The organism is Exiguobacterium sp. Leaf196 (assembly GCF_001423965.1).
In the GTDB taxonomy this organism is placed as follows: domain Bacteria; phylum Bacillota; class Bacilli; order Exiguobacteriales; family Exiguobacteriaceae; genus Exiguobacterium_A.
The window spans coordinates 1-57,671 of sequence record NZ_LMPV01000006.1 but is presented as its reverse complement, the minus strand read 5'-3'; the positions used below and the strand labels follow the sequence as shown (position 1 = coordinate 57,671).

Annotated in this window: 56 protein-coding genes and 2 tRNA genes (1 of these 58 running past the window's edge); 37 read left to right on the top strand and 21 right to left on the bottom strand. The window is 44.8% G+C overall.

Annotated elements, in window-relative coordinates:
- A protein-coding gene (locus ASG02_RS06500; protein ID WP_035407341.1) for a GNAT family N-acetyltransferase crosses the window boundary here: on the bottom strand, window positions 1–220 show its 5' end (the start). 263 nt of this gene lie to the left of the window's left edge; the window shows 220 of its 483 coding nt (coding positions 1–220); it begins with the start codon at window positions 218–220; the stop codon falls past the left edge of the window.
- Between the two features lie 202 nt (window positions 221–422).
- On the opposite strand from ASG02_RS06500, the gene ASG02_RS06495 reads away from it, so the two are divergent.
- Window positions 423–737: a hypothetical protein gene (locus tag ASG02_RS06495; protein ID WP_023468579.1), complete on the top strand. Its 315-nt coding sequence runs from the start codon at window positions 423–425 to the stop codon at window positions 735–737.
- A gap of 40 nt (window positions 738–777) precedes the next feature.
- Window positions 778–1,569, top strand: a complete 792-nt coding sequence (locus ASG02_RS06490; RefSeq protein WP_052018997.1) for a class I SAM-dependent methyltransferase — start codon at window positions 778–780, stop codon at window positions 1,567–1,569.
- Window positions 1,570–1,622: 53 nt separating this feature from the next.
- On the opposite strand, the gene putP is transcribed toward ASG02_RS06490, so the two are convergent.
- Window positions 1,623–3,095 carry a sodium/proline symporter PutP gene (gene putP, locus ASG02_RS06485; protein ID WP_056062107.1) on the bottom strand — a complete coding sequence of 491 codons (1,473 nt, stop codon included), beginning with the start codon at window positions 3,093–3,095 and terminating at the stop codon, window positions 1,623–1,625.
- 260 nt (window positions 3,096–3,355) lie between these two features.
- Window positions 3,356–4,531 (bottom strand): MalY/PatB family protein, encoded by a 1,176-nt coding sequence (locus ASG02_RS06480; RefSeq protein WP_056062104.1) that lies wholly within the window; start codon window positions 4,529–4,531, stop codon window positions 3,356–3,358.
- Between the two features lie 156 nt (window positions 4,532–4,687).
- On the opposite strand from ASG02_RS06480, the gene ASG02_RS06475 reads away from it, so the two are divergent.
- From ASG02_RS06475 to ASG02_RS06445, 7 genes are all read left to right on the top strand, one after another.
- Window positions 4,688–4,885 carry a hypothetical protein gene (locus tag ASG02_RS06475; RefSeq protein WP_035407347.1) on the top strand — a complete coding sequence of 66 codons (198 nt, stop codon included), beginning with the start codon at window positions 4,688–4,690 and terminating at the stop codon, window positions 4,883–4,885.
- A gap of 85 nt (window positions 4,886–4,970) precedes the next feature.
- Window positions 4,971–5,041 (top strand) — tRNA-Thr (locus ASG02_RS06470).
- An 88-nt stretch (window positions 5,042–5,129) separates the two neighbouring features.
- Window positions 5,130–6,017 carry a helix-turn-helix domain-containing protein gene (locus ASG02_RS06465; RefSeq protein ID WP_056062102.1) on the top strand — a complete coding sequence of 296 codons (888 nt, stop codon included), beginning with the start codon at window positions 5,130–5,132 and terminating at the stop codon, window positions 6,015–6,017.
- Between the two features lie 7 nt (window positions 6,018–6,024).
- Complete coding sequence (locus ASG02_RS06460) at window positions 6,025–6,915, top strand: helix-turn-helix domain-containing protein (protein ID WP_056062100.1); 891 nt, start codon at window positions 6,025–6,027, stop codon at window positions 6,913–6,915.
- 83 nt (window positions 6,916–6,998) lie between these two features.
- The gene (locus ASG02_RS06455; RefSeq protein WP_056062097.1) at window positions 6,999–7,880 is read left to right on the top strand and encodes a helix-turn-helix domain-containing protein; all 882 of its coding nucleotides are present in this window, start codon (window positions 6,999–7,001) and stop codon (window positions 7,878–7,880) included.
- 36 nt (window positions 7,881–7,916) lie between these two features.
- A complete protein-coding gene (locus ASG02_RS06450; RefSeq protein ID WP_056062094.1) occupies window positions 7,917–8,783 on the top strand; it encodes a helix-turn-helix domain-containing protein in 867 nt (288 codons plus the stop codon).
- 28 nt (window positions 8,784–8,811) lie between these two features.
- Complete coding sequence (locus tag ASG02_RS06445) at window positions 8,812–9,687, top strand: helix-turn-helix domain-containing protein (protein WP_056062091.1); 876 nt, start codon at window positions 8,812–8,814, stop codon at window positions 9,685–9,687.
- Here ASG02_RS06445 and ASG02_RS06440 read toward each other — a convergent pair.
- A complete protein-coding gene (locus ASG02_RS06440) occupies window positions 9,684–10,313 on the bottom strand; it encodes an FMN-dependent NADH-azoreductase (RefSeq protein ID WP_056062089.1) in 630 nt (209 codons plus the stop codon). The genes ASG02_RS06445 and ASG02_RS06440 overlap by 4 nt on opposite strands.
- Window positions 10,314–10,458: 145 nt before the next feature.
- Between ASG02_RS06440 and ASG02_RS06435 the strand changes: the two genes are divergently transcribed.
- The gene (locus tag ASG02_RS06435) at window positions 10,459–12,300 is read left to right on the top strand and encodes a putative bifunctional diguanylate cyclase/phosphodiesterase (protein WP_369814202.1); all 1,842 of its coding nucleotides are present in this window, start codon (window positions 10,459–10,461) and stop codon (window positions 12,298–12,300) included.
- Between the two features lie 83 nt (window positions 12,301–12,383).
- Here the strand turns inward: ASG02_RS06435 and ASG02_RS06430 are convergent, their stop codons facing one another.
- Window positions 12,384–13,064: an amino acid ABC transporter permease gene (locus ASG02_RS06430; RefSeq protein WP_035407367.1), complete on the bottom strand. Its 681-nt coding sequence runs from the start codon at window positions 13,062–13,064 to the stop codon at window positions 12,384–12,386.
- On the bottom strand, window positions 13,064–13,906 hold the full coding sequence (locus tag ASG02_RS06425; protein WP_156358994.1) for a transporter substrate-binding domain-containing protein: 843 nt from the start codon (window positions 13,904–13,906) through the stop codon (window positions 13,064–13,066). Before ASG02_RS06425 ends, ASG02_RS06430 begins: the two co-directional genes overlap by 1 nt.
- A 294-nt stretch (window positions 13,907–14,200) precedes the next feature.
- On the opposite strand from ASG02_RS06425, the gene gltB reads away from it, so the two are divergent.
- From gltB to ASG02_RS06315, 22 genes are all read left to right on the top strand, one after another.
- Entirely contained in the window at window positions 14,201–18,673 is a 4,473-nt protein-coding gene (gltB, locus tag ASG02_RS06420; RefSeq protein ID WP_056062083.1) for a glutamate synthase large subunit, read from the top strand.
- Complete coding sequence (locus tag ASG02_RS06415; RefSeq protein WP_056062080.1) at window positions 18,670–20,136, top strand: glutamate synthase subunit beta; 1,467 nt, start codon at window positions 18,670–18,672, stop codon at window positions 20,134–20,136. The genes gltB and ASG02_RS06415 overlap by 4 nt, the downstream gene beginning before the upstream one ends.
- 158 nt (window positions 20,137–20,294) lie before the next feature.
- Complete coding sequence (locus ASG02_RS06410) at window positions 20,295–20,588, top strand: hypothetical protein (protein WP_035407375.1); 294 nt, start codon at window positions 20,295–20,297, stop codon at window positions 20,586–20,588.
- Window positions 20,581–22,593 carry a BglG family transcription antiterminator gene (locus ASG02_RS06405; protein ID WP_035407379.1) on the top strand — a complete coding sequence of 671 codons (2,013 nt, stop codon included), beginning with the start codon at window positions 20,581–20,583 and terminating at the stop codon, window positions 22,591–22,593. Before ASG02_RS06410 ends, ASG02_RS06405 begins: the two co-directional genes overlap by 8 nt.
- A gap of 194 nt (window positions 22,594–22,787) precedes the next feature.
- On the top strand, window positions 22,788–24,218 hold the full coding sequence (locus ASG02_RS06400) for a PTS mannitol transporter subunit IICB (protein WP_035407382.1): 1,431 nt from the start codon (window positions 22,788–22,790) through the stop codon (window positions 24,216–24,218).
- Between the two features lie 28 nt (window positions 24,219–24,246).
- Complete coding sequence (locus ASG02_RS06395) at window positions 24,247–24,684, top strand: PTS sugar transporter subunit IIA (protein ID WP_200934376.1); 438 nt, start codon at window positions 24,247–24,249, stop codon at window positions 24,682–24,684.
- Window positions 24,685–24,686: 2 nt separating this feature from the next.
- Window positions 24,687–25,829 (top strand): mannitol-1-phosphate 5-dehydrogenase, encoded by a 1,143-nt coding sequence (locus ASG02_RS06390; RefSeq protein WP_056062077.1) that lies wholly within the window; start codon window positions 24,687–24,689, stop codon window positions 25,827–25,829.
- Window positions 25,830–26,075: 246 nt separating this feature from the next.
- Window positions 26,076–26,873 carry a hypothetical protein gene (locus ASG02_RS06385; RefSeq protein WP_035407387.1) on the top strand — a complete coding sequence of 266 codons (798 nt, stop codon included), beginning with the start codon at window positions 26,076–26,078 and terminating at the stop codon, window positions 26,871–26,873.
- Window positions 26,874–26,941: 68 nt separating this feature from the next.
- On the top strand, window positions 26,942–27,466 hold the full coding sequence (locus tag ASG02_RS06380; protein ID WP_035407390.1) for a TraR/DksA C4-type zinc finger protein: 525 nt from the start codon (window positions 26,942–26,944) through the stop codon (window positions 27,464–27,466).
- 195 nt (window positions 27,467–27,661) lie between these two features.
- Window positions 27,662–29,182: an aldehyde dehydrogenase gene (gene adh, locus ASG02_RS06375; protein ID WP_056062075.1), complete on the top strand. Its 1,521-nt coding sequence runs from the start codon at window positions 27,662–27,664 to the stop codon at window positions 29,180–29,182.
- A gap of 22 nt (window positions 29,183–29,204) precedes the next feature.
- Window positions 29,205–29,567, top strand: a complete 363-nt coding sequence (locus ASG02_RS06370; protein ID WP_023468555.1) for a DUF779 domain-containing protein — start codon at window positions 29,205–29,207, stop codon at window positions 29,565–29,567.
- A gap of 187 nt (window positions 29,568–29,754) precedes the next feature.
- Window positions 29,755–30,765 (top strand): S66 peptidase family protein, encoded by a 1,011-nt coding sequence (locus ASG02_RS06365; protein WP_035407398.1) that lies wholly within the window; start codon window positions 29,755–29,757, stop codon window positions 30,763–30,765.
- A 15-nt stretch (window positions 30,766–30,780) separates the two neighbouring features.
- On the top strand, window positions 30,781–31,122 hold the full coding sequence (locus ASG02_RS06360) for a hypothetical protein (protein WP_023468553.1): 342 nt from the start codon (window positions 30,781–30,783) through the stop codon (window positions 31,120–31,122).
- Window positions 31,123–31,143: 21 nt separating this feature from the next.
- On the top strand, window positions 31,144–32,076 hold the full coding sequence (locus tag ASG02_RS06355; protein ID WP_029341930.1) for an alpha/beta hydrolase: 933 nt from the start codon (window positions 31,144–31,146) through the stop codon (window positions 32,074–32,076).
- Between the two features lie 42 nt (window positions 32,077–32,118).
- Window positions 32,119–32,202, top strand: a tRNA-Leu gene (locus ASG02_RS06350).
- Window positions 32,203–32,404: 202 nt separating this feature from the next.
- On the top strand, window positions 32,405–33,172 hold the full coding sequence (locus ASG02_RS06345) for a transporter substrate-binding domain-containing protein (protein ID WP_035407400.1): 768 nt from the start codon (window positions 32,405–32,407) through the stop codon (window positions 33,170–33,172).
- A gap of 31 nt (window positions 33,173–33,203) precedes the next feature.
- Entirely contained in the window at window positions 33,204–33,848 is a 645-nt protein-coding gene (locus ASG02_RS06340; RefSeq protein ID WP_035407403.1) for an amino acid ABC transporter permease, read from the top strand.
- Entirely contained in the window at window positions 33,845–34,573 is a 729-nt protein-coding gene (locus ASG02_RS06335) for an amino acid ABC transporter ATP-binding protein (RefSeq protein WP_035407405.1), read from the top strand. The genes ASG02_RS06340 and ASG02_RS06335 overlap by 4 nt, the downstream gene beginning before the upstream one ends.
- A gap of 313 nt (window positions 34,574–34,886) precedes the next feature.
- Window positions 34,887–37,727 (top strand): 2-oxoglutarate dehydrogenase E1 component, encoded by a 2,841-nt coding sequence (locus ASG02_RS06330; RefSeq protein WP_056062071.1) that lies wholly within the window; start codon window positions 34,887–34,889, stop codon window positions 37,725–37,727.
- Between the two features lie 35 nt (window positions 37,728–37,762).
- Window positions 37,763–39,019, top strand: coding sequence for a 2-oxoglutarate dehydrogenase complex dihydrolipoyllysine-residue succinyltransferase (odhB, locus tag ASG02_RS06325; protein WP_035407413.1), 1,257 nt, complete (start codon window positions 37,763–37,765; stop codon window positions 39,017–39,019).
- Window positions 39,020–39,175: 156 nt separating this feature from the next.
- Window positions 39,176–40,081: a glycerophosphodiester phosphodiesterase gene (locus ASG02_RS06320; RefSeq protein WP_056062068.1), complete on the top strand. Its 906-nt coding sequence runs from the start codon at window positions 39,176–39,178 to the stop codon at window positions 40,079–40,081.
- 220 nt (window positions 40,082–40,301) lie between these two features.
- Window positions 40,302–40,745, top strand: coding sequence for an Rrf2 family transcriptional regulator (locus ASG02_RS06315; RefSeq protein WP_035407421.1), 444 nt, complete (start codon window positions 40,302–40,304; stop codon window positions 40,743–40,745).
- Window positions 40,746–40,799: 54 nt separating this feature from the next.
- Here the strand turns inward: ASG02_RS06315 and mnhG are convergent, their stop codons facing one another.
- From mnhG to ASG02_RS06280, 7 genes are read right to left on the bottom strand one after another with little or no spacing between them, the layout of a single operon-like run.
- Complete coding sequence (mnhG, locus tag ASG02_RS06310) at window positions 40,800–41,174, bottom strand: monovalent cation/H(+) antiporter subunit G (protein ID WP_035407423.1); 375 nt, start codon at window positions 41,172–41,174, stop codon at window positions 40,800–40,802.
- Window positions 41,158–41,394, bottom strand: a complete 237-nt coding sequence (locus tag ASG02_RS06305; protein ID WP_369792030.1) for a Na(+)/H(+) antiporter subunit F1 — start codon at window positions 41,392–41,394, stop codon at window positions 41,158–41,160. Before ASG02_RS06305 ends, mnhG begins: the two co-directional genes overlap by 17 nt.
- A gap of 47 nt (window positions 41,395–41,441) precedes the next feature.
- A complete protein-coding gene (locus ASG02_RS06300; RefSeq protein WP_056062065.1) occupies window positions 41,442–41,918 on the bottom strand; it encodes a Na+/H+ antiporter subunit E in 477 nt (158 codons plus the stop codon).
- A 3-nt stretch (window positions 41,919–41,921) separates the two neighbouring features.
- Window positions 41,922–43,409, bottom strand: coding sequence for a Na+/H+ antiporter subunit D (locus ASG02_RS06295; protein ID WP_056062062.1), 1,488 nt, complete (start codon window positions 43,407–43,409; stop codon window positions 41,922–41,924).
- Window positions 43,402–43,743 (bottom strand): Na(+)/H(+) antiporter subunit C, encoded by a 342-nt coding sequence (locus ASG02_RS06290; protein ID WP_023468540.1) that lies wholly within the window; start codon window positions 43,741–43,743, stop codon window positions 43,402–43,404. The genes ASG02_RS06295 and ASG02_RS06290 overlap by 8 nt, the downstream gene beginning before the upstream one ends.
- A gap of 1 nt (window position 43,744) precedes the next feature.
- Entirely contained in the window at window positions 43,745–44,185 is a 441-nt protein-coding gene (locus tag ASG02_RS06285; protein ID WP_056062059.1) for a Na(+)/H(+) antiporter subunit B, read from the bottom strand.
- Window positions 44,182–46,587 (bottom strand): Na+/H+ antiporter subunit A, encoded by a 2,406-nt coding sequence (locus ASG02_RS06280; RefSeq protein WP_056062787.1) that lies wholly within the window; start codon window positions 46,585–46,587, stop codon window positions 44,182–44,184. The genes ASG02_RS06285 and ASG02_RS06280 overlap by 4 nt, the downstream gene beginning before the upstream one ends.
- A gap of 355 nt (window positions 46,588–46,942) precedes the next feature.
- Here ASG02_RS06280 and ASG02_RS06275 point away from each other — a divergent pair, with 355 nt between their 5' ends.
- Window positions 46,943–47,194 (top strand): hypothetical protein, encoded by a 252-nt coding sequence (locus ASG02_RS06275; protein WP_056062056.1) that lies wholly within the window; start codon window positions 46,943–46,945, stop codon window positions 47,192–47,194.
- A gap of 39 nt (window positions 47,195–47,233) precedes the next feature.
- On the opposite strand, the gene ASG02_RS06270 is transcribed toward ASG02_RS06275, so the two are convergent.
- Together ASG02_RS06270 and ASG02_RS06265 are read right to left on the bottom strand one after the other, a co-directional pair.
- Window positions 47,234–47,527 carry a hypothetical protein gene (locus ASG02_RS06270; RefSeq protein WP_035407444.1) on the bottom strand — a complete coding sequence of 98 codons (294 nt, stop codon included), beginning with the start codon at window positions 47,525–47,527 and terminating at the stop codon, window positions 47,234–47,236.
- Window positions 47,528–47,772: 245 nt separating this feature from the next.
- Window positions 47,773–48,486, bottom strand: a complete 714-nt coding sequence (locus tag ASG02_RS06265) for a YebC/PmpR family DNA-binding transcriptional regulator (protein ID WP_056062054.1) — start codon at window positions 48,484–48,486, stop codon at window positions 47,773–47,775.
- Window positions 48,487–48,680: 194 nt separating this feature from the next.
- On the opposite strand from ASG02_RS06265, the gene ASG02_RS06260 reads away from it, so the two are divergent.
- Window positions 48,681–50,453, top strand: a complete 1,773-nt coding sequence (locus ASG02_RS06260) for a glycoside hydrolase family 13 protein (protein ID WP_056062051.1) — start codon at window positions 48,681–48,683, stop codon at window positions 50,451–50,453.
- Window positions 50,454–50,508: 55 nt separating this feature from the next.
- Here ASG02_RS06260 and ASG02_RS06255 read toward each other — a convergent pair whose 3' ends face one another.
- The 6 genes from ASG02_RS06255 to ASG02_RS06230 all read right to left on the bottom strand — a co-directional run bounded on the left by ASG02_RS06255 (window position 50,509) and on the right by ASG02_RS06230 (window position 55,226).
- A complete protein-coding gene (locus ASG02_RS06255; protein WP_056062047.1) occupies window positions 50,509–51,711 on the bottom strand; it encodes a DUF1015 domain-containing protein in 1,203 nt (400 codons plus the stop codon).
- A 14-nt stretch (window positions 51,712–51,725) separates the two neighbouring features.
- Window positions 51,726–52,883 (bottom strand): phosphoglycerate dehydrogenase, encoded by a 1,158-nt coding sequence (locus ASG02_RS06250; RefSeq protein ID WP_056062043.1) that lies wholly within the window; start codon window positions 52,881–52,883, stop codon window positions 51,726–51,728.
- Entirely contained in the window at window positions 52,884–53,948 is a 1,065-nt protein-coding gene (gene serC / locus ASG02_RS06245; RefSeq protein ID WP_056062040.1) for a 3-phosphoserine/phosphohydroxythreonine transaminase, read from the bottom strand. It lies immediately after the preceding gene.
- A 124-nt stretch (window positions 53,949–54,072) separates the two neighbouring features.
- Window positions 54,073–54,438, bottom strand: a complete 366-nt coding sequence (locus tag ASG02_RS06240) for a nuclear transport factor 2 family protein (protein WP_035407460.1) — start codon at window positions 54,436–54,438, stop codon at window positions 54,073–54,075.
- 82 nt (window positions 54,439–54,520) lie between these two features.
- Window positions 54,521–54,721 (bottom strand): cold-shock protein, encoded by a 201-nt coding sequence (locus ASG02_RS06235; protein ID WP_023468529.1) that lies wholly within the window; start codon window positions 54,719–54,721, stop codon window positions 54,521–54,523.
- A 247-nt stretch (window positions 54,722–54,968) separates the two neighbouring features.
- Window positions 54,969–55,226: a hypothetical protein gene (locus ASG02_RS06230; RefSeq protein ID WP_056062036.1), complete on the bottom strand. Its 258-nt coding sequence runs from the start codon at window positions 55,224–55,226 to the stop codon at window positions 54,969–54,971.
- A gap of 142 nt (window positions 55,227–55,368) precedes the next feature.
- Here ASG02_RS06230 and ASG02_RS06225 point away from each other — a divergent pair, with 142 nt between their 5' ends.
- The 3 genes from ASG02_RS06225 (at window position 55,369) to guaC (ending at window position 57,563) form a co-directional block, all read left to right on the top strand.
- A complete protein-coding gene (locus ASG02_RS06225) occupies window positions 55,369–55,926 on the top strand; it encodes a GNAT family N-acetyltransferase (RefSeq protein ID WP_035407467.1) in 558 nt (185 codons plus the stop codon).
- Window positions 55,913–56,419, top strand: a complete 507-nt coding sequence (locus ASG02_RS06220) for an NUDIX domain-containing protein (RefSeq protein WP_056062033.1) — start codon at window positions 55,913–55,915, stop codon at window positions 56,417–56,419. Before ASG02_RS06225 ends, ASG02_RS06220 begins: the two co-directional genes overlap by 14 nt.
- A gap of 160 nt (window positions 56,420–56,579) precedes the next feature.
- Window positions 56,580–57,563 carry a GMP reductase gene (guaC, locus tag ASG02_RS06215; protein WP_035407471.1) on the top strand — a complete coding sequence of 328 codons (984 nt, stop codon included), beginning with the start codon at window positions 56,580–56,582 and terminating at the stop codon, window positions 57,561–57,563.
- Window positions 57,564–57,671 lie beyond the last annotated feature (108 nt).

Genomic DNA, 57,671 nt, shown 5'->3' with positions numbered 1-57,671 from the left:
GTAGAACCCGCCCGACGATCGTATCTGCTTCAACGATATCAAAGTAGTAATCTTCAGGATAACTGTGCTCGACGGAATCAAAAGCTCGCTCTTCTCCAAGCTCATGGTCATACCCTTTGATTTCTTGCGGAGACAGCCCATATGCTTGCTCGCCATACTTCAAGAAATGGTCGTACTCAGCTTGATCGACATGACGTAATGCTCGACGTCTTAATTCCATCACAAAATCCTCCCTCATCCCAATTGATGCTTCGTTTACATTATAGCGATACCCTCCTTGCAATTGCAAAAATTAACTGGAACCGATCCGCAGGAAGAAATTTAAAAAAATCATTTTGTAATCATCTTGTGATTGTTTTAATTACCTCGAAATATGGTAAAGTAATGATGTAGACAACTGCATACTGGAAGGGGCTGGAAACGTGTTCACAGAACGTGACGGAATCAAATTGCGTTTAGAGCAAATCGAACGATTGTATTCGGACTTGAATCGTGAAGCGAAACAATTGACGGAACGCTTACGCCAATTAGATGAACAAGGGGATGAAGTACAACATGATCTTTCTCTTAACAAAGAAGATCGTGATCATTTGAAGTCAAGCATCGATGAGACACTTCAAGCTCTCATGAAACGGACTACGGTCGATGCAAAAGTCGAACAGGAAAAGCAAGAAGACCTGATTTCGAAAAAAGCATTGATCGAAGATATTGAAGGATTATTGAAGAAAAAGAAATGAGCTAGCTGCGGCTGGCTTATTTTTTATGGGGGAAATAAGTATGAAACCAACCATTGGACTGACGACGTGTCTTCGTCCGACTGACGTCGTGCATCATCGTGTGAAGCAGTTATTAGCGGATGAGACGATACACTTCGTCTATATCGCACGGCAAAAAAAAAGCATAGAACACCTACAACAGGAGACGAGATTGCCGGTATTAGTCGTCGATAAGAAACGACTAGATTTATACCCACTAGGCGAAACGACATCGTTCTTTTTCCATCCTTCAAGTGCGGTCTTTCGCATCAAACAAATTGATGCAGGTGGAAGAGATCCTCTCGTTGCGATGGGACGCCTATCAGAAGGGATGCATGTGTTAGATTGTACACTCGGTTTAGGTGCAGATGCGATTGTCATGAGTCATGCCATTGGAGAGCAGGGGCGGATCATCGGTCTAGAAAGCAAGACTGAGACAGCCTTTGTCGTCAAGGACGGATTAAAACGCTGGGAAGAATCTTACGAACCAATCAATCAGGCGATGCGACGAATCGAAGTAAAAGTCAGACACCATCTCGCATTTTTGAAAGAATGTCCGGATAATTGCTTTGATGTCATCTACTTTGACCCCATGTTTGAACAGACTGTTGAAGAATCGACACATCTCGACGCTTTACGAAAACTTGCGAATTATGAAGCCTTATCTGTTGAAGCGATGATTGAGGCGAAGCGTGTGGCACGTCAGCGCATCGTATTAAAAGCACATTATGAGAGCCCGCTGTTTGAGCGCTTTGGATTTGAACGATCCAAGCGTAAGACGTCGAAGTTGCATTATGGCGTGATTGAACTGTAAGTCAAAAAAGACCTCTGCCGATTTTGCGGCAGAGGTCTCACTGTTGATAGTGATTATTGAATAGCGTCTTTTAATTCGTCTTCCATCTCTTCGAACGTTTCCTGAACGGCACTGACCGGTTGTTTCGTCATCAAGCTGACGACGACCGTAAAGATCAAGCTGGTGAAGAATCCAGGTACCATTTCGTAAAGCGTCGTGCTAAGCCCGAGTTGCACCCAAATGATGACAGTCAAGGCACCTGAGATGATACCTGCTAATGCGCCTTGTTTCGTCATCCGTTTCCAATAGAGGGAAAGCAAGATGATCGGACCAAAGGCAGAACCGAATCCAGCCCAAGCGTAACCGACAAGTGCAAGAATTGTCGCTGACGGATTCCAAGCGAGGATACTCGCAACGATAGCTACGACAAGAACAGCAATTCGACCTGTAAAGACGAGTTGTTTATCTGTTGCATTCTTTTTCAAGAACGTCTTGTAAAAGTCTTCTGTCAACGCACTTGATGTGACAAGTAATTGTGAGGAAATCGTCGACATGATTGCCGCGAGAATCGCAGCCATCAAGAACCCTGTGATATACGGGTGGAATAGTACATCCGAGAAACGGATAAAGACTGTTTCCGGATCACCTAGTCCATTCCCTTGTCCTTCGAAATAGGCAATTCCAACTAGACCTGTCATCATGGCACCAATGATAGAGATGAACATCCATCCAATACCGATGCGACGAGCACTTTTTAAGTCCTTGACAGAGCGAATCGCCATAAAACGAACAATAATATGTGGTTGACCAAAGTAACCAAGTCCCCAAGCAAGGAATCCGATGATTCCAAGAACTGTTGTCCCTTTAAATGGATCAAACAACGAAGGGTCTAATTTTTCAGCATAGTTGAATGCACCATCGACTCCGCCGACGTCGGTCAATGCAACGACAGGAACGAGCACGAGTGCAATGAACATGATACAGCCCTGGACGAAGTCGGTCCAACTAACTGCGAGAAAACCGCCGAATAAGGTGTAGGCGATTACGACCGCAATCGTCAAGAGCATACCATAGTGGTAATCAAATCCGAATGAGCTGACAAATAATTTTCCACCTGAAACGATTCCAGCTGATGTGTAGAACGTGAAGAAGATGATGATGACGAGTGCTGACACAGTACGAAGCACGCGTGATTTGTCTTCAAAACGATTCTCTAAGAAATCAGGAATTGTAATCGAGTCATTTGCCATTTCCGTATAGAGTCGGAAACGTGGAGCGAGTACTAAATAGTTTACGTAACATCCAATCAATAATCCGAGTGCGAGCCAGAGTGCTGAAACACCTGTCGCGTACATGGCGCCGGGAAGTCCCATGAGCATCCATCCACTCATATCCGATGCACCAGCAGAAAGTGCTGTAACACCAGGACCGAGATCGCGTCCGCCTAACATGTAATCCTCTGTGTTCGTCGTTCGTTTGTAGGCAAAATAACCGATTGCCAACATGAGAACAAGATACAGAATGATTGAAATCCATTCTTGCGTCATAAAGTTAAATCCTCCAAATACAATAGTTTTTTTACGATCAAGCATACATTGACCTGTTCGCCAAATGATATGTTCCCCACCTTACAGAGGATAAAACGACTTTGCAAGCCACTTCATTTTCAGGAAAAGTGCCACCATGCCTAGTGCCTCAAGAGATTGAAACGGTTTTAGTCCCTATTAAAGTTCTTCTAATCAAAATATTCCGAATAATTCACTGCATTAAAAAATGACCTTAATGATTTAAGGTCATTCGAGTCAAATTAATTGCTCCAAAATCGTTCGTACGCAGCGCTTAAGCGGTCTAGAGCTTGATCGAGCTGTGCGCGAGGGCAACCGATATTTAAGCGTTCAAACGTTTCTCCATGGGAACCGAATGAAGAACCGTGTGTCAAAGCGAGTTTTGCTTCCTTAACGAGCCAATCGGCGCGCGTTTTGCTATCGAGATTAAGTGCTTTGAAATCAATCCACAACAAGAATGTAGATTCTGGAATGATGACATTTAATTTCGGCATTTCTTGACGAATACGACGGACGGCATGGTCACGATTGTCTTCCAAATAAACAAGGAGTTGCGCTAACCATTGCTCACTCGCATGATCTCCGTACGCCGCCGAAATAGCAGTTGAAGCCAATGCGTTTGGATGAACAAAATGACGTTGCTGGACACCCTCGATCCGTTGACGAATCGAAGTGTCTGGTACGACCAAATAAGACGCGTAAAGTCCAGGAATATTGAATGTTTTGGATGGTGCGCTGACCAAAATGATTTTTTCATAATCTAAGGCAAGAATTGGTGTGTGCACAGAACCCTTATAGACGAGATCCGCATGAATTTCATCGGATACAAGGTAGACATCGTGTTGTTTCGCGAGTGCTACGATGCGCTGTAATTCCTCTTTAGGAAAGACTTTTCCGCTTGGATTATGAGGACTACACAGAATCATCATTTGCGCAGTCTGCATTTGTTGTTCGAGAAGCGAGAAATCCGTCCGGTACGTCTCTTCTTCTAAAAGAAGTGGATTCTCAACGATCTGCCGTTGGTTAGACTGGATGATCTGATGAAATGGTGGATAGACAGGTGTCTGGATGATGATTGAATCACCAGGTTCAGTTAGCGCTAGGACTGTATGGGCAAGTCCTGGAACAACACCGTTCGAATAAAGAATGGAATCGGTAGTGATCGTTACGTCATATCGCTTCAGAAACCAATGCTGAATCGCTTGTTTTGCTTCCTCTTCAAACATCGAGTAACCGAAATGACCTGTAGTAGCACGTCTTGTCAACCGTTCTGTGAGATGATGCGGTGGACGGACATCCATGTCGGCGACCCACATCGGAATCAGCTCATCGGATCCATAAAGTGAATGAAGTCCGTCCCATTTGACGGATCCTGTATTTCGTTTCTCAATCGTTTCATCGAAATTAATCTGTTCCATCAGACTTCACTTCCTATTCTTTTTAAGTTAAACTACTCCATTTCACCATAGCGGATAAAGAGAGGAAGGAGCAAGTCGGAAAATAAAAGGTTTAACATTTATTCGATCAGGCAATTATTTAACTCGAACCTACCATAACAGAACGGAGTGATGATCATGTTACATTCTAAAGTAGTTGTCGGGCGAACGCCTGAAGAATTAGAAGAACGATTGAACGAATTTTTTGAGAACAATGGTGTTGGGTCAAACGCCATCATTACGTTGAAGTTTTCAACATTCGTCGCGTCTAAAGCGGATGAACATTATTCGGTTTTAGTCGTCTATGATAATTCATTAACAAAAACGACACTGTAAAAAAGTAACAAGGAGTTGCGTGGAAATCACGTCGACTTCTTGTCTTGTCTTTTTTTATAAGTTATACTAGAAACAGATTTTACAAGCTTCCGTAGGTTAATGGCAGACCTCAGCAATGGTAATGCTGCAGTGCGAGTTCGATTCTCGCCGGAAGCATACACGCGTCTTTCGTCTCAAGTGATATATACTTGAAACGAAAGACTTTTTTTATGATGGATTCATCTTTGATTGAGGAGTGAACTTCATGCATCCAGTCATTCATTCTGTTGGCGATAAGATCAAGCAAGAACGAAAAAAACAAGGAATGACACAAAAAGCACTTTGTGAAGGAATTTGTAGTCAGGCTGAGATCAGCAAAATCGAAAATGGTCGAAATTCTCCGACGATTGATTTACTACAGCAAATTTGTCGAAGACTGCGCATTCCGATTTCATTGTTTTTTGAAGATGAAATCGTGTCACATAAGTTAAACGAAATTGATCAACGAATGATTCGTCATTTACGCGAAAAAACATATTCAGATATGGCAAAGGACTTAATATTATATGAAAAATCAAAAAACGCTGTCGAAACTCAAATTTTAATTCGTTATCATCAAGAATTACTTGAATATGAAAGAGGAAATGTTGATTTTCGGACCTGTATTGCGTCCTTGTTGCAAGTTGTCAGTGAGGAACGGGTGGAAGAAAAATCATTTTTACTTTATACACGAATTCAGATGGTGATAGCGGTACTTTATACGAACCATGAAGAATATAATCGTGCTCATCAAATCTACAAGGCATTATTAAAGTTACCTTATCAAACGAGAGAATACAAAAAAATTCGAATGAAGATCATGTATAATTTCATTCGTAACTTAGTAGAGTTTGAACGATTCGAAGAAGGGTTGCAGAAAGTTGAGCAGGTAATAAAAGAAACGAAACAATTGCAAGATTTAACGTATCTTGGACAGTTTTATTTTCAAAAAGGCATTTTGTTAGAGGCATTAAAAGCATCGGAACGAGATACAACGGAAGCCTATACGACCGCCTATTCCTTTTTTGTTGCGACTCAGAATCACTCTTATTTAAAAATCCTTGAAACGTATTTTTCCGAACATCTCTTATTTCCGCTTAATGAAAGTGAGTGAGTAAACGATGGAGATCACTGCATTAACTTCATCGATTGGTACAAAAATCAAACAACTGCGAATTGAGAAGCAGATGACACAAAATGAACTATGTGAAGATATTTGTAGCCAAGCTGAAATCAGTAAAATCGAAAACGGCTTAAATTCACCGACTGTCGATTTGTTGCAACAAATTGCCAAAAGGTTAAAGGTGCCCATTTCTTTATTATTTCAAGAACATACGGATGAAGAACAATTTTTTCAAATTGATCAATTCTTATCCGATTTGCTTCGAGAAGAGAAGTACGAAGAAGCAATGGAGCGAATTAATCAACAAGAAAAAAATATGATCACTGAAGTCGATATTTTAAAAAATTACATTAAAACGATCATTGATCTAAAACAAAATCGGATTGACTTTCGAACAGCTGCGAGCCTACTCAGTAACTTGTTGAATGAAAAAGAAGTGTGGTCGCACTCCATCCAATTGTTCATTCGAATCAAAATGGCAATTGCGAATATGTATTCAGAACAGGATCTATTTCATTTAACAGAATCCGTATACCAGGAATTAGAAAAAGAAATTGAAGCGCTCCAGTCGACTGCTCATCTGAATGCGCTACTGAAAATTTATTTTAATCATTGTCAGATTCTTGAATACCAAGAAAAGTCTGAGGATAGTATCGTCATCGCTAAGAAAGGATACGAACTATGTTTGCTGCATAACCATACATTTTTATTTGGACATTTTTATTATCAACTCGCGCACTACCACGAACAATCGGGTGAAGATGAAATGTCACTTCAAAAACAGTATTCCATCGCATATGTGTTGTTCCATGCGTTTGAGCATGATGTTCGAAAACAGATGATTCTTCGCATGAAGGAAAAGTATATGTTATTTACTTTTGAGAAGTGATAAATAGGATGCGTAACCTTCTTGCCAAACAAGAAGGTTTTTTTATTAAAAGTGCAATCAAATGAGTAGTGAGAGGTGATAAGATGAAAAACGTACATCCAATTGGGGAGACACTGAAATTTTATCGACGTTTGAACAACGTATCACAAAAAGACATTAGTACAGGGATCTGTAGTCAGGCTGAAATTAGTAAAATTGAAAACGGTAAGGTGATGCCGACCGTTGAATTATTACAGCAACTTGCTATAAAACTTTGTGTTCCTATGTCCGAACTCGTTAAAGATGGTGCTGAACATCGTTTGGAACAAGCTCGTATTCTTGACCAAGCACTTCGTAAGTTAGTACGAGAAAATAAATTTGATAAATGCCTTCGTGTAATGAAACAAGTCTCATCCAGTCGATCTTCTGACGAAGTAAGGCGAATAATGAGATACTATGAAATCGTGATCGCCTATCGGCAACAGCACGTTGATTATCGAACGACCTCAGTCTTATTTGCACGATTGATCGATCAAGAAGGTTTACAGGTGCAGGATCCGATTCTTTACTTTCGAGTCAAGATGGCACTATCCATTTTATATGCGGAGTGCGAACAGTATCAACAAGCAGAAAAAATATATACTGACGTATTACAGTTCACGACAGAAATTAGCGGTTTAAAAGAAGAACGACTTAAGATTCTTTATAATTATGCGAAATTATTATATAAAGTTAATCAGCCAGAAAAGGGACTTCGTATCATCGAGGAAGGGATACTGCTCAGTCGAAAATTGAAACAGACATCCTATTTAGCACACTTCTATTATCAACGTGGTGAATTTCATGAGCGAATAGGTGTAGATATCTTGCAGACGAAACATGATTATACGATGGCCTACGAATTATTCTCTGCCTTTCAGATGAAACAATATGCTGACATCGTTCTAGAGGTGAAACGTTCTTTTTTGCAGTCTATGCCTGAATGAGGTCATTGCTTAACAAACGAGAAAAGAGGAGAAACGTTGCGTATTGAATCATTTGGTAAACAGATCAAACAACTAAGGATCGAGAGGAAGTTGACACAAAAAGAATTAGCGAAGGATGTATGCAGTCAAGCTGAATTAAGTAAGATTGAAAATGGGAAAACTATACCAACAATTGATCTTGTTCAGCGTTTGTCTCAAAAGTTACATATTTCAATGGATCAGATCTTCATCGATTCAAATGAAGTAAAACTATTTCAGCGCTATGAGGTACAACTAGCGGACTTTTCTAGACAACGTCGTTATGATGAAATGCTTGATTTCATGAGATGTTTACCAATTAGTCTTCCTCCTTCCGTTCAGTTATTGATTCGTTATTTTGAATGGGTCGCTCGCGAAGGGAAAAAAGATATCGATTATCGAACATGTATCTCACAGTTGCTTCGGTTATCGGATGAACAACAAATGGAAACAGAGTACCCTGTTCTTTATTTACGTATCCGGATGTCTGTTGCAAACTATTATTATTTAAACAGTCAGTATCCGTACGCGAGAAAAATTTATCAAGAATTACTAACCTATGATTACTCGACGGATACGCTGAAAAAGTTACAATGTAAAATTTTATATAATCATGCGCAACAGCTCTATTTTCAAAATGATTTTGTAACAGGGTTAGAGATTACTGAAAAAGGAATCGCCTTATCCGTTGAGCGAAAAGATACAGCGATGTTAGGACACTTCTTTTATCAAAAGGGATGTTTCTATGAAGAATTGAGTTACGCAGAACGTGATATTCGTGACGCGTTTACCTACGCCTATTCTCTTTTTACTGCTTTTGGTAATGAAAATCATGCCGCGCTAGTATTAAAAGGAAAAAACCAGTTTCTCTACTTTCAAATGTAATCATGGAAGTAAAAGAAAGGAGTATAATTTGAATCATTTACCCGTCTCCATTGGCTATGAAATCAAGCGACTTCGAAAAGAAAAAAAGATCACACAAGCAGATTTATGTGAAGGCATCTGTAGCCAAGCTGAAATTAGTAAAGTTGAAAACGGTAAAAATTCACCTACCATTGATTTACTCCAACAAGTGGCAAAACGGCTGAAAGTACCATTATCGATGTTGTTTCAAGATCATTTACGAAGTGATGTCTTTCAATCATATGATGAACAATTAGCGGACTTGTTACGTACTAATCAATATGTAGATGCTCTGAAATTGAGCGAACACGTACTGTCTACAACTGAATATGAACAGGTACGTAATTTAGCAAGATATTATCAAGTCATCGTGCAGGAAAGAAGTGGTCAAATTCATTACTTAAAAGCTGTTCAATCGCTCGAACGGTTACTAAATAAAGAACAACTCTGGTTTGAATCAGCTACCTTGTATCTACGGATTCAGATGGGGATGGCGAATCTGTATGTCGAACACGGTGACTTTGAATTAGCGGATGATCTTTTTCAGAATTTGATTCAAGCAAAATACGAAACGATCGAATTAAAAAAAGTTCGAATCAAGATTTTATATAATTATGGACAACAACTTTCACTGCAAAAAAAATACCTTGTTGGTCTAAAAATCACCGAACAAGGTATTCAGGAGAGTCTTCAGTTGGAAGACGGTCATTTCTTAGGTCATTTTTACTTTCAAAGGGGGTACTTTAAGCAGCAATTAAATGGTGATCTCTCAGATATCCAGCGTGATTTTACGATGGCCTATTCTTTATTTTGTGCATTTGATATGCCGATTCATGAAAAACGTCTTCTGGAAGAATATGCAGAGTATGTTCTATTCCCAATTTAAAACGAACGACCGAATTGTCGGCACTCTTGAAGCGCTTGTTCGATCAATTCAGATGCACGATCGGGGTATTGCTGATGTCCTTCTAAGATGACAGTTGATACATCATTGATCCCAAAGAATGCTAACAAGTCTAACATATAGCGAACCGCGTGTTCACTTGGGGCTTTCTCTTTTGTCGAGTAATCACCACCGCGTGAATGAATCAACAGCACTTGTTTGTCTTCAACAAGTCCGATCGAACCTTCGGCTGTATAACGAAACGTTTGACCAGCCTGGGCGAGATAATCCATGTAATTGTGAAGCGGTGCCGGAACCGTTAAGTTCCACATCGGAAATGAAAAGACAACTTTATCGGCATCTAAGAATCCGTTTAGATATTCTTGAAGCCGTTGTGCATGAGTCGCATCATCTCCAGTTAATTCTTCCCCTTTAAATAGCCGCCCTGCCGCGTTCGCAAGTTTTAGATCAAAGAAGGGAAGACGTTCCTCGAATAAATTCAAAACCGTAATTTTGTCCTCAGGATGATTTTCACGATAAGCATTCAGAAAGGCATCGTTTAATTCAGAACTAATGCCTTTTTTTTGATGTGTGCTATCGTTTGCTTCGATGAATAGTAAATGAGACATAGTGATCGCTCCTTTCTATACCTATCTATTCCCATTTTGCTTAAAATCATGACTTCCCATTATTTTATTATTTTTAGAAAATTCAAGTTTTATTTTGGTTCTGATAAGGAAAATAAACGACAGGAACTTGAAAGAGGGGATGGCGGTGAACACACAACGACGTTCTTCCAATAGTCAGCAATATCATCGAGAAATTCGGGCAAATTATCAATTGTTCGGGATGATCATTTTTATTTTGACGAGTTGTGGTGCCGTTTTATATATCGTTGCCAATATATTTAGTAGTTATGGTTTGAAAGGGGAGGATTGGATACGTGCACTTGTCATTGCGAGTGCTGGGAGTGTTCAATACTTCATCGGTAAAAGTACATTGTCAGACCGACTAAAGCCACATATGATGTCTAGCGTTTTTTTATTGATTCCATATATTTATCATCCATTCATCGGTAGGGGAGTCCAGACAGTTTGGGCATGTGCCCTTCTATTCATATTAGCTTCCTTAGTCGTCATCAACCGAACGATGCTACTGTACGCAACAAGCATCACGACGGTTTCTCTTCTTTATATTTGGTATCAAACTCCATCACTTGAAAACACTTCGATGTTTGTATCCGATCACATCGCGCGTATTGGACTTATCTTGATTGCGACGATCATTAGTTTACTGATCCATAATCAATATGTTACCCGTCTTGAACGAAATATTGAATACTTAGCCCGTTTACAGGAACAAGCATTTACGGATCCCGTGACAGGTTTACCAAACCGCTCTTCGTTTGTCATTGAAGTAGATAAGAAAAAACAAGATGGCGATATGATTTGTCTCGTGGATTTGGATGATTTCAAAACAGTAAATGATGCATTCGGTTACCGAACTGGTGACCGTTCATTACACATCATTGGTCGACGATTGATGAATCGTTTTTCAGATTGTACGATTGCGAAAGCGAGCGGTAGTGCTTTTTTACTGCATGCGCCTTATCATCATGATGCACGAGTCCTCTGTGACGATATTTTATCAAGTGTATCAGAACGTGTACAAATTGACTTTAAGCAAATCAATGTTACTGCGAGTATTGGTGTTTCCTATATTAATGATGAATCGACGGACCATGTCATCAATGACGCGGAGATTGCATTATTTACAGCCAAAGCAAATCGAAAGAACACGTATGCGATCACAGACTTAGCAACACAAAATGAACGGAAGCGAGCACTCCAGTTAACGCGCGATTTATATGATGCAGAATTGGATCGAGACTTCTTTATTTTATTTCAACCTCAAGTCAATGCGAGAACGCGTCAAATTACAGGTGTAGAGGCTTTAATTCGTTGGAATCATCCGGAATACGGTCTTGTTCCACCAGTTGAGTTCATTCCACTCGCGGAAAGAACACGATTTATTGAGACATTAGGGCGATGGGTCATGCGTCAAGCCTGTCTTCAAGGAAAAGCTTGGTTGGAGGAAGGGAAGGAACCTCTGACGATTTCGGTTAATGTTTCACCGTGGGAATTACGACAAGCTGATTTTACGAATCGAGTGCTCACTATATTAAAGCAAACAGGTTTTCCTCCATCACTACTTGAAATCGAGATGACAGAACATATCTTTATCGAAGGAACCGAGCAAATTATCGAAACATTAAACGCACTCCATTTGTATGGCATTCGAATCGCTCTTGATGATTTTGGAACTGGATTCTCATCCATGCAACCACTCGTGGAACTACCGTTCGATCAATTGAAAATTCCAAAAGAAATCGTTCAAGAAGCGATTCATTCTGAAAGGAAACGAGCAATGATCGAGACGATCATTCAATTAGGAAAACGATTAAATATGACAATCGTAGCAGAAGGAATCGAACTTGAAGAAGAGGCAACATTGCTCGAACAGATGGGGTGTCATACGTTGCAAGGATATCTATTCTATCGACCGCTACAGCCGCAACAATTAGAACATTTTTTAGCCATGTATCGAGAAGGCTAAACAGATATCAAACAATTGAAAATACAAACAGGCGAAGGATCATGTCCATCGCCTGTTTGTATTACCATATACGAGATAATAAATCAGAGATACCGGGCAAAACGACGCTCGAGAATCTCTTGGATGACTGCGATACATGAACATATACCCCAGTAAATGAACGCAACGACAAAATAGACGGTCATATAGTCGAATTCACGCCCACCAACGATTTTTGCCTTTTGAAAAATTTCAGGGACAGTAATCATGGCAGCAAGCGACGAAGCTTTGACAAGATCTAGCAAGACGTTCGAAAGCGGTGGGATGGCAATTCGAATCGCTTGCGGCAAAATGATGCCAACAAACGTCCGATACCTAGATAAACCGAGGGACGCCGCTGCCTCTTCCTGCCCACGATCAATCGAGAGTAAGGAAGAACGAATGATTTCTGCCATGTATGCCGCACTATTTAAACTAAAACCAGTAATCGCAGCAGTCAACGCGTTCAGTTGAATATTGATGACTGGCAGCCCGAAATACAACATGAACAATAGCACAAGGATGGGTACACCACGCATAAATGAGATGTAGGCGCTCGCTCCAATACGCAATACTCGAAAATGAGAGAGACGACAAAGCGCAAGAATTAACCCAATTCCAAGACCAATCGCCATGCTGAGCAAAGAAATCCATAATGTTTGTCCAAGTCCACTTAAAATATATGGAAACGAATCAACCGCCAATTCAGGATTGAAGACGGACCGCCAATCAATCGATGACATCATTAGTTCACATCGACAATCGTCGTTTTGACGTCAGACATTTGGGAAACATTCTTTCCGGCATAAAATTGCTTCGAAATGTCTTTTAATGTACCGTCTTCCTTCATTTTATCGAGTTGTTCGTTAATGTTGGATTGAAGTTCTTTATTGTCTAAATCCATGATTAAACCGACTTGGCTCGGGTTATAGGCGATGTCCGGATGAATCGTGATATCGAAGTCTTTGAAGAAATCGACAGCCAGTGTTTGCAAGTAATAATCATTCAAGATGACGTCTGTGCGACCATTTGAGACATCTCGTAGATATTGATCGTTCGTCGCATTATCGTAAGTGACTTCTTTTGCACCGTATTTTTTAGCAATCTGCATATACGTCGTTGTTGCTTCTCCGGCAGCTTTTTTTCCTTTTAGATCCTCTAGAGACTTGATGCCTGACAAATCACTTTTACGGACGATTGCCGTACCATACGTATATTTATATGGTTTTGAGAAAGCGAATTTTTCTTTACGGTCATCTGTGATCGTAATGTCGTTAGCCGCAAGGTCAACCTGACCTGTATTAACGCTTGTCAACATACCGTCGAAAGACATCTCTTTGAACTTTACTTTCAAATCAAGCCGTTTGGCTACTTCTTTGACGACTTCAACGTCAAACCCCGTCAATTTATTACTTTTTTCATCATGATAGGACGTCGGGTAAAGTGTACCTGCTGTTGCGACGACGATTGTGCCTTCTTTTTGGATTTTATCGTATGCGGTTGCTTTCTCGTCTTGTTGACCGCATGCGCTTAATAGAATCGAGCTTCCTGCAATCAAGAGTCCCGTCCATTGCATTGTTTTTTTCATCGTATTGTTCCTCTCTTTATTTCCGTAATCAGTAACGCTGTTCATACTTAAAAATACCACGGAATCACATGTTCGGGCAAAACAATACGTGCATAAAGTGTTGGATTTAACTAAAAAAAATATTGAATGAATATCCAAGCATATGTAAGCGTTATCAATGTTGATATATGGTAATTCTACCTCCAGAGATTGATCAAGATGGTGATTATGCATAGTAGCGAATAAACATAAAAGGGTGTAAAGTGTAACTTAACTGAATATACAGAAAATTAAGAAGGCAAGGAGAGTGCTACTATGACATTTCATAAATACCCTGAACAGCAGGGCTTATACGACCCTCGTATGGAACATGATGCGTGTGGGATCGGGGTTTACGCACATCAAACAGGACGAGCGAGTCATGAAATCGTTGAACATGCATTGGCCATGCTTTGTCAAATGGAACACCGTGGTGGACAAGGGAGTGATGCGAAGACTGGAGACGGGGCGGGTATTTTAACGCAATTACCAGATCGGTTGTTTCGTGAAACGGTTCGGCACATTTCCTTCCCTAAAAAAGGGGATTATGGCGTTTTCATGATGTTCTTGCCACGTGAGGAACGGGAACGGATGCGACTCGAACGAACGTTAGAGTCAATCATTTTGACAGAAGGACAAGACGTATTAGGGTGGCGGACCGTACCTGTTCGGTCCGAAGTGCTTGGATCAGGTGCACGTCGTACGGAGCCAGTCATTCGTCAATGCTTCATTGGTGCACAGGCGATGGAAGGATTGACATTTGAACGAACACTTTTTTTGATTCGACGAGCGTTTGAACGTGAATCGGAGCAACTCGGTCTCGAGCAATACGTCTTGAGTAGCTCGAGTGAAACAATCGTGTATAAAGGACTCGTGACGACGGATCAACTACGTGCGTACTTTGATGATTTACGAGACGAACGCTATCAGTCAGGCTTTGGTATTGTACATTCACGTTTTAGTACGAACACGTTCCCAAGTTGGAAACGTGCCCATCCAAACCGTTATTTGATTCACAATGGCGAAATCAATACGTTGCAAGGAAACATTCGGGCAATGCGCGGTCGAGAACGTCGACTTGCTGAGACGACGTACGGTAATCGGGCAGAGGAAGTGTTACCGATATTGGATGAGACAGGTAGCGACTCATCAATGCTTGATAATGCGTTTGAGTTTCTTCATCTGTCAGGTCTTTCTCTCGCTGAGACAGCACTGATGCTCGTGCCGGAACCATTCGAACATGCCGAAATCAGACCGGCGAAGCGCGCGTACTATGAGTATCACAGTAGCATGATGGAACCGTGGGATGGTCCGTCTGCCATCGTCTTCACGAACGGAAAACAGATTGGTGCGACGCTTGACCGAAACGGTTTACGCCCGGCGCGATATGTATTGTTACGCGATGGTCACTTCATGTTGTCGTCAGAAGCAGGAGTACTCCCTCTTCGTGAACAAGACATTTTGTACAAAAAACGATTAGCACCGGGTGAACTCCTTTTACTCGATTTTGCGTCCGGTCAGTTAATCGCAGATGAAGAGATCAAGCGGGAGCTAGCGACACGTCACCCTTACGCGGAGTGGCTCGCTCAAGAAGTCGTTTCCCTCTCAAGTAACGACTTCAAGGAAACACTCATTGAACTTGGAACGAAACAACGGCATTTTGGATACACGCGTGAAGATATCGATCAATACTTGATTCCACTCGTCGAAGAACAAAAGGATCCGTTAGGCGCGATGGGAACGGACATACCGCTAGCGGTCTTAAGTGAACGTCCTCAATCCTTGTTCCGTTATTTCAAACAGCTATTCGCACAAGTCACGAATCCACCGATCGATGCGTTACGCGAAGAGATCGTCACCTCGACGCTAACATGGCTTGGTCGACAAGGAGAGCTGCTGACGCCGAACCGTGCGAACTGTCGTCGTGTTCGCTTAGAGACGCCGATCCTGCGACCAGACGAAGCCCATGTGCTTAAACAATGTGGACTTAAGCAGAAAACGATCTCAACGACGTTCACCGACTCGCTTGAAGAAACGCTTGACATGATCGTTGATGAGGCTGTGACCGCTGCACAAAACGGGTATGAATTATTGACGTTATCGGATCGTCTCGTTCGCCCTGGAACATTACCGATGCCAGTCCTCTTAGTAACGAGTGCGATTCATCATGCGCTGATCCGTAAGGGATTACGTACAAATCTCAGCTTGATCGTTGAAGGTGGAGAAATTCGTGAAGTCCATCATGTCGCCACGTTGATCGGGTATGGTGCGGATGCGATTTATCCGTACCTTGCATATGCGACGCTTGAAGAAGCAGTAGGGGATCGTTTTACGGATGTAGCCAAACGTTATCAAAAAGCAGTCACGGAAGGCGTCGTCAAAGTCATGTCGAAGATGGGCATTTCGACGATCTTCAGTTATCGGGGTGCTCAAATCTTTGAAGCAGTCGGAATCGATCGCTCTGTCATCGAACAGCATTTCACTGGCACGGTCTCTCAATTGAGTGGGATGACGCTTGAGCTGATGGAAGAAGAAGTCCGACGAGCACAACAGGTTGCAGATGAACGGATTCATTTAGAGTCCGGCAGTGTCTTCCGGTACCGTCAAGCAGGAGAACATCATGCGTTTAATCCAGCGACGATTCATTTGTTGCAACACGCATGCCGCACGAATGATTACCGGCTCTATCAAAAGTACGCACAACGCATTCAAGAGGAACCAGCAACGGTGCTACGACATCTGTTGACATTCAAGGAGACGACGGCAATCCCGATCGAAGAAGTCGAGCCCATTAGCGAAATCGTCAAATACTTTAAAACAGGTGCAATGTCATACGGCTCGTTATCAAAAGAAGCGCATGAGACACTCGCGATCGCGATGAACCGCTTAGGTGGTAAAAGTAACAGTGGTGAAGGTGGGGAGGAAGAAGAACGATACGAACACGATGAAAATGGCGATTTCCGGATGAGCCGAATCAAACAAATCGCCTCTGGTCGTTTTGGAGTGACGAGTCATTATCTGGTACATGCCGACGAATTACAAATCAAGGTGGCACAAGGTGCGAAGCCCGGTGAAGGCGGTCAATTACCCGGTGAAAAAGTCTATCCATGGATCGCACGTGTACGTGCATCAACACCTGGTGTTGGATTGATCTCACCACCTCCACACCATGATATCTATTCAATTGAAGATTTAGCCCAGTTGATTCATGACTTAAAACGTGCCAACGATCAAGCCCGGATTAGCGTCAAACTCGTCGCCAAAGGAGGCGTTGGAACGATTGCTGCTGGCGTTGCGAAGGGGTTAGCAGATGTTATCGTCATCAGTGGTCATGACGGCGGAACGGGCGCCTCACCTAAGACGAGTATTCAACATGCCGGACTGCCATGGGAACTTGGTCTTGCTGAAACACATCAAACGTTGACATTAAACGGGTTACGCGAGCGTGTCGTTCTCGAGACGGACGGAAAGCTATTGACCGGTCGTGATGTCATCCTCGCAGCAATGCTCGGAGCGAATGAATATGGGTTTGCGACAGCACCACTTATCGCTGTCGGCTGTATCATGATGCGTGCGTGTCATCTCGATACGTGTCCTGTTGGTGTCGCGACACAGGATCCAGAGCTCCGCAAGAAATTTACAGGATCTGCCGATGATGTCGTCCATTTCATGACATTTATCGCTGAGGAAGTGCGAGAACATTTAGCAAAGCTCGGTGTGAGACGGTTGCAAGATCTCGTAGGGCGTACGGATTTACTTGAACCATCGGAACGACAACGAACGCATTGGAAGGCAAAAAGTCTTGATTTTTCTCGTCTCCTCGTTCATGTGTCACACGGTCCGGCTGAACAACAACAGCATCACGTTGAGCGTTCCTTTGACGCCCGTGAAGTCGCACCGTATTTAGAGTCGGCAGATTTCAGTCAGCCACAGACACTACATTTAACGATTCAAAATACAGACCGTGCGATTGGCACGCAGACCGGTGCGATGCTGACCAGACGATTTGGGGCACTTGGTCTTCCGACGGATCGATTGAAACTTGAACTGCAGGGATCTGCTGGGCAAAGTTTAGGTGCGTATCTCCCACGTGGGATGACGCTTGATGTCACGGGAGAAGCGAATGATTATGTAGGGAAAGGGTTGTCCGGGGGTATCATCGCCGTTCATCCTCCACGTTCGATTTCGTTCGTCTCGTCCGATCAATCGATCATCGGTAATGTCGCACTTTACGGAGCGACAAGTGGAGAACTTTATGTCAACGGTCAGGCAGGTGAGCGATTTGCGGTTCGAAACAGTGGAGCCGTCGCCGTCGTCGAAGGAATCGGCAATCATGGACTCGAGTATATGACCGGTGGATCTGTCGTTGTCCTTGGCGATATCGGAAAAAACTTTGCAGCCGGTATGTCAGGCGGTGTCGCTTATGTCTTACCGCGTAATCCCGAACAATTTTTACAACGTGTCAACCGCGAACTCGTCTCGACTGGACCCGTCACGCATGCCGAAGAGATCACGCGACTGAAGACGTTCATCGAGCGGCACGTCGAACGGACCGGAAGTGAGCAGGGCGATGCGATTCTAGCGAACTGGGATCATGTCATCCATTCGTTCATCCGCGTCATTCCATCGACGTACGAGAAAGTGACAACATTGATGGCTGATTTCGCAAAACAAGGACATAACACTGAAGAAGCGATGTTACTCGCATTCGAGACACATCTTGGTCGAAGAACAGGGGGAGTACGATGAAACGACGCGATCAATTCATGACAGTTGCTCGTTCAAGCGGAGCGGAACGACACCCAAGCGAACGGGTGGGGGATTTTAGTGAATACAAGACGGCTTTGACGGAAGCGGAAGCGAGTCAACAAGCAAGTCGATGTATGGATTGTGGCACCCCGTTTTGCCATGTAGGGGAAGTATTTGATCAAGTGAAGATCGGTTGTCCAGTCTATAACTTAATTCCAGAATGGAATTTACTTGTAGAAGAAGGTCGTTTTCAAGAGGCCCTCGATCGACTGCTTGAGACGAACAATTTTCCTGAATTCACGGGTCGCGTCTGCCCAGCGCCGTGCGAAGGATCGTGTACGTTATCAATTCATGAACCTGCAGTTGCAATCAAGGATATTGAACGATCGATCATTGATATCGGGTTTGAAAAAGGATGGGTCGTGCCTCGAATTCCAATGATACGTTCGTCGCATTCTATTGCCATCGTCGGATCTGGTCCTGCCGGTCTTGCAGCTGCTGATCAGCTGAATCAAGCAGGGCACCAGGTCACCGTCTTTGAACGAGAGGACCGCGTCGGCGGGCTTTTGACATACGGTATACCAGCGATGAAACTCGATAAAGAGGTCGTACAGCGTCGTGTTGATTTGCTTGAAGCAGAAGGAATCCACTTTCGGACGAATGTTACGATCGGCGCAGATATCACGCTCGAGACACTTGAAGCAGAGTATGATGCTGTAATCTTGTGTGTCGGTGCGACGGAACCACGAAAATTGACAGAAGCACCAACGCAAGGAGTTGGTTATGCGATGGATTATCTGACCGGAGTGACACGCCACGTGCTCTCGAAAGAACCGTTGTCTCCTGATCACGATGCGAGAGATAAGGATATTCTTGTCATTGGTGGTGGCGATACAGGAGCGGACTGTGTAGCGACGGCGCTCCGTCAACGCTGCCGCTCCGTCGTCCAATTCGGCAAGCATGAACAACCGGGTACGACACGTGCAACAGGAAACATGTGGCCGGATACACCTTTGCTTTATTCGATCGATTATGGATATGCGGAAGCATTCCAACAATTCGGTCGAGATCCCCGTGAATACTTGATCGCCATTAAGCGGTTCACGACAAGTGAATCGGGTCAAGTCACCGGTGTCTGGACAATTCAGACGACAAAAACAAAAAATGAATCGGGTGCGGTGATCTTTGAGGAAATCGAAGGGAGCGATCGTTACTTCCCGGTCGATCAAGTCTGGATCGCTATCGGATTCAGCGGTGTGGAAGAGCGTATACTCGAGCATTTAGCGGTTGCATCGGAACGCGGAAAAATCAAGACGATTCGTTATGCGACGAACCGTTCAGGTGTATTTGCCGCAGGTGACGCACGACGTGGTCAATCGCTCATTGTCTGGGCAATTCGAGAAGGTCGTGAAGTGGCGGAAGCCGTCGGTCAATATTTAAGAACAATGCAACAAACTGGCTAAATCACGCAGTCTGGATTTTCTGGCATCTTCAGAAATCCAGGCTTTTTTGTGTTTGGCAAGGAAATCTGCCAGTTCAAAAATAACTATTGATTTTGTTTCAAGGTAAAACCCCGAAACTATTTCTGATATTCTTATAAAATGAAGGGGAGGAATGACGGATGAATCCAGAAATCATCTATTTCGTATGCGAGAGTGGAATGGCAAGTAGTGTCATAGGGGCTACGATTTTTAGAAAACGCTTACTTGAATGTGGGATTACGACAGACGTCAAGACATGTCGAATCGTAGATCTTCCTGATCAGGCATCTTTTATCGTCGGAGAAGCACAACTTATCCATCGACACGTCTGGAAAGCGTATTGTTCTGTTCATCCAGTCGATCGGATTCTGGATCCGACTGCATATGACGTCATCCTCGAATCTTGGCGGAAAAGAGTGAGGCTACATGACTGAATTCACACCACGGGAACACGATATCTTATTTTTCCTCTTATCACGTGAGGAACCTGTTCAAATACAAGAAATCGCGGAAACGCTCGAGACATCGGAACGAACGATTCAGCGTGAACGGGATCGTCTTGCCCAGTCTTTAGAAGACCATGAGTTACGTTTGACATATGTCCGCGGTAGAGGTCTGTTGATTGAGGGAACGGATGAAGCCAAACACGTACTACGGGACCAATTATTGTTATCACACAAACAATTACCGACTGCTGAGGATCGCCAAGTCGAGTTAGCGTATCGGCTACTGCAAGAAGACGGGATGGTCAAATTACAGGCGATCGCCCATGCGATGTACGTGGCACCGAGTACGATCAGCCAGGATTTAGAGCGGATTGATGAGTGGTTTATGCAATATGACCTTGAAATCAAGCGCAAAAAAGGCATTGGTGCCGAAGTCATCGGCGAAGAGATCAACAAACGACGCTTATTGATCTCATTGATCTTTACACAATGGGATGTTCTTGCTTTCTATCGGTTGTTGCAAGGAGATGTCGATCAGTTACCCCATCTGTTACAAATGAACCGAACATCATGGCTTGAGATGATCAATCAAGCGTATGCAGTCATTGCACCGTTGACGAAAGAAGGACGTCTCAATGACCGACAAATCATGCGTGCCACACTCAGCTTAGCTTTACAAGCGTTGCGCAAAGATCAGTTTCCGATGCGTTACGAGTTAAAAGCGTACCCAGTCGAAATTCTCAAATGGGTGGAACGCGTCGAAGAGCGATTACCTGACACATTGTCGATTGCCGAACGTCAATGGTTATCAGAAGAGTTGCGCGCGTTTTTTCAATCGGACGCAGGAGATACGGAAGAACTCGTCACACGCCTCCGTGTGAAACGATTGATTGAACACGTCTCTTTATTATATGGAACGAACTTTACGAAAGATTATGCTTTGGAGCGGGGGCTCGTTTCGCATATTCAATCCTATACGCGTCAAAATAGCGTCAATCCGTCCTATGTCATCAAACAAATTGAACGGGAATATCCACGTCTGTTCGATGCGGTCAAACAAGCAGCATTGTCGATCTTCACAGATGCGACATTTGAAGACGTGGATTTAGCATTTTGGGTCATGCATTTCGGGGCTGTTCTCAGCAAACCGACACCTAAACTACCATATCGCGTTTTAGTCGTCTGCTCTGCTGGACTCGGCTCTTCAAAGTTATTGATGAATCGGTTACGGCAAGAATTTGCTGAACTCGAACATATCGATAACTCGTCGCTGTTTGGCATTGAACGATTACCGATTGAATCGTATGACTTCGTTTTATCGACCGTGCCGTTGCCTGACATCCGCCCACCACATCTTCTTGTCAACCCGTTGCTCCCTCAGGATGAGGTCGAACGGATCCGAAAATTGATTCTTGCCTTACCAAAATCCTTCCAACCAGAACCACGGCAGACGAAAACAGAATGGCTCGATCTCGAGCAATTGCATCGGCTCGTTGCATCGTCGATTCAAGTGTCGAACGGATTTCAAATGGAACGGTTGGAGCGTGTGGACGATGGGATTGAATCGTTATTATTTGAGATCAGCACACGAATGGTCGATCAAGGATTAGCAAAATCAGCTGTTTCACTCTCGGCGCAATTGTTGCGTCGTCATGAGATGTCGGGTCTTGGTATTCCAGGAACACGGCTTGCTTTATTCCACGGACGTGATGCGACAATTCAAAGAGGAGGATTTCTCATTTTTGAATTGCCTGAACCAATCGACTTACTCGGGATGGATCAACAGTTGCAATCCGTCGAACGGCTTCTTGTCCTTGTCGCACCGGAAGAGACCTCGAACGAACTGCTTGAATTACTCAGTTCGATTAGTGCCGCAATCATTGAGAGTCCCGAACAAATGGATCAATTTGAGTTCGGAGAGGAACATGCAATTCGTCTGCTTTTAAATCGAACGTTTCGAACGGTAATTGATCAATTCCTAGGCAATACTTGAAAAACCCCTGTCACTCAATCTTTGAAGTGGCAGGGATTTTTTCTTGGATCAGGCAGGCTTCTTTCCAGTCTGTCCAACTTCTTGGACAAAGACTGAACTAGGAAAGATTGAGTAAGCGCTTGCAATGATCTTACAATAAGGGCATAGCAAAGCAATCATCTTATCAACTCATACACGAAATGGAGGCTAACGCAATGGCGACAGCTCAAAATGGAGCACGGGGTATCCGTGTACAAGTTCAACGGTTCGGTAGCTTTTTAAGCGGTATGGTCATGCCGAACATCGGTGCATTCATCGCTTGGGGGATCATCACGGCACTCTTCATCCCGACTGGATGGGCACCGAATAAGGAACTCGGTGAACTTGTCGGTCCGACAATCACTTATCTCTTACCGTTGCTGATTGGATACACGGGCGGGAAATTAATGCATGACGTCAGGGGAGGCGTTGTCGGGACGCTTGCGACGATGGGGGTTATCGTCGGAACAGAGATTCCGATGTTCCTCGGTGCCATGATCATGGGACCACTTGGTGGATACGTCATCAAAAAGTTCGATCAGTTAATTGAAGGAAAAGTCAAACCAGGTCTCGAGATGCTCGTCAATAACTTCTCAGTCGGAATCATCGGTGGTTTGTTGATGCTCGGTGGATTCAAAGTATTCGGACCACTCATGACAGGTCTTGACGACATCATGGCCGCAGCAGTTGGTGCGATCGTCAGCGCACATTTGCTACCATTAGCGAGTTTGTTCATCGAACCGGCAAAAATCTTGTTCTTAAATAATGCGATCAACCACGGTATTTTAAGCCCGCTTGGTCTCGACCAAGTAAACGAGGCGGGTAAATCAGTTCTGTTCTTACTCGAAGCCAACCCAGGTCCAGGTCTTGGATTGTTACTTGCTTACTCGTTCTTCGGTTCTGGTGCAGCGAAGAAGACAGCACCCGGTGCAGCATTTATCCAATTTATCGGTGGAATTCACGAAATCTATTTCCCATACGTCTTGATGAAGCCAGTCTTGTTGCTTGCGATGATTGCAGGTGGCATGAGTGGTATCCTCACTTTCGTCCTGTTTGATGTCGGATTAGTCGCACCCGCTTCACCAGGTAGTATCATCGCGGTTCTCGCAATGGCATCACGCGGTTCTTACGTCGGATTGATTGCAGGTGTACTTGTTTCAGCATCTGTGACATTTGTTGTCTCGACTGTCCTGCTAAAAACTAGCAAGGCAAAAGAAACGTCGCTTGAAGAGGCGAGCGCGAACGTCAGTGCGATGAAAGGAAAACAATCGATTGCCTCGACACTCGTTTCAGCTGATGCCAAACCACTTGCGGAAGTCGAACATATCATCTTCGCTTGTGACGCTGGTATGGGATCGAGTGCGATGGGAGCATCCGTCCTTCGCAATAAGATCAATAAAGCGGGCTTACCCATCAAAGTGACGAATACGTCGATCAGTCAATTGCCGCAAAACGCCGAACTGATCATCACGCATCGTGATTTGACGGAGCGGGCGAAGGAACAGGTACCAACGGCAGAACACCGATCAGTCGATAATTTCTTAAATGCCGGATATTATGATCAACTTGTTCATGAGATCGAAACAGCAAGAAATAAGATTTCTTAAAGATAGAGACACTCAAGGAGGAATAAACATGACAACGACAATGAACCTTTCACCGGAACTTGTATTACTTGATCAACAATTCGCAGACGAGACGGCAGCCATTACGGCTGCCGGTCAACTCCTCGTCGATCACGGATATGTCGAAGCGGGTTATATCGATTCAATGCAGGAACGTCATGCCTTATCAACGGTCTACATTGGCAACCATGTCGCGATTCCACACGGAACAGAGTCGGCTAAATCACAAGTCAAGAAAACGGGGCTATCGATTCTACAAGTACCGCAAGGTGTAGCGTTCGGAACGGAACAAGCACGACTCGTCATCGGTATCGCTGGCGTCGGTGATGAACATCTCGAGTTGTTATCAAATATCGCAGTCATTTGCTCCGATGAGGAGAACGTCGAGCGTATCGTGGCAGCGACATCAAAAGAAGAAATCATCGCCTTATTGACAGCGGAGGTGTAACCATGAAAGCCATCCATTTTGGTGCCGGTAACATCGGACGTGGTTTCATCGGCTTACAACTTGTCAAGACGGGTTACGAAGTCTGTTTCGTAGATGTCAATACGACGGTCGTCGATGCATTAAAAGCACGACATACCTATGAGGTGGGTTATGCCTCTGAAAGAGGAGGGCGTGAACGGGTCGACGGCGTGACGGCACTTAACAGTTTATCTGAACCAGATCAGGTCATTGCAGCGATTCGTGAAGCAGATGTAATCACGACAGCTGTCGGACCGAGCTTGTTGTCGAAAGTAGCTCCTTTGATCGCGGAAGGGTTACGTCAACGGGATCAACAGACACCTGTCTACGTCATTGCGTGTGAAAACATGATTGGTGGATCAAAACACTTACAAACAGAGGTGGCGAAACATCAACCGGTAGCGGAGAATTGGTATTTCCCGAATGCAGCAGTTGATCGGATTGTTCCACTTCAGCATCACGAAGATCCGTTGTACGTCGAAGTGGAAGAATTCTTCGAATGGGTGATCGAAACGACTGGACTACCGGAAGCCTATCCACGGATCGACGGCGTCACCTATGTCGAGAATATCGAACCGTTCATCGAGCGGAAGCTGTTCACTGTCAACACGGGACATGCAATTGCTTCATACCTCGGAGCACTATTTCATAAAGAGACGATCGCTGAAAGTTTAACGGATCCACGCATCCGTCGGGGTGTCCAGACGGCACTTTACGAAACAGGGTGGTTGTTACTTGAAAAGTACGGCTTTAATCCGGTCGATCATAGTGCGTACATCCAAAAGAATATGAAACGCTTTGAAAACCCGCGAATTCATGATGAAATCATTCGTGTCGCCCGTTCACCGATTCGTAAATTGAGTCCAAGTGACCGACTTGTCAAACCAGCGAAGGAATTGATGGAGCGTGGGATCGAAGCAGATGGATTAGCACGTGGGATCGCAGCAGCCCTAACCTATTTCGATCCAAATGATTCAGAATCTTCAGAATTAAATGCATATATTACGAAACATGGAATCGAAGATGCGCTGAACGCATATCTACAACTGTCAGCAACGGATCCACTTGGATCTCGGATCGTTGAGCATTATGAAGCGATGCAACAACAAGTCAATTCGATTGCTTAAGAATGAATAACTCTGTAAGCTGAACACCTTTCATATCTGTGGAGGGTGTTTTTAGTTTGCGATTTAAATATGTCTTGGTATCAACGAAAAAAGCAGTTTCTAAAAATCTTACTATCACAATTTGATTACAATTTGTATATTAAATTTGGAATATTCGAAAACGAATATTTAGCGATTAAAATACATTGTACGCTATATGAACGGAACATCTCTATTCCGATTTTTCAGGTAAGAGAAGGTGATCATATGTTAAATTATAAAGTGAATGTATATAGATTAAACGGAGCACGACCAAAAGCAACAAAAGGAACCGGACCGAAGCATTTGATTTATTCGAGTCAGTTTTCTTCACGTACACCAGTCCATTTATTGCATCAACTTATCTTGAATCGATTGTTGGTTGAGCAAGAAAAAAACCTAGATTTAACGTATACGATCGAAGTAAATGCGGTACTTGATCAATTCGTGATCGACGTCCGTGTCTTTTCAACAGATACGGTCAGCATCCAAGTCGAGCGTGACTTGATTGAAATCATTGAACGTGAAGAAGTTCGTCATATCCCAGCGCTTGAAATCGGAAAACCGGATTTCGCGGAATTCGCTCACATCGTCTTAAAGGTTAAGGAAGGTGGACCACGCCTTTCACAAGAGGATACGCAACGAATTTTCAATGAGTCTGGTGTTCGAGGACGAATTATCCTGCATAAGGAGCGAATCGATAGTCATGAACCCTCCCATTCGATTCAGTTGTTGATTGGTGGAGCCGAGAAGTGTTTGTACAGTCTCTCGCAATATCAGCTTGATCCACTCTTCCGTAAACATGGTTTGACGATTCAATCCTTGAATCTGTTACCGTTTGATTTATTCATGATTCGCGACAAAATCGCGATGCTGTCTTCAGCAGATGCTTCGCAACTGTGGATTGATGACATCACGACATCCAAGAATGGACGATCACATCAGATTTGTTTTAACGATGGGAATGAATGCATGACGGTTATCTGTGATCTTCATGGATCAATTCGGTCTTATAAGTGTTCGTGATGGTTTAATTCTTCTTCGAATAGGCTACATTCTTAACAGAGGTTCTAACGAAGGGGAGTCGAACAATCATGTTATCTAAACAACAGACGGAAGAATTTAAGCAACGGTTATTGAAGGAAAAAGAAAAGACGACATCAAACATCGAACAACGCGATACCGATTACGATGAAGGTGAATTGTCGAGTTACGATAATCATCCTGCCGATTCTGGCGATGAATTGTTCTTGCGGGAACGTGATCAAGCAATCACGGATATGCAAGAGGATATGCTATCAGATGTGGATCGCGCCTTAAAAGCGATCGAGGACGGAACGTATGGCATTTGCGAAGTCTGTGGAAAAGAGATTGAAATCGAACGCCTTGATATCATTCCAGAAACCCTATTATGCATTGAGCATGCAAAAGAAGAAGCAGAACAAAACGAGAACGATCCGAATTCGCGACCAAGCGAAGAAGATGTACTAGATCCATCTGTCACAGCTCGCGGGAAAGACATCGACGGTGATACGGACGGATTCTCGAAAGTGAGTGACTTTGGTAGTTCTGATACACCGTCTGATCAAGAAGATGGAATCGATCCGACACGGTCTTGACCGGCAAAACATCTCCCGAAAATGGAGATGTTTTTTTTCGAAAAATATCACAAGTATTTACCAGAATTTTTTGACTTTTCATATAATTTTGGTACGATGGTATCGAGAGGACTGTTTTAGCCTATATTAAAATGTAAGCGCATACAAGCATCCGTCTCACTGCTTGACCATTTTAGTTGAGGGAGGATATAACGCATGATTTATGACATTCCGAACAAGCAAGGGTCAAAAGTACAGTACAAGGAACGGTATGAAAACTACATTAATGGAAAATGGACGGCACCAGTCGGGGGAGAATATTTTGATAATGTGACACCTGTTACTGGTAAGGTGTTGTGCCAAGTCGCTCGTTCTACAAAGGAAGATATCGAACTCGCTCTTGACGCAGCACATGCGGCAAAAGAAGCATGGGGAAAAACATCTGTAACCGAACGTTCGAATATTTTAAATAAGATCGCCAATCGAATGGAAGAAAATCTCGAGATGCTCGCTTATGCGGAAACACTTGAGAACGGAAAAGCCGTTCGTGAGACACTTAACGCCGATTTACCGCTCGCGATCGACCACTTCCGTTATTTCGCTGGGGTCATTCGTGCACAAGAAGGTTCGGTCGGCGAACTCGATCAAGATACGGTTGCGTATCACTTCCATGAGCCACTTGGCGTCGTCGGTCAAATCATTCCGTGGAACTTCCCGCTCCTGATGGCTGTCTGGAAATTAGCACCAGCTCTCGCAGCAGGAAACTGTGTTGTCTTAAAACCAGCAGAACAAACACCAGCGAGCATCATGGTACTCGTTGAGATCATCGAAGATTTACTTCCACCAGGTGTGCTCAACATCGTCAATGGATTCGGTCTTGAGGCAGGGAAACCGCTCGCCTCAAGCAAACGAATCGCCAAAATCGCCTTTACGGGTGAGACGACGACAGGACGTTTGATCATGCAGTATGCTTCGCAGAACTTGATCCCGGTCACACTCGAACTCGGTGGGAAATCACCGAACATTTTCTTTGAAGATATCATGCAGGCAGACGATGCATTCTTTGATAAAGCAATCGAAGGATTATTGATGTTTGCGTTGAACCAAGGGGAAGTCTGTACGTGTCCATCGCGTGCCTTGATTCAAGAATCGATTTACGAACCGTTCATGGAACGTGTTTTAGAGCGCGTCAAAGCCATCAAAATCGGAAATCCTCTTGATGCCGACGTCATGATGGGTGCTCAAGCTTCGAACGAACAGATGGAGAAAATCCTTTCGTATCTTGAAATTGGTAAGTCGGAAGGCGCAGAGTGTCTAATCGGTGGAGAGCGCAACATGCTCGAAGGAGATCTCGCAGAAGGATATTACATTCAACCAACGATCTTTAAAGGACACAATAAGATGCGCATCTTCCAGGAAGAAATTTTCGGACCGGTTCTATCGGTCACGACATTCAAGACGGAAGAAGAAGCACTCGAAATTGCGAATGATACGTTATATGGTCTTGGTGCCGGCGTCTGGACACGTGACATGAACCGTGCTTATCGGTTTGGTCGTGCGATCGAAGCAGGGCGCGTCTGGACGAACTGTTATCACCAATATCCAGCTCACGCGGCGTTTGGTGGTTACAAAATGTCAGGGATCGGACGCGAGAACCATAAGATGATGCTCAACCATTACCAACGGACGAAAAACCTACTTGTTAGCTATAACCCGAATAAACTCGGTTTCTTCTAAGTCGGAAAGGACGTGGATGCAAATGGTGGAACGTGTTCAGGCGACAGCAGCTTGTCTTGAGTTGATCGACCAGTTGAGAGAAAAACACGGTCCGTTGATGTTTCATCAATCTGGTGGTTGTTGCGATGGCAGTTCCCCGATGTGTTTTGCGCAGGGCGATTTATTCCTGGGAGATCAGGATAAAAAACTAGGAGAGATCGGTGGTTGCCCGTTTTATATTCATGAAGATCAATATGAGTACTGGAAACATACCCAACTCATCATTGATGTCGTGGATGGTCGAGGCGGAATGTTCTCTCTTGAGGGTGTCGAAGGGAAACGTTTTTTGACACGCTCCCGTGCGTTCACGCAAGAGGAATACGCTGAACTATCAGCATCAAGTTAATGAAGGATATAAACGCGATTTTGTCTAGGCGACTTGTTCATTCAGGTCGCTTGTACAGAATCGTGTTTTTGTTCGTATTACAGCGTTCTAACAGGATAAAAGTTGGTAATGCGGCATAAGAACGGTATAATGAACTCATATTTTGACGAGAAGATTTTTTCACACTATGACATTATAGGGGGTCACCATGAAATATCCATTTTTAGGTTGGACAGGTCACACGATCGGAGTGACGGCGCCCTCCTCCGGATTACGTGAACAGCAACAGGAATGGGTCGAACGAGCAGTTGAACAGGTACAAGCACGGCAAATGAACGTCCGTTTAGGTGAAACGATTTGGTCGCATCAACTTGCTGAGAGTGCACCGGTCAAACAACGCGCCGAAGAATTCAATCACATGATGACGGATGAGACGATTGATGCTGTTATCCCGCCATTTGGTGGGGAACGCGCCATTGATCTTTTACCCGAGTTGACACCAACTGCTTACCAAACAAAATGGTTGCTTGGCTATTCCGATATCAGTACGTTATTGCTCAGTTTGACGCTTCAGACGGGAATTGCGACAGCACATGGTCCGAACTTCGTTGAGCTTCGGAGTAAAGAATGGGACGAGACGACAAGTGCCTGGCGACGGGTTCTCGCGACGCCATCTGGAGAAACCGTCACACAGTGGGCTTCCGATCGTTATCAAACCGCGTGGACAGACGAAGAACGTCCAGCAGGTTCGTTATTTCAGCTGACGGAAGCGACAGAATGGAAAGCACTTGATGAGCGAACAGAAGTGACCGGACGGTTACTTGGGGGTTGTCTGGAGACGATTCGCCATCTGATTGGGACACCGTACGGAGATGTGAAGCGCTTCCAACATGAAGAGATCAACGGAGAACCGATTCTCTGGTACTTCGAGGTGTCTGAAGCGAGTTCTGCCGAGGTGCATCGGACGCTTCGACAAATGGCGTATGCTGGGTGGTTCGACCATGCGGCTGGCTTTTTATTTGGCCGTACGTCTGCAAGGATTACAGAAGATCTGACATGGCTAGACGTGTATCACTATCTAGCCGATGAAACGGGCTTACCAGTCTTATATGATCTTGACATCGGTCATCAGCCACCACAGTTAACGTTAATCAATGGAGCGACGGGTACGGTTCGTATTCAAGGAAAAGATTCACGAATCGATCTTACGTTCAACTAAAAAGGAGAGCACGCAATGGCACGTCGTAAGTTTCAAGCATTAGGCGTTTATAAACGCGTCCATATTAACCCGGAAACACGTCGAATGACGTTACCGGAACCGTTTTACGATGCACTTCGTCTAGAAGATGAATTGCTGATTGCACAAGTCGGAGATGTTCTCGTCATGCGTCGTCCGGGGGAAGTCGTCGAGACAGAAACGGATTTATTGAGTGAACTCGTAGAAGATGGATTCACGGGTACAGAGCTTGTCCAAGAGTTTGCCTACCGGCGTCAGCAACAGGAACAACGATTACGTCAACAAGTCTTGCAGGATGAAGAGGATGACCATGCTGCTCAACTGAAGATCGAGCTATAACGGAAAGAAGGAGTGGGGCAGATGCGTCGCAGAACAAAAATTGGAATCGGAGTCATCGGATCCGGATTAGTAGCAGCGAGTTATTATTTTTATGAGATGGCAATCGCCACGAATCCGAAGCCGTTCTTATCGAATAATCGAGATTTGAGTGATGAGATGGTCCGGTTGATGCAACCTGGACAGACATGGATCAAGGAGCAGCCGCTCGAGCGGATCGAGATTGAAGCAAAAGATGGTTTAACGTTACGCGGACATTTCCTCCCGTCTCCTGTTCCGTCAGACCGGATTGTCATTCTCGTGCATGGATACGGAGGCGTCGGAACGGATTTAGCCGGATTCGCCTATCTGTACCATCAGGCCGGTTTCCATGTCATGATGCCCGATAATCGAGGACACGGAATGAGTGACGGTCATTATATCGGATTCGGATGGCATGATCGTGAAGATTGTCTCAGTTGGTCGAACTATCTGATTGAACGGATTGGACAGGATGCGAAACTGTTCTTACATGGTGTGTCGATGGGAGGGGCGACCGTATTGATGACGAGTGGCGAACAACTTCCACCACAAATCAAAGGAATCATTTCTGATTGTGCCTATACGTCCGTCAATGCTGTTCTTGCGTATCAGATGAAGCGGATGTATCGACTACCACACTTCCCGTTTTTAGGGATGACCAGCGTATTGACGAAGCTAAAGGCAGGTTATACGTTCCGTGAAGCATCAGCGCTGAAACAGGTCAAAAAGGCACAGGTTCCGATTCTCTTCATCCATGGTGGTGCGGATACGTTCGTACCGACAGATATGGTGTATGAGCTGTACGAAGCCTGTCCAACGGAAAAGGAACTGGTCGTCATTCCGAATGCCGCACACGCTATGGCATATTTCGAGGATCCGGCATTGTATGATGACGTCGTTGAGAAGTTCGTCCGGAACATCTTGCGAAATGATTGACAACTCAGTTCGTTACCCGCTATATTAATATCATAAATCAACGTCGTCGTGGCGGAACTGGTAGACGCGCTAGACTCAGAATCTAGTGGTGGCAACACCGTGGAGGTTCAAGTCCTCTCGGCGGCATAAATGATTGAAGGAGGCAATCCCATCAAGGGGTTGCCTCCTTTTTTGATAATGAATAGAAAACGGTTGCATCGAATAAAAATTCAGAAATGTTTATCTTTTTAGAACTTTTCTGGTAAAATACGTTTTAAAGAGGGTACTCTTCAGGGAAAGTACTAAGTGGAGTCGACAATCTTTAACACATAGGAGAGGGGAAACAAACATGAAAAAAGGAAGTATTTTGCTAGCGCTCTTGATGAGCTGTATTCTCGTACTTGGTGCATGTAGTATCGGTTCGAAGGATGAAGGGTCTTCAGAAGGAAAGACGTATAAAGTTGGTATCGACGTCACGTATCCACCATTTGAGTACAAAGACGGGGACACGTACAAAGGAATCGACATCGATCTTATGAAAGCAATCGCTAAGGATCAAAACTTCAAGATTAAATTTGAAGCAATGGATTTCAGCGGTATCATTCCAGCACTTCAAGCAAACCAATTGGACGTTGCCATTGCCGGTATGAGTATTACACCAGAACGGAAAAAAGTCGTCACATTCTCAGACCCATATTTCAAAGCTGGTCTTATTTTAGTCGTCAAAAAAGATGAGAATGGTATTAAATCCGTTAACGATCTTAAAGGGAAAAAAGTAGCCGTCAAAAAGGGAACGACGGGTGCAAAATATGCAACGGACAACGCGGATAAACTTGGCTTCACTGTTACACAGTTCAATGACAGTCCAGCGATGTTCCAAGAAGTAAAGAACGGTAACGCAGCTGCCTTGATTGAAGATTATCCGGTCATCTCATATGCAAACAAACAACAAAACCTTGGATTGAAACTTGTCGGTGATCGACTCAACGGTGATAACTACGGGATCGCTGTCTTAAAAGGTGAGAATAAGGATCTGCTGAAGAAAATCAACAAAGGACTTGCGAATCTGAAAGAAAACGGTGAATACGATAAAATCGTTGACACGTATCTGAAATAAGTCGCAAGGCGATAAGGGAGTGGGATAGCCAATGGAAGTGGTCAAAACCGCATTTCCATTTTTCTTGGAAGGGCTTCAAGTCACATTGTATATTTTCATCATTGCGGTCATCGTCGGCTTTCTGATTGGCTTAGTCGTCGCATTGATGCGGTTGTCACCGTTAAAGATTTTGAACGCAATCGCGATCATCTATATCGATGTCATTCGTGGTACACCGTTCATCGTTCAGCTTTTCTTCATCTACTTTGGACTCAACTCGCTTGAGTGGTTATCGATGGACCGGATGTATGCAGGGATACTGACGGTCGCGATCAATGCTGGTGCTTATTTCGCGGAAATTATTCGAGCAGGTATCCAGTCGATTGATAAGGGACAAACAGAAGCCGCACGTTCACTCGGGATGACAGGACGTCAAACGATGGTTCAAATCATTTTACCGCAAGCATTCCGACGGATGTTACCAACGATTACGAATCAATCGATCATCAGCTTAAAAGATACATCGTTGTTATCGATCATCGGCATCGCTGATTTGACGCAACAAGGTCAAGTTCAGCAATCGACGACGTTTGAGCCATTCATCGTTTGGTCTGTCGTCGGATTGATGTACTTCGTCATCATTTATCTCTTGTCATTAGTGGCGAAGTTCTTGGAACGGAGGTTTACATTACGATGAGTATCATTGAAGTGAAGAATCTAAAGAAATCATTCGGCTCGAACGAAGTCTTAAAAGACATTAACGTCTCGATAGCCGAAAAAGAAGTTGTGTGTGTCATCGGTCCGTCGGGATCTGGGAAAAGTACGTTTTTACGCTGTTTGAATCGACTGGAGGAGATTACGGGTGGAACGGTCATCATCGATGATTTCGACATCACAAATCCGAAGGTCGATATCAACAAAGTTCGGGAAGAGGTCGGAATGGTCTTTCAGCATTTTAATCTCTTCCCGCATAAGACCGTGCTTGAGAACGTCACGCTCGCACCGATTAAAGTACGTAAATCGGATAAGGACCAGGCGAAAAAGCGAGCTTTGGAACTACTCGATAAAGTTGGGCTACGGGAAAAAGCGAATAATTATCCAGGCGAATTATCCGGGGGTCAAAAGCAACGGGTCGCAATTGCCCGAGCACTCGCGATGAACCCGAAAATCATGTTGTTTGACGAGCCAACGTCAGCGCTTGACCCGGAAATGGTCGGGGACGTGCTTGCCGTCATGAAACAACTTGCTCTCGAAGGGATGACGATGGTCGTCGTGACCCATGAGATGGGATTTGCTCGTGAAGTCGGAGACCGCGTGTTGTTTATGGATGGTGGGTATGTCGTCGAAGAGAATGTGCCACAAGCGCTCTTTGATTCTCCACAGCATGAACGGACGCAATCGTTCCTCAGTAAAGTGTTATGATTAAACCGGCGTATCTAAATGCAGATACGCCGGTTTTTTGCTTATTCATAAATTACTGGCTAAGCGCTCATAAGAAAAACTTATACATTTAAGCGTGAGAATTTGGGAATTCGAAATGCACACGCAGGAAAAGAGTAGTAATATAGTAACGAAGGCACTTTCATGGAAGAATGGCACGTTCGTTCCTTCTCATGACGTTTTAGCGCATCATTCATGCAATTTCTTTTGAAAGCGCTAACAGGTAGAGGGCTGGAAACACATTTAGCCGATGCTAAATGTGAGGGGAGAAATATAGAAACGGGGGGAACCGTACATGGCAGGCCACGAGCAAGATCAACAAGCATTTTATGGACCAAACCTTGGCTACATCATTGAATTGTACGAGCGTTTTTTAGAAGACAAAACATCCGTCGATGAGGAGACACGTACTTATTTCGAAGAGCATGGTGCACCTGTGACGGAACCAGTAGTACCGATGCAAGTCGAGACGGGAGATTTCGAAAAATATCTTGCGGCGAATCGTTTAGCGGAACAAATTCGTGCAAAAGGACATCTTGCGGCGGATATCTATCCGCTGAAGGACCATCCGCGAGAAACAGGATTATTCGAACTAAATCAGTTTGGACTGACAGAGGCAGATCTTCGGAAAATGCCGGTTTCACTCGTCTGTCCTGAGCCGCCAGCGGGTGTTCAAGATGCATTTGAAGGCATCGAGCACTTGAAAGCGCAATACACGGGAGCAGCGGCTGTTGAGTTCCAGCATGTTGATGACTTAGAGGAAAAGAAATGGCTCCGTCAAAAAATCGAACAAGGTGCTTTGACGGCGACGCTTGATGCTGAGCAAAAGAAACAATTGTTCAAACGCTTGGCTGAAACGGACCTTTTCGAAAAATACCTGCACAAAACATATGTCGGTCAAAAACGATTCTCGATCGAAGGGCTCGATGCGATGGTGCCATTGCTCGATACAATCGTCGGACACCTCATTTCGAACGGCTCGGAGACGATCAATATCGGAATGGCGCACCGTGGACGATTAAATGTTTTAGCTCATGTACTCGGTAAACCATATGAAATGATCTTTGCTGAGTTCCAGCATGCACCAAATCATGATCTCGTACCGTCTGAAGGATCAATCGGTATCACATACGGTTGGACGGGCGACGTGAAGTATCACCTCGGACTAAACCGGAAACTCGAGCAAAAGACACGTGACATCCGGATGACGCTCGCGAACAATCCATCGCACTTAGAGTTCGTCGACCCAGTCGTCGAGGGCTTCACGCGTGCGGCACAAGATGACCGGACCCAAAAAGGCGCACCACGTCAAGAGCAGGCAGCCGCTGCTGCGATCCTGATTCACGGGGATGCAGCGTTCCCAGGTCAAGGAATCGTTGCTGAAACCTTGAATTTAGCAAACCTCAAAGGATATAACACAGGCGGAACGATTCACATCATCGCGAACAATACGATCGGCTTCACGACGGAACCGACAGATTCGCGTTCGACGCGTTACTCGAGTGACCTGGCTAAAGGGTATGAGATTCCAGTCTTCCACGTCAACGCCGATGAACCTGAAAGCTGTCTCGCTGTTGCGCTACTCGCGAGCGAGTACCGTGCAACATTCAAGAAAGACGTCATGATCGATTTAATCGGATATCGTCGTTTTGGACACAACGAAATGGATGAACCGATGAATACAAACCCGGTCTTATACGATTTGATCCATAAGCATGATCCGATTCGTGTCTTGTACGGAAAGACGCTTGTCGCGAACGGGGATGCGACAGCTGAGGAAATTCAATCGATTGAGACGTCAATCAATGATCACATGAAGGCGGCTCGAGAAAAAGTCCCAAATGTAGAGAAAGAGTATGGTGGGGTCATGCCGGACGTCGTCTTTAAAGGCGTTCCGACGATCGAAACAGGAGTAGCGATCGAAACATTAACTGCATACAATGAAGAATTGTTGCAGTGGCCAGATGGCTTCCAAGTGTTCCATAAACTTGAGAAAGTCCTGAAGCGCCGGACAGATGCATTCTCGACGAAGAACGGGATTGACTGGGGACACGCCGAAACATTGGCATTCGCTTCAATTCTCTCGGATGGAACACCAATCCGATTAAGCGGGCAAGATTCTGAACGGGGAACGTTTGCACAACGGAATATCAATCTTCATGATGTGAAAACGGGAGAAGGATTCTCGCCACTTCATGCTTTATCAACGGCAACAGCTTCGTTCTCGGTCTATAACAGTCCACTCTCTGAGGCGGGTGTTCTTGGCTTTGAATACGGCTATAATGTCTTTGCACCAGAAACGCTTGTCTTATGGGAAGCGCAATACGGAGACTTCGCAAACTCAGGTCAAGTCATCTTTGACCAGTTTATTTCTGCGAGCCGAGCCAAATGGGGACAAACGTCAGGTCTCGTTATGTTGCTTCCGCACGGCTATGAAGGACAAGGACCAGAACACTCGAGTGGTCGTTTAGAGCGCTTCTTGACGTTATCCGGTGAGAAGAACTGGACAGTTGCGAACGTATCGAGTGCTGCGCAGTACTTCCATTTGTTGCGTCGACAAGCAGCAATCCTCGGAAAAGAGGAAGTTAGACCGCTCGTGGTCATGACACCAAAGAGTCTCTTGCGTCATCCGCTTGCGACATCTGACGTCTCTGAATTGACGGAGGGTAGTTTCCGTCGTGTCATTGAACAAGCGGGACTTGGAGAAGCACCAGATTGTGTCAAACGTCTTGTGTTCTGTTCTGGTAAGATGGCAATTGATTTAGCGGAAGCGGTCTCGAAATCAGAGGAGAATCTCGACTGGTTACAAATCGTCCGGGTTGAGGAACTGTATCCGTTCCCAGCGAAAGCCTTACAAGAAGTCATTGCGCGCTATGAATCCGTCGAAGAGATGGTCTGGGTGCAAGAAGAACCGAAAAACATGGGAGCGTGGTCCTTTATGGAACCACGGCTTGAAACAGTCGCACCGAACGGAATTCAAAATGTTCGTTACATTGGTCGTCGTCGCCGTTCAAGTACAGCAGAAGGTGACCCGTCAGGTCATAAAGTAGAGCAAGCGCGTATCATCAATGATGCGCTCACAGCAACGGCTTCTACACCAACAGCACCATCACACGTATCGAATCACACATCATAACGTAAGATAGAAACGAGTCATAGGGGGAGAATACGATGGAAATCAAAGTACCAGAACTTGCCGAATCAATTACTGAAGGAACGGTGGCATCTTGGTTAAAACAACCAGGTGATCACGTGGAAAAAGGGGAAGCCATCGTTGAGCTCGAGACAGATAAGGTCAACATCGAAGTACCGTCAGATGAAGCGGGTACGTTAACGGAAGTAATGGCTGCTGAGGGAGATACAGTCCGCGTCGGGGAAACGATTGCTGTCATCTCTGCTGGTGGCGAAGCTTCAAAACCGGCTGCAACAGAAACAGCACAAGAAACTCCAAAAGAGACACCAAAAGCAGAAGAAAAAGCGGAACAACCAGTGGCTGCAGCAGCGACGGAAAGTACATCCGTTGCAGATCGTCCGATTGCTTCACCTGCTGCCCGTAAATTGGCTCGTGAAAAAGGAATTGATTTAGCACAAGTGGCGACGCAAGATCCACTTGGTCGGATCCGTGTCCAAGATGTCGCGACGTTTGAAGTAGCGCCACGTGAACAAGCAAAACCTGCTCCTACGAAGCCTGCTGCGCCGACACCAGCTCAAGCGGCTGCTCCTGGGAAACCAGAAGAGCGAATCAAGATGTCACGTCGCCGGAAGACGATTGCGAATCGCCTTGTTGAAGTTCAACAAACGGCAGCGATGTTGACGACATTCAATGAAATCGATATGTCTGCTGTCATGGCGCTCCGTAAACGCCGTCAAGAAAAGTTCGTTAAAGAAAACGAAGTTAAACTCGGCTTCATGTCATTCTTTACGAAAGCAGCAGTCGCAGCACTCAAAAAGATGCCATACCTGAATGCTGAGATTCAAGGCGATGAAATCGTCCTGAAGAAATTCTATGATATCGGCATTGCCGTCTCAGCACCAGACGGTCTCGTTGTTCCAGTCGTTCGTGATGCGGACAAAAAGAACTTCGCTGAAATTGAAAAGGACATCATTCAATTAGCGGTCAAAGCGCGTGATAATAAACTTGGTCTATCTGACTTAACGGGTGGTACGTTCACAATCACGAATGGTGGTACGTTCGGTTCACTCATGTCGACGCCGATCTTAAACGGTCCACAAGTCGCGATTCTCGGCATGCACGCAATCAACCTGCGCCCTATTGCCATTGATGCAGAACGCATGGAAAATCGTCCGATGATGTATGTTGCTCTCTCTTACGATCACCGGATCGTGGATGGAAAAGAAGCTGTTACGTTCCTGAAACACATTAAAGATCTTCTTGAAGATCCAGAGTCATTGATTTTCGAAGCGTAATCATTAAAAGACCCGTTTTAGATGCGGGTCTTTTTTCTATGGAATGATATCGTTTTGTCATCAAATCAAAAAATGACGTTAACAGCTTCTCTATATCATCTTCATACAAACAATTTAAGATAAGTGTTGTAAGAATATTTCAAGGGGGAATAGATGATGCTGAAACAAATCGGATTGACGATGGTAGCGGGAGCTGTATTAAGTACAGGACTTCCGACAGAAGATGTCGGTGCACAATCAAAAGGTAAATCGTTACTCGATTCAAATCGAATCATTAACGTTGCTCATCGTGGAGCTTCAGGTTATGCGCCGGAGCATACGATGCCAGCTTACGAAATGGGACATAAGAAATTTAAAGCAGATTACATCGAAATTGATTTACAGATGACAAAAGACGGTCATTTGATTGCGATGCATGACGAAACCGTCGATCGGACGACGAACGGAACGGGTGCTGTCAAAGAGAAGACATTAGCTCAAATCAAGAAACTTGATGCGGGTAGTTGGTTTAATAAAGCAAATCCAACACTCGCTAAAAAATCATATGTAGGATTAAAAGTCCCGACACTCCAAGAAGTCGTGAATAAGTACGGGAAACATGCGAATTACTACATTGAGACGAAGTCCCCTGAAGTATATCCAGGAATGGAAAAGAAATTACTCGATTTATTGAAACGGAACGGATTGTCTAGTGATCGTGTGAAATCAGGACAAGTCTTGATTCAGTCGTTTAGTGCAGAAAGTCTTCAAAAAGTCAGATCCATCGATTCAAAAGTCCCGTTGATTCAATTGATGGAAGCAAAGGAGGTGTCTTCCTTAACCAGTACGAAATTAAAGGAAATCCGTAAATATGCAGTTGGAGTCGGTCCTTCATATAAAGCATTGACACGTGAAAATGTTAAAGCAATTCGTCAACAGGGCTTGCTGTTGCATCCGTATACAGTAAATGAAAAAGTCGAAATGGTTCGCTTGCTTGACTATGGTGTTACAGGTGTCTTCACGAACTACGCGGATCGCTTTAATGCAGTCATTAAAGAATCGTCCAAAAAAATTTCAAAATAATTCAAAGAGTGATTCCTCGTTTCGAAGCGAAATAAGGAATTGCTCTTTTTTTGATGAAATCTCGTATTTTAAATCCAATATTTCCTTCCTTACGTAATCTGTGTAGAGCATGATGACAAATTCGAATTATGAGATGAATAGTGAGACAAAACTATGTAGTCGTTAGAGTGTTTCATGTTACGATAACAGTGCAGTTTTGGGAAGGAATGGAGTGAGGATTGTGAGAATTACACAGTATACGGATTATGGTTTACGCGTGTTGATGTATCTCGGTGTGCACCGGGATGTTATCACACCAATGCCGCAGATTGCCCAGCATTATGGCATCTCATCCAACCATTTAATGAAAGTGACACAACAGTTAGCGAAACTTGGATATGTCGAATCAACGAGAGGTCGCTCAGGGGGACTCCGTTTGATTCGTGATCCAAAGGACATTAACATTGGAAAAGTCGTTCGTGAAATGGAACCGATGGATATCGTTGAATGCTTCGGAAGCAACGGTCATTGTGTCATCGAACCTGGGTGTCGATTAAAAGGTGTGCTTGGGCGAGCATTGCGAGCCTTTATCCGAGAACTGGAACAGCATACACTAGAAGAGTTGCTTGATAATCGTGATGAGTTGGCGCTCTTATTTGCTGCTTCACCCTTACAGCGTTCCTAATCAAAAACCCTCGTTTCCGTAAGCGGAAGCGAGGGTTTTGTCATGTCGATATACTCACATGTCATCTTGGCGTTTCTTCGGTTCCACATGTTCTTTATTCTTAGACAGGTCGTCACGGACAGACGATTTCCATAATGGGACGTCGCTATAGTAAGCAGCACGCGCAATTAAATGTCCACCAATCGGTGCCGTGATGAGTACGAATAGGATACCAAGCACGACACGAGAGGAGAAAAATCCATCTTCAGTGACGAAATAAATAATGACGCCGATCAAAATCGACATGACGCCTAATGTCGCACTTTTAGATGCGGCATGCGCACGCGTATAGACATCGGGTAAGCGGATCAAACCGAGCGCGGTAACGAGACTAAATCCCATACCGAGCAAGGCGAAGACCGCGACGATCCATTCATTGATTGCGATCACGTTCGATGATCTCTCCTTTCTCGATATATTTTGAAAAGGCAACCGTACCGATGAAGGCGAGTATACCAATCAAAAGAATGACTTCGAGGTAGTCGCTCGTCCGTAAGATGATTGAGACAAGACCAACGATTGAAATCAAGCTGATACCAATCGAATCTAAGGCGATGACACGATCCGCAACACTTGGACCTTTAATGACACGGTAAAATAGACCAAGCATCGAGAGGAAGACACCCCCGAGTGCGATATAGATTAAAATATCGAACATCACCGACTCACCTCCAGAATGGCTTTCTCAAAACTATCGCGAATCGATGCGACGGCTTCGTCGACTTCTGGCATATGAAGCGCATGAATATAGAGTGTCTTATTATCGTCCGAGATATCGACGACAAGTGTTCCAGGTGTCAAGGTAATCAGCATCGATAACAATGTGACTTGCCACGGTTGATCGAGTTCCGTCTCATAGGCAAAGATACCAGGCTGAATATCTAACTTCGGCTTTAAGATGATTTTTAGGACATCGATGTTCGCTACGACAAGTTCATAGAGAAAGCGGAAAAACAACAAGACGAGTGCGACGACAGGTCCGAGATAAAAACGACCCTTAAAGCCGCGACGGAAAGCGAACATCGCAATCAGACCTAATGCATAGCCGATGACGAAACCGAAGGCCGAGAAATTATTCGCAAGAAACATCCACAAGAAAGCAAGAAATAAGTTGAGCAAGACCTGAAATGCCATGAATCAGCGACCTCCTTTGAGTACGGCATCGATATAGAGCGTTGGATGCGTCAGAGGTTCAACGGCTTGTTGAATCAGTGGACGCATCGCCTCAGCGCCTAAGCCATAGAGGACGCTAAGCGCAACTAAGGCAATCGCAGGTGCAAGCAGTCGAGAAACGAGCGCTTGCTTCTCACCTGAGTACGGTTTGGGTGTCCCCCAAAAAGCACGCATGAACAGTTGGACTACCGAATACAAGACGAGCAGACTGGATAGTAGAACGATGATCGGTCCGACCAATTCACCAGCTTCAATGCCGCCACGAACAATCAAGAACTTCCCGATGAACCCACTAAGCGGTGGAATGCCGGCAAGCGATAACGCTGCAATGAAGAATGTCCAACCGAGTACAGGATAGGATTTGATCATACCACCCATATCCTTCAGTTTACTCGAACCTGCAATCCCGACCATGATACCGACGAGTAAGAACAACGCGGCTTTGATCACCATATCGTGAAGCAGGTAGAAAATCGCTCCTTCTAGTGCTTGTGGTGTCATAAGGGAAACCCCATATAAGATGACCCCAACTGCGACGATGATGTTGTAAATGATGATCTGTTTCGCATCCCGTGTCGCTAACGCACCAATCACACCGATGATGATTGTACTAAGGGCAAGGACACTTAAGATTTGATGAATTGTTCCGATCTCGTTTGAGAAGAACAAGCTATACGTCCGTAAAATTCCATATACCCCGACCTTCGTCAACAAGGCACCGAACAAGGCAAGAACAGGTGTCGGTGGTACTTGATAAGAACCAGGTAACCAGAAGTAGAGTGGGAAAATCGCGCCTTTTAATCCGAAAACGATCAGGAACAACAAGGCGATGACGTTTAGAATCGCTGGTTGTCCAATCTCTGTGATCTTCTGACTGATGTCCGCCATGCTGAGTGAACCGATGATCCCGTATAAGAAAGCGACCGTCATGACGAATAACGCGGACGAGATGACGTTAATCAAAAGATACTTGAGCGATTCTCGTAATTGGGCCGGTTTTCCACCGAGAACGATTAAGACATAAGACGAAATCAGGAAGACTTCGAAAAAGACGAACATGTTAAAAATATCACCTGTCGTGAACGCACCGTTGACCCCAACGAGCAGGAACTGTATGGCAATGAAATAGTAGTACCGTTGATAGGCGTCGCTCAAGTAGGCGATGGCATACCAGATGATACAAAGGACGAGGATGCTCGTCGTCGTGACGAGTAGGGCAGACAGCATATCAGAGACAAGCGTAATCCCGAAAGGTGCTGGCCAGCTACCGAGTGTGACGGTTAAAATGCCATTCGAACGGACGGTCATCACTAGATAGATGGAAGCACAGACAGTTAAAATCGTCGAAATGATGGAAACGATCCGTTGTCCTTTGAGGTATCGCGGGAAAAACATCAAGATGACACCGGTCAACAAAGGAATGATGATCGGTAATAGCGGTAAGTTAATCATTCGAATCGGTTCCTTTCATCTCTTCGATATTATCGGTCCCGAGCTCTTGATAAGCGCGATACGCAAGCACCAAGAAGAAGGCAGTGACACCAAAGCTAATGACGATGGCAGTCAGGACGAGTGCCTGCGGCAGTGGATCCGTATAGGAAGTCACGCCGTCCTTTAAAACCGGAGCCGCGCCTCGTTTTAATCCACCCATTGTCATGACGAGCAGATGGGCAGCGTGACTGAGCAACCCTGTTCCGATGATAATGCGAAGAATACTTTTCGAGAGAATGAGATAAATGGCACACATCGTCAGGATGCCTGCGGCGATCGCCATGATGATTTCCATATTAATCACTCTCCCCAATCGTTTGAATAATCGTCATCGTCACACCAACGACGACAAGATAAACACCAAGATCAAACAACATCGCGGTGTGTAGCGATGTCTTACCGAACAACGGCAGATTGAAATAATCATGCGCATGCGTGAAGAACGGCACGTTGAACAGAAGCGCTCCTGACGCCGTCAGTACGGCAATCAACATACCAAGTGCTGTGATCCATTTATAATCAAACGGTAAGATCCGGCGCAATGTCTTGATGTCGTAAGCAAGTAAGATCAAGACGAGAGCGGACGCCGTCACGAGACCACCAATGAATCCACCACCTGGTGTATAGTGTCCGGCGAAAAACAAGTAGACAGCAAACAGGAAGATGACGAACGTGATAAAGGAAGTTGCTGACTCTAAGATGACGTCATTCGTATGCTTTTTTGCCTGCTTTTTCATTTATCGATCCCTCCTGTTTGTCTGAATTTAATCATCGTATAAATTCCGATTCCAGCAAGTGCTAGAACGGCAATCTCAAACAACGTATCGAAGCCACGGAAGTCGACAAGAATGACGTTGACCATATTACCGCCAGCGGCAAGATCAGCGACATTATCGATGTAATACTTGGCAATCGAAGCAAACGATCGCTGACTGAGCGAAGCAAGGGCGACGAGCGTCACTGTCAATCCGACGAGTGCCGAAATCAAGGCATTGCCGAGCTTGAACGGGATGCGTTCTTCTTTCCGGCTGATTTCCGGTAAACGATAGAAAACGAGCAGGAACAAAGCGACCGATACCGTCTCGATGACGAGTTGCGTCAAGGCGAGGTCTGGCGCTCGAAATAAGACGAAGAACAGGGCAACTGTATAACCTGTCACACCGAGTAAGATGATCGATGTCAGCCGCGATCGTGCAAAAGTGATCGAGAGAGCACTTGAGACAAGAACGAGAGCGAGAATGATCTCATACGCGTCAATCGTGCTGATGGGATCAACCGCGAAGCGGAAGGCATCAAACCCGTATAATGCCGTCAAAATCAAGATGACGATGAATCCGAAGATGTAGACGAGATACGACCGCATATACCCCGTCATGACCGTATCGTGAATACGTGTCGATGTCTGTTCACCACGACGTAACAAGGCGTCATATTGATGATTCAGTGAGACGTCACGTGGCATCCGGTGGTAAAGCGATTGCCAGCGTGGGAGTGTTTTATACAAAATTATGCCAGCACTGATGATCACGAGTGTAAGAAATAACTCGGTATTGAATCCGTGCCACATTGAAATATGGACATCAATCTTGCCACCGGCATCAACGACTTGAGGTAAGATCGCTTCGACTGCTGGTCGAATCAACGTATCCGATAATATATTCGGGAAGAGTCCGATGATGACGACGAGCGAGACGAGGACGAGTGGTGGAATCAACATGCCAATCGGTGCCTCATGGGGTGTCTTCGGCAACTTATCGTCTTGACGCTTACCGAAGAACGTTCTGCGGACGATCAAGATGCTGTAGACGAATGTGAAGATACTTCCGACGACGGCGAGTACAGGAATGATCCAACCGTAAGACGGTAAGTGGAACAAATCTGATCCTGCAACTTCAAGTACACCCGTCAAGAACATCTCTTTACTTAAGAAACCATTGAATGGCGGAATTCCCGCCATCGAGAGGGTCCCGATCATTGCGATCGTCATAGAGATCGGCATTAGTTGCGCAAGACCACCGAGCTTCCGAATGTCGCGAGTACCGGTTTCGTGATCGACGATTCCCGCCATCATGAAGAGACTGCCTTTAAATGTCGCATGGTTGATCAGGTGGAAAATCGCAGCGACTGTCGCAATCGTATATAATCCGTCATCTAACGCGTCGACGTGCAGGGCGGCTGCTCCGAGTCCAAGTAAGGACATGATCAATCCAAGCTGAGAAATCGTCGAGTAAGCAAGGATTCCCTTTAAATCATGTTGTTTCACCGCATTGAGTGAACCCCAGAATAAGGTGAATATTCCGACAGATGAGACGAGATAGAACCAAAGCGATTCATCCGCAAAAATCGGACTGAAACGAGCGACAAGATACAACCCTGCCTTGACCATCGTTGCCGAGTGCAAGTAGGCACTGACAGGGGTTGGTGCTTCCATCGCATCCGGTAACCAGATATGGAACGGAAATTGAGCAGATTTTGTGAAGGCAGCTAGCAAGAACAAAACAAGGGCGACCGTAAAGAAGGGTTCACCTTGAATCGACTCAAGCGACGCATAGGTCTCACGAATACTTAACGATCCACTGAGTGTAGAGAGAATCGCAATTCCCCCAAGCATCGCTAGTCCACCAAAGACGGTGATCAGCATCGATTTTTGAGCGCCGTAACGAGAACGTTCTCGCTCGTACCAGTAGGCAATCAATAAGAACGACGAAATCGACGTTAATTCCCAAAACAGATAGAGGACGATCATGTTATCTGACAGCACGACCCCAAGCATGGCGGTCATGAACATCAAAAGATAGACATAAAATGTTCCGAGTGATTCTTTTTTCGCATCTAAATAAAAAATGGAATAAAGAACGACGAGTGAGCCAATTCCTGTGATCAATAGTGCGAACAATAAGCCGAGTCCGTCGAGATACGTGACGAAATCGATACCGAGCGATGGGATCCACGGCATGCGTGCCGTAAAGGTCTCACCTGACATCGTACCAGGGAGAAAGTGGCTGAAATACGAAACGAGCAGTACAGGTACTACAAGTACAAACCAACCAGTATGAATGTTCGGAAGGCGTTTCGCTAGAAGCGGAATGAAAAGACTGATCAATATGGGCAGTAGAATAGCCCCGTGCATCACGGACACGAAATTCCCTCCTTTGTGACATCGACGACCAAAAATGAAAAAGGGACGCGAACGCAAGCTGTTGAAGCTCGGAACTGTCCAGTAGAAAACACGATTCATTTTGTTCGTCGAAGATGTTTCTGAATCAAGTATAGCGTACTTTTTTCCTTCTTGCATGACGTGAAGCATTGAAGCATAAGGGATAGAGCCATTTTCTCTCTTGATTATTAAATATGTAGGAACACGGCAGAAATAGGTTGAAATTTTTTTTGTTTTTTTCAAAAACACGTTGATCCATGCGAAGAATGATTCAAAATCAAGTAACCCGGGTACATCTATCTAGAGCACAACTAATGATCATAGAGGGGGAACTTTCATGAGAGCAACATTCAAGACAGGTGTCATTTTAGGTGGTTTAGCGGCGATTGCGACAATCGCCTATCAACAATACCAACAACGAAAAACGACGTCTAACGATATTGATCATCGACCAAGCGTCGACGCGAAACGCGATCCGGCTGAAGTCGGACTGACACAGCTTGATTCCATTCATCGGGCAGATTGGCAAGCGAATGGATTCCCACAAACGCACGCAGAACTCGAACGCTTAGAACGAGAAGAAAACTAAAAAACACGTCTCTCGCATGAGAGGCGTGTTTTTTGATCATCAAGCACTCGTTGTGACAAGGGCACGTGTCCGTTCACTGTGTGCGGTATAAGAAGAGAGATGTTCGAACTGATAAAGCGTTAAGGTTGCTGTACGACGCTGTCCAGTGCTAGATTCGAGCATCAAATAAGCCTCATTAAAATCAGTGCCACCACCGTCATAGCGGATATGTGCCGTAATCGTTCGTCCATCCGTCGTCTGCATATAAATATCGTAACCTCCGAAATCAACACGTTTGAAACGGGTCGCCTCGCTTACGATGTGCTTAAATGTTTCAATTAAAGAATATGTCATCGTTCGTTCCTCCCTTTATTTCTTCAAAACAAGATAAGTTATAATTAACTCCGAATATTACTGTTCCCATAAAATTGAAGAAATAAACATCACAAATGAATCTTTTTTATTCTTGTTATGAAACGCGTTTCATACTTTATGATGATGATAGACGGTGCGTGACCGATTACGGGCGTTAACCGATATAGAAACTGTATAATCAAAAAGACAAGGGGATGGTTACGACCATCCCCTTGTCTTTTTGATTATAACTCTACGTTATGGTAGACCTGTTGTACATCCTCAAGATCTTCAAGTGCATCGATCATTTTCTCGAATTGTGCAACGTCGTCCTCAGATAACACGACTTCGTTTTGAGCGAGCATGACGAGTTCAGCAAGCGAGAATTCGGTGATTCCTGCAGCTTTCAACGCTTCTTGCACAGCATGGAATTGTTCTGGCTCGGCGTAGATGATGACAGAATCGTCTTCTTCGAGGATGTCGCGAACATCGATATCCGCTTCCATCATCAATTCGAGCACGTCATCCGCAGATTTTCCTTCAAACGCAAAGATAGCAGTCGCATCGAACATGTAAGCAACGGATCCACTAACGCCCATGTTTCCGCCATTTTTCCCAAATGCAGCACGCACGTCAGAAACCGTCCGGTTGACGTTGTTCGTCAATGTTTCGACGATGACCATTGAACCGCTTGGACCAAATCCTTCATAACGAAGTACATCATAGTTTTCTTCCGCTCCACCTTTTGCTTTTTCAATCGCTCGATCAACGATGGCACGGGGAACGTTATATGTCTTCGCTCGTTCGAGTACGACCTTTAACGCTTGGTTAGATTCTGGATCTGGTTCGCCTTGTTTTGCCGCTACATAAATCTCACGACCGAACTTTGCGTAGATCCGACTTGTATTTTTGTCTTTTGATGCCTTTTTTTCCTTAATGTTATTCCATTTACGACCCATTTCGTATCCACTCTCTTTCCGTAATGTCAGAAATCCATGATTTCTTATGCGTTATCAGTATACCTTAAACTACCTGATAGACTGAACTAAAATGTCGGTCGAACAGTTGAATTTCTGCTAAATGCGTTTAAGTGATGCGGAAGAAAGGAACTTTACCGATAGAGAAATATCAATTTAAGGGAGAGTGACAGTATTTGAACCAGGCTGGAGTAGTTCATCGCGCATTATCACCATTCGTTTATGCCTATGATCAAGAGACCGTTCATATTAGACTCATGACGGCTAAAGACGATATTGAAAAAGTTGAATTGATATATGGTGATCCTTATGAATGGGAAGCGGAAAAAGAAGAAGACCGAGATTGGAATTTTGATCCGGAGAAAGAAAAATCCTGGAAAGTGCAACGGAAGTCGATGCAATACAATGGAAGTGACGCGACGTATGACTATTGGTTCATTGCAATCCGTCCAGAACGGAAGCGGGTAAGGTATGGGTTCGAGGTTCATGGCGAAACGACAGCCATTTTGACCGAACGTGGTTGGTATGACGAAGCGCCACTCGATCATCCTGGCTATTATTTTTCTGTTCCATATGTTCATGCGACGGACGTCTTTGATACGCCGGATTGGGTGAAAGATACGGTCTGGTATCAAATTTTCCCGGAACGATTCGCAAATGGCGATCCCACGAACGATCCAGCGGGAACGAAGGAGTGGGGAAGTGAAGCACCAGCTTTTCAGAATTTCTTCGGTGGAGATTTTCAAGGGGTCATCGATCACGTCGATCATTTACAACGGCTCGGCGTCACCGGTGTCTACTTCTGTCCAGTGTTTGAAGCACCATCGAATCATAAATACGATACGCTTGATTACTTAAAGCTTGATCCTGCCTTTGGTGACGAGAAAACGTTCCGCAAGATGATAGATGTGCTGCATGAGAACGGTATCCGCGTATTACTCGATGCCGTCTTTAATCATATTAGTGAAGATCACCCCGCATTTCAGGATGTATTAGAAAAGGGACAAGACTCAAAATTTGTCAACTGGTTCACGATTGACTCTTTCCCGGTCGATCCGTCGATCCCGAACTATGAAGTGTTTGCATTTGAACGGAACATGCCAAAGTTGAACACCGCTCATCCAGACGTCAAACAATATTTGCTTCATGTCGGACGTTATTGGGTTGAGGAATTCGGAATCGACGGCTGGCGTCTGGATGTTGCAAGTGAAGTCGATCATGCGTTTTGGCGTGACTTTCGAAAGGAAGTCCGGGCTGCGAACGGAACGTGTTATATCGTCGGCGAATGTTGGACGGATTCACAACCGTGGCTCCTCGGCGATCAGTTCGATGCCGTCATGAATTACGGTTTGACAGAGAGCTTCCTGACTTGTTTTGCGACGGGCGAGACCAGCGTTCGTGATTTCTCGTATGCAGTCAGCAGAAATTTAAACTGGCATTCTCAAAATGTCAACGAGGTCATGTTCAATTTGATTGATTCGCATGATACGCCGCGTGCTTTAACGCGTGCGAAGGGGAATATCGAACGGATGAAATTGCTCTTCACTACACTGTTGACGTTTCCGGGTACGCCTGTCATCTATTATGGTGATGAGATCGGAATGATGGGCGGACAAGACCCGGCCAACCGTGCATGCATGGAATGGGATGAGACGAAGCAGAACCGTGATTTGTTCGATCACGTTGTACAGTTGATCGCCCTTCGAAAACAGCATCCGGTTTTAGCAAATGCCGGAACGTATCATTTCCAAATGATTGATGATACAAAACAGATATTTGTCGTCGAGCGACGTCAGGGCGAAAATATTTACTTGCTCGTAGTCAACTTAAGTGAAGAAGAACAATCTCTTTCGCTCGAAGAAACATATGAAAGTCTGTTAGATGCAACGACGTTGTCGGGAACTATTCAATTAGAAGCTGTGTCGGCTCTTCTTTTGCGACACGTATAAGAAAAAGCAAGTCGCGGATACGATATCCACGACTTGCTTTTTTAGTGCGTGTGCATTACGAATCAAACGGATGGATCAGTAAACCACTCCGAAGCTTCGGTTCGAACCAAGTCGACTTCGGCGGCATTACTTCTCCCGCATCAGCCACAGCCATTAAATCTTCGATCGAAGTCGGATGCAAGTGAAAAGCGACCGCGGCATATCCGGAATCCACGATTTGCTCAAGACCGGCATACCCCTTATGACCACCGACGAACTGGATACGTGCGTCCGTCCGTGGATCTTCGATACCGAGTAACGGTGTCAATAACTCTTCTTGTAAAATCGAGACGTCGAGATTCGCTTTCGTCCCTGTTCGTTCAGAATCGTACGAAAGGGTATACCATTGCCGGTTGAGATACATCTCGATTTGGTGACGTTTTGTTTGTTCGGCACGTCCTTTTGTGATCGTAAAGCGATGGGCTAATCGCTCAAGGAAATCAACGACGGATTGACCGTACAGATCTTCAACGACACGATGATAGCCGAGGATTCGTAATTGTTCCTGCGGAAACGATACACCAAGGAAGCGTTGGGCTTCTTCCTGATCCGTCCGACTGGCAGCGATGGCTGCCGCTGCAGCGCGATGGTGACCATCAGCGATATAGAGGGCGTCGTGGCGCGCGAACTGGCTTCCGATCGTCAACAGATGATGGCGATCGATGACTTTAAAAATTCGGTGTGTGATCCCATCGACAGTAAAGTCGTATAGAGAATCACCTGCAGTAATCGTCGAGACGATTTCTTGAAGCTGGGCATCCGTTTGATGGGCAAGTAAAATCGGTCCCGTATGAGCATTTAGATGTTCGACATGTCGGACACGATCGCGCTCTTTGTCCGGACGCGTGAACTCATGTTTACGAATTTGATTCGTTTCATAATCGCTAACGGAAACACACCCGACGAAACCGGATTGGATATGTGTCCCGTCAGACAGTTGATAAATGTAATACGTCTCGTCCGTGTCGAGCTGTAAGATGCCGTTTGTTTGACTCTCTTCGAAGGCAAGAGCTGCTTGCTGATAAACGCGTGGATCATCTTCAGCGATTAATGACGGAAGCGTGGCTTCTGCTTTATCGATCCGTAAAAAAGACAGCGGATGACGACGAATCTCAGATCGTGCTTCTTCGCGAGAATAAACATCATAGGGCAAAGCAGCAAAGTCTGCTGCATATTTTGAATCCGGTCGTAACGCGGCAAAAGGTTCGAACGTTGGCATGGGGATCACTCCTTTTAGAGTAGACGTGTTTTCAAGACGCCAGGAATTTGATTCAGTCGGTCGAGCGAAATCAACTCATCCGCATGGTTATCGATATCGATGATCGTATAGGCAATAGCATCTTTACTACCATTGATCATATTCGCGATATTGATCGACTCTTGTGCTAACACGGAGGCAATTTGACCGACCATATTCGGAATGTTATGGTGAGCAATCGTAATCCGTCGTTTTCCGGTGAACGGTAACTCGACAGCTGGGAAATTGACAGCATTACGGATATTTCCTGTCTCAAGGAATAGACGCAGTTGATCGACCGCCATGATGGCACAGTTTTCCTCCGCTTCACTCGTTGATGCCCCGATATGTGGCAAAGCGATGACCCGTGGAAGGGACAAGATGAAGGCATTCGGGAAATCCGTCACATAATTGGCCAGACGACCAGACCGGAGTACATCGGCTAACGCTTGTTCATCGACGAGTTCGCCACGAGAGAAGTTAAGCAAAGTCGCGCCGTGTTTCATCTTCGACAAGAGTGATGCATCGAGTAAACCTGTCGTTGCGTCAACGAGCGGAAGATGCAAGGTGATGTAGTCGCTTGTCGCGAGCAGATCCTCGAGCTGTGTTGCCCGCTGAATCTGATTTGAGACGCGCCAAGCGGACTCAACGGACATATGTGGATCATAGCCTGTAACGGTCATGCCAAGCTCATGGAGAGTGTTGGCTAAGTTCGCGCCGATTGCTCCAAGTCCTACGATTCCGATTCGTTTCCCAAGCAACTCCGTTCCGACAAATTGTTTTTTGTTCGCTTCAATCCGCTCCGGAATATCCGGTCCGCGTAAGTTGTTCGTCCAAAGCAGACTAGGGACGAGCTTTCGCGCCGTCAGGAATAAACTGCCGATGACTAGTTCCTTGACGGCATTTGCATTAGCGCCTGGTGTCGAAAAGACGGGAATCCCGCGGTTCGCAAGTTGATCGAGTGGAATCGTATTGACGCCGACGCCAGCTCGGGCGACGGCTTTAAGACTGTCCGGAAAGCGCATGTCATGTAAATCCTTGCTGCGGACGAGAAAGGCGTCTGGCTGCTCCGTTTCTCGCTGGACGTGATAGTCGTCTGTGAATCGTTTTAATCCTTTATCCGATAGATCATTCCATAGTTGGACTTGATACATTTAACGTTCCCCCTGTTCAAAACGATGCATGATGTGAATCAGTGCCGTAACCCCTTCGGTCGGCATGGCGTTATAGAGACTCGCCCGCATCCCGCCGATCGAGCGATGTCCGGCAAGATTGATTAGATCGTGACGCGCAGCGAAGTTCAAGAAAGCAGCGTCTTCCGTCTCACTTCCAGTCGAAAATGGAATGTTCATCCGGCTTCGATCCTTGATGGTTACATGATTATGAAAATAAGTGGATTGATCAATTGCTTCATATAACATACGTGCTTGTGAGACGTTTCTTGACTCAATCGTCTCGAGTCCCGTCTTTTCAATCCAATCGAGCACCAATTTCGTCATGTAAAGACTGAATGTCGGCGGTGTATTATACAAAGACCGTTGTTTTGCATGAATGTCATACCGTAAATAGGTACCAATCGTATCCGGAACACGATCAAGTAGCTCATTTTTTACAATGACAACCGTCAAACCGGCGACGCCAAGGTTTTTTTGAGCACCGGCGTACAACACATCAAATGCCTCGACTGGCAAAGATTCAGACAAAATGGAAGAAGAAACGTCGGCGACGAGTGGCGCATCGACGTGAGGCGGTGTGTGATACGTCGTTCCTTCGAGCGTGTTGTTCCAAGTGATGTGCAAATAGTCGGCTGATGACGCGAACGGACCTTCTGGGATGAAGCGATAACCGTGATCAGCAGAAGAGGCGAGGACATTAACCGTCGCATACTGTTTGGCATCCGTAATTGCTTTGGTCGACCAGCCACCGGTATCGATGAAATCAATCCGTCCGGTCTTCGTCGCTAAATTTTGGGGTAACATCGCGAACTGAAGTGTAGCTCCACCTTGAAGAAACAAGACGGAGTACGTATCAGGAATCGACATGAGCCTTCGCAATGATTGTTCGGCTGCATCTCGAATCGATTCGAAGATTGGCGAACGATGACTCATTTCAAGAACCGATTGTCCTGAATTTTCGTAATTAAGTAGCTCGGATTGAGCCTTCATTAAGACCGGGGCAGGAAGGACTGCAGGACCGGCAGAAAAGTTATAAACCGTCATGGGATACACTCCTTCTTGAATTTTCAGAAAATATGTACCACTCAAGTGTAACGGAATGAAAAATGAGAAGCAATTCTAACTAACGATGAATGGAAAATGAAAACAAAAACATCTCTTGAATCCGTCACGACGGATCAAGAGATGTTAATTGACCAAAGTGCCATTTCCAACCATCTGACGTAGCACGATAGATTGATACGATCCGGAAACGTCCTACGTATTGAGTTGCCCCGTATTCAAAACGATCTTCTATTAAACTATACTGAATCGCTGTATCTTCAAAGTGATCAATGTATGAAAAATCATCGGTCCGGGATAACCAGCGGATATTCGCAGGGTCAACGTAATGATCAAGATACGTTTCGGCGTCGAACGATCGCCCTAACGCATCGATGAACGTGAATTCGGGAGATAATAGATGTGAAACTTGTGATGAATCTCCTTTTAGCATAGCATCTTTAAGGTGTTGCACGGTTTGTTCGAGTGTCATGTTACATCTCCTTTCTTCTTGAATCGCCAGTGTAGCATATTTAAACAAAAAAAGACCCTGCCGGAGCAGGGTCTAAAAGAAATTAAAGTTTTACAACGTTAGTTGCTTGTGGTCCGCGTTGACCTTCTTCAACTTCGAAAGAAACCTCTTGACCTTCGTCAAGTGATTTGAAACCTTCAGATTGGATTGCTGAGAAGTGTACGAATACGTCGTCTCCGCTTTCGCGCTCGATGAAGCCGAATCCTTTTTCTGCGTTAAACCATTTTACTTTACCTTGTTCCATGTGTATTGCCTCCTGCGTGTGACTGGCACACTGATTATTACTACCGTGATCAATTTCATCGAATATAAAGTGAAACACTTCGTATCTCCACCGAACAACAATAATTACTTAATAATATAGCATGCCCGTATCGAAAAAGAAAGGACAAAACAAAAAAAGAACAAAGTAAGCTGTTCTTCTCTAAATACATCATTGAATTAAAGGGTTCATTTTACCTGTGTCGAAAGAGTATAACTGATTCTTTCAATTAAGTCGGAATATGTTCTCTTTTACTACTGAGTTGTCGTAATGTATGCAAAATGAATCCTTGGAAGTTCGGGTAACGTGTCGGTTGTTCCCAAACAGTTCGGAATAATTCGGTCATTGCAGAATGAATAAGTGCTTCATCGACCTGTGTACGACGAAATAAAAGAAAGAGTGTTTTTTCGTAACGATCGTATAATCGTTCGAGCGCGACAGAATCACGCTGTTTGATTTGATTGAGCAAATCAGTGTCTGAATACATAGGTCACTCCTTCTTCGACAGTTTTCTCTATAGTATGCTGTCACAGTAATGTAATGAAACTATTATGTAGATTCCCGCTGGATGAATTATGAAACACCCAAACTTCTTGAACTAAAGATAATAATCAAAAGGAGGAAAAATGATGTTACCTATATATATTCGCCCGTATGTCTTAGATGATGCGGCAGTTATTCTTGAGATGAACTTACGAAATCGTGAACACTTCGAATACTGGATGCCAGTTAAGCCGTTACCCGAACAGTACACGTTAGAGGGGCAGCGGGAACGAATTTTTCGTCATCAAGAGTTGATGAAACAAGATGCGTATTATGCTTACGGTGTTTATTTAACGGAGAATGATCAATTGATTGGCGATGTCTCAGCGATGTTCATCCAGCGTGGACCAGCCGAGACGTGCATGATCGGCTATCAGTTAGATGAAGCTTATGGCGGAAAAGGATATATGGCTCAAGCAGTCGGATTGTTCGTAGACCATCTATTTGATGTCCATCAGTTCCACCGGATTCGTGCTGAGGTCATGCCGGGGAACATCGGATCAATCCGAGTTCTTGAAAAAGTCGGATTTCGTAAAGAAGGAATCGCGAAACAAAATCTCTTCATCAATGATGCCTGGGAAGATTTTATTCTGTTTGCTCTATTAAAAGAAGACCGGGAGGAGTCACGTCATGCCAATCTCTGATTATTATGCCAATCTACGGCGATATGTCGGAACACAACGTCTGTTTACACCATGCGTCGCAGCAATCATTCGAAACGAAGCAGGGCATATCCTTTTCCAAGATCCAGGTGGTCCGTTTTGGAGTTTGCCTGCCGGGGCGATTGAACTAGGAGAATCCCCTGCACAAGCAGTCATTCGCGAAGTCTATGAAGAAACGGGTCTATTCGTTCGACCCGTCCGACTAATCGCGACATTTGGTGGGGAATCGTTTCGACTTACGTACCCTGACGGAAACGAGGTCGAGTATGTAGCAACGATGTTCGAATGTGAGGTAGTCAGTGGGACGCTCGAGGCCATTGATGGGGAATCTAAGCAACTGGCTTATTTTCCAAAAAATGAGCGTCCGCCACTTGCCTTGCCTTATCCTGATCAAGTGTTTGAGAAATCGGAGGCATCGAGTTATTTCGAGTGGGAAGAACAATGGTTGACTGATTTACAACAACAATACTATTAAAATCCGAACATTATTTTGTTGTTAACTAAAAAAAGTTCATGAAAACCTTAAAAATGCGAAAAATTTCTTTGACACCATGATAACAGTTCGTTATAGTAGTCAAGGGGCGAATGATTATCGCTGATATATAAAAAAATATTCGTAATTAGAGGTGTTATTCATGGATGTAGTATTTGATTATGAAGATATTCAATTAATTCCAGCAAAATCAATCGTTGGTAGTCGTTCGGAATGTGATACGTCAGTCGAGTTCGGCGGTCGTCGTTTCAAGCTTCCGGTCGTACCCGCAAACATGCAAACGATCATTGATGAATCGATTGCTTTGTTCTTAGCTGAAGGCGATTATTTCTATATCATGCATCGATTCGAACCGGCACGTCGCCTAGCGTTCGTTCGTATGATGCAAGAGCGTCAACTGTTCGCTTCGATTAGCGTCGGTGTCAAGGAAGAAGAATATCAGCTGATCGAACAGCTCGCGACAGAGGGGCTAACTCCTGAATACATCACAATTGATATCGCACACGGTCATTCGGAAGCAGTCATTCAGATGATTCGCCACATCAAGTCGCTTTTGCCAACAAGTTTCGTTATTGCTGGAAACGTCGGTACACCGGAAGCGGTACGCGAACTTGAGAACGCAGGAGCAGACGCAACAAAAGTCGGGATTGGACCAGGTAAAGTTTGTATCACGAAAATTAAAACAGGGTTCGGTACAGGTGGTTGGCAACTCGCAGCACTTCGTTGGTGTGCGAAGGCAGCAAGCAAACCGATTATCGCTGATGGTGGTATTCGGACGCATGGGGATATCGCGAAGTCGGTTCGGTTCGGTGCTTCGATGGTCATGATCGGTTCACTTTTCGCAGGGCATGAAGAATCGCCTGGTGAGACACATGAAGTGGACGGGGTGCTCGTCAAGGAATATTTCGGTTCTGCTTCTGAGTTCCAAAAAGGCGAACGCAAGAATGTTGAAGGGAAAAAGATGTTCGTCGAGCATAAAGGAAGTCTAGCAGATACATTGATTGAAATGGAGCAAGATTTGCAATCAGCGATCTCATACGCTGGTGGAAATAAATTGAAGGCGATTCGGACGGTCGACTACGTTGTCGTCAAAAACTCGATCTTCAACGGTGATAAAGTATTTTAAGTATGATGAAGAGGCTGGGACATAACTAGCTGAATTTAACGAGAAGAAGGAATTGCCATCACTCAGGATGTGCAATTCCTTCTTTTTTTATTGTCTCGCGTCAAGTTG

Excerpts from the sequence above, each read along its gene's own strand:
- ASG02_RS06490 (WP_052018997.1), top strand. The coding sequence starts at position 778 with ATGAAACCAACCATTGGACTGACGACGTGTCTTCGTCCGACTGACGTC.
- putP (WP_056062107.1), bottom strand. The coding sequence starts at position 3,095 with ATGACGCAAGAATGGATTTCAATCATTCTGTATCTTGTTCTCATGTTG.
- ASG02_RS06480 (WP_056062104.1), bottom strand. The coding sequence starts at position 4,531 with ATGGAACAGATTAATTTCGATGAAACGATTGAGAAACGAAATACAGGA.
- ASG02_RS06475 (WP_035407347.1), top strand. The coding sequence starts at position 4,688 with ATGTTACATTCTAAAGTAGTTGTCGGGCGAACGCCTGAAGAATTAGAA.
- ASG02_RS06465 (WP_056062102.1), top strand. The coding sequence starts at position 5,130 with ATGCATCCAGTCATTCATTCTGTTGGCGATAAGATCAAGCAAGAACGA.
- ASG02_RS06460 (WP_056062100.1), top strand. The coding sequence starts at position 6,025 with ATGGAGATCACTGCATTAACTTCATCGATTGGTACAAAAATCAAACAA.
- ASG02_RS06455 (WP_056062097.1), top strand. The coding sequence starts at position 6,999 with ATGAAAAACGTACATCCAATTGGGGAGACACTGAAATTTTATCGACGT.
- ASG02_RS06440 (WP_056062089.1), bottom strand. The coding sequence starts at position 10,313 with ATGTCTCATTTACTATTCATCGAAGCAAACGATAGCACACATCAAAAA.
- ASG02_RS06430 (WP_035407367.1), bottom strand. The coding sequence starts at position 13,064 with ATGATGTCATCGATTGATTGGCGGTCCGTCTTCAATCCTGAATTGGCG.
- ASG02_RS06425 (WP_156358994.1), bottom strand. The coding sequence starts at position 13,906 with ATGAAAAAAACAATGCAATGGACGGGACTCTTGATTGCAGGAAGCTCG.
- gltB (WP_056062083.1), top strand. The coding sequence starts at position 14,201 with ATGACATTTCATAAATACCCTGAACAGCAGGGCTTATACGACCCTCGT.
- ASG02_RS06415 (WP_056062080.1), top strand. The coding sequence starts at position 18,670 with ATGAAACGACGCGATCAATTCATGACAGTTGCTCGTTCAAGCGGAGCG.
- ASG02_RS06410 (WP_035407375.1), top strand. The coding sequence starts at position 20,295 with ATGAATCCAGAAATCATCTATTTCGTATGCGAGAGTGGAATGGCAAGT.
- ASG02_RS06405 (WP_035407379.1), top strand. The coding sequence starts at position 20,581 with ATGACTGAATTCACACCACGGGAACACGATATCTTATTTTTCCTCTTA.
- ASG02_RS06400 (WP_035407382.1), top strand. The coding sequence starts at position 22,788 with ATGGCGACAGCTCAAAATGGAGCACGGGGTATCCGTGTACAAGTTCAA.
- ASG02_RS06395 (WP_200934376.1), top strand. The coding sequence starts at position 24,247 with ATGACAACGACAATGAACCTTTCACCGGAACTTGTATTACTTGATCAA.
- ASG02_RS06390 (WP_056062077.1), top strand. The coding sequence starts at position 24,687 with ATGAAAGCCATCCATTTTGGTGCCGGTAACATCGGACGTGGTTTCATC.
- ASG02_RS06385 (WP_035407387.1), top strand. The coding sequence starts at position 26,076 with ATGTTAAATTATAAAGTGAATGTATATAGATTAAACGGAGCACGACCA.
- ASG02_RS06380 (WP_035407390.1), top strand. The coding sequence starts at position 26,942 with ATGTTATCTAAACAACAGACGGAAGAATTTAAGCAACGGTTATTGAAG.
- adh (WP_056062075.1), top strand. The coding sequence starts at position 27,662 with ATGATTTATGACATTCCGAACAAGCAAGGGTCAAAAGTACAGTACAAG.
- ASG02_RS06370 (WP_023468555.1), top strand. The coding sequence starts at position 29,205 with ATGGTGGAACGTGTTCAGGCGACAGCAGCTTGTCTTGAGTTGATCGAC.
- ASG02_RS06365 (WP_035407398.1), top strand. The coding sequence starts at position 29,755 with ATGAAATATCCATTTTTAGGTTGGACAGGTCACACGATCGGAGTGACG.
- ASG02_RS06360 (WP_023468553.1), top strand. The coding sequence starts at position 30,781 with ATGGCACGTCGTAAGTTTCAAGCATTAGGCGTTTATAAACGCGTCCAT.
- ASG02_RS06355 (WP_029341930.1), top strand. The coding sequence starts at position 31,144 with ATGCGTCGCAGAACAAAAATTGGAATCGGAGTCATCGGATCCGGATTA.
- ASG02_RS06345 (WP_035407400.1), top strand. The coding sequence starts at position 32,405 with ATGAAAAAAGGAAGTATTTTGCTAGCGCTCTTGATGAGCTGTATTCTC.
- ASG02_RS06340 (WP_035407403.1), top strand. The coding sequence starts at position 33,204 with ATGGAAGTGGTCAAAACCGCATTTCCATTTTTCTTGGAAGGGCTTCAA.
- ASG02_RS06335 (WP_035407405.1), top strand. The coding sequence starts at position 33,845 with ATGAGTATCATTGAAGTGAAGAATCTAAAGAAATCATTCGGCTCGAAC.
- ASG02_RS06330 (WP_056062071.1), top strand. The coding sequence starts at position 34,887 with ATGGCAGGCCACGAGCAAGATCAACAAGCATTTTATGGACCAAACCTT.
- odhB (WP_035407413.1), top strand. The coding sequence starts at position 37,763 with ATGGAAATCAAAGTACCAGAACTTGCCGAATCAATTACTGAAGGAACG.
- ASG02_RS06320 (WP_056062068.1), top strand. The coding sequence starts at position 39,176 with ATGCTGAAACAAATCGGATTGACGATGGTAGCGGGAGCTGTATTAAGT.
- ASG02_RS06305 (WP_369792030.1), bottom strand. The coding sequence starts at position 41,394 with ATGCTTGGTCTATTTTACCGTGTCATTAAAGGTCCAAGTGTTGCGGAT.
- ASG02_RS06300 (WP_056062065.1), bottom strand. The coding sequence starts at position 41,918 with ATGGCATTTCAGGTCTTGCTCAACTTATTTCTTGCTTTCTTGTGGATG.
- ASG02_RS06295 (WP_056062062.1), bottom strand. The coding sequence starts at position 43,409 with ATGATTAACTTACCGCTATTACCGATCATCATTCCTTTGTTGACCGGT.
- ASG02_RS06290 (WP_023468540.1), bottom strand. The coding sequence starts at position 43,743 with ATGGAAATCATCATGGCGATCGCCGCAGGCATCCTGACGATGTGTGCC.
- ASG02_RS06285 (WP_056062059.1), bottom strand. The coding sequence starts at position 44,185 with ATGAAAAAGCAGGCAAAAAAGCATACGAATGACGTCATCTTAGAGTCA.
- ASG02_RS06275 (WP_056062056.1), top strand. The coding sequence starts at position 46,943 with ATGAGAGCAACATTCAAGACAGGTGTCATTTTAGGTGGTTTAGCGGCG.
- ASG02_RS06270 (WP_035407444.1), bottom strand. The coding sequence starts at position 47,527 with ATGACATATTCTTTAATTGAAACATTTAAGCACATCGTAAGCGAGGCG.
- ASG02_RS06265 (WP_056062054.1), bottom strand. The coding sequence starts at position 48,486 with ATGGGTCGTAAATGGAATAACATTAAGGAAAAAAAGGCATCAAAAGAC.
- ASG02_RS06255 (WP_056062047.1), bottom strand. The coding sequence starts at position 51,711 with ATGCCAACGTTCGAACCTTTTGCCGCGTTACGACCGGATTCAAAATAT.
- ASG02_RS06250 (WP_056062043.1), bottom strand. The coding sequence starts at position 52,883 with ATGTATCAAGTCCAACTATGGAATGATCTATCGGATAAAGGATTAAAA.
- serC (WP_056062040.1), bottom strand. The coding sequence starts at position 53,948 with ATGACGGTTTATAACTTTTCTGCCGGTCCTGCAGTCCTTCCTGCCCCG.
- ASG02_RS06240 (WP_035407460.1), bottom strand. The coding sequence starts at position 54,438 with ATGACACTCGAACAAACCGTGCAACACCTTAAAGATGCTATGCTAAAA.
- ASG02_RS06235 (WP_023468529.1), bottom strand. The coding sequence starts at position 54,721 with ATGGAACAAGGTAAAGTAAAATGGTTTAACGCAGAAAAAGGATTCGGC.
- ASG02_RS06230 (WP_056062036.1), bottom strand. The coding sequence starts at position 55,226 with ATGTATTCAGACACTGATTTGCTCAATCAAATCAAACAGCGTGATTCT.
- ASG02_RS06225 (WP_035407467.1), top strand. The coding sequence starts at position 55,369 with ATGTTACCTATATATATTCGCCCGTATGTCTTAGATGATGCGGCAGTT.
- ASG02_RS06220 (WP_056062033.1), top strand. The coding sequence starts at position 55,913 with ATGCCAATCTCTGATTATTATGCCAATCTACGGCGATATGTCGGAACA.
- guaC (WP_035407471.1), top strand. The coding sequence starts at position 56,580 with ATGGATGTAGTATTTGATTATGAAGATATTCAATTAATTCCAGCAAAA.